The following is a 55,413-nucleotide window of genomic DNA, read 5'->3' as shown; positions in this document are numbered from 1 at the left end:
GCGCCAGCTTCAGCGCCGCTTCGTTGGCTTCGGCGCCGGAGTTGCAGAAGAAGGCGCGGTCGGCGAAGGTCGCCTCGGTCAGCGCGATGGCCAGGCGCAGCACCGGCTCGTTGGTGTAGCCGTTGCCCAGGTGCCACAGGGTGTTGGCCTGGCGGGTCAGCGCTTCGACCAGGATCGGGTTGCAATGGCCCAGCGAGGCCACGGCGATGCCGGAAGTAAAGTCCAGATAGTGCTTGCCATTCTGGTCCCACAGGTCCAGACCAGAGCCTCGGACCGGTACCATCGCTGCGGGTGCGTAGGTTGGCACCAGGACTTCATCAAAGGTCTGACGAGTCACAGGACGGGTGGTTACGGTCGTATCTAGCTTGGCGTTCATGGCATTCCCTATCAGTGTTGGGTAAGGCGCGGCACAGCACCGCGTGGACCCATTATAAAAAGCGGCATGCTAAAACTCTTTTCTAATGGCGACAAGGATTTTCACTTTTGGCCGCAAAGTAAGCTTGCCAGAACGACCAGTCTATACAACCGGCATCAGCTTGCGCTGCCGCTCCTCGCGCGGCGTGTTGCCGAACAAGGCGCCGAAGGCGGTGGAAAAGTGCGAGCCGGAGGAGAAGCCGCACATCAGCCCCACCTGCACGATGGAGTGATTGGTTTCCAGCAGCAACTGCCGCGCCCGCTGCAGGCGCAGCTCCAGGTAGTAGCGCGACGGCAGGCTGCCCAGGTATTGCTTGAACAGGCGCTCCAGCTGGCGCCGCGACAGGCCGACCAGGTTGGCGATGTCGTCGGTGGACAGCGGTTCCTCGATATTGGTTTCCATCAGCGTCACCGCCTCGGACAGGCGCGGCTGCAGCGCGCCGAAGCGGGCCTGCAGGGCCACACGCTGGCGCTCCTCGTGGCCGCGCACGCGCTCGACGCACAGGCTCTCCTTGATGGCGGCCTGCACGGTGGCGCCAAACAGGTGCTCGATCAGCGTCAGCGAAAAGTCGATGCTGGCGGAGCCGCCGCAGCAGCTCAGGTGCCGGCCGTCCAGTTCGAACAGGTGGGGCGTCAGGATGGCGCGCTCGGCGATTTCCTCGGTGTCGGCGTACAGCGCCCACGGCAGCGCGATGCGCACGCCCGACATCAGCCCGGCGCTGGCCAGCCACAGCACGCCGGCGCCGACGCCGCCCCAGTATTCGGCCGAGCGGCAGCGTTCGATGACGGCGCGGCACACCTCCGGCGCCAGCGGCGCCTGGCTCTCGTCGGCGACCAATAGCGCAATGTGCCAGCCCGGCTGCGCCAGCACCACTTGCGCCGGCGTCATTGTTTCCAGATGAAATTGATGCGGCCCCAGCGACGCGGCGGCCAGCCGCAGCGGCTGCACCAGGCCGGCCCAGGTGATGGAATCGGCCTCGCCGGCGTTCACCAGCAGCATGCGCAGCGGCCGCTCCTGGGTGACGCGGGACAGGTTATCGAAAGACATGGGCTAGCTACTCCGGGGCCAGCGCGGCGGCAGGCCGCTCGGTGCTCCACTGGCTGACGATCATACCGGAGATCAACAGCACCGCGCCCAGCAGTCCGTTCCAGGCCAGCGTCTCGCCCAGCCAGAAATACGCGAAGATGGCGGCGCAGCCCGGCTCGAAGGCGTAGATCACGGCCGCCTCGTTGGCGCTGCTGTGGCTCTGGCCCCAGGTTTGCAGCGAAATGATGGCCGCCGTGGCCACCACGCCCAGGTAGACCAGGTTCAGGCCGTACATCTGCAAGCCCTTCCAGATATAGCTGACATAGTCCGGCAGGTCCTGGCTGCGCTCGGCCAGGCCCAGCGGCACTTCGCGGATCAGCAGCCAGGCCGCCGCGCACACGGCCACGGTGAGGATTTGCGAGGCCGTCAGCACCATCAGCTTCTCGACCTTGCGGGTGGTGCTTTCCATCAGCTTGACGTAGATGCCGAAGAACAGCGCGCACAGCAGCGCCAGCGTGTCGCCGCGGCCCCAGGTGAAGCTGCCTTCCCAGCACAGCGCGAACAAGCCGGCCAGCGCCAGCACCAGCGCGACGACGATGCGGCGCTCCAGTTTGGCCCCGAGCAGCACGCCCAGCAGCGGCGGCACCAGCACGTTGAGGCCGGTGACGAAGGCGTTGCGGTTGGAACTGGTCAGCGCCAGCCCCTCGATCTGGAACACGTAGCACAGGAACAACACCGCGCCGGCGGCGATGCCCCAGCGGATATCGTTCCACTTGGCGCGCCACATAAAGGGAAGCAACAGCAGGCCGGCCAGCGCGAAGCGGCACAGCACGATCCAGCTGGCCGACAGGTAGCCGGTCATGTCCTTCATCGCGGGGAAAGTCGTGCCCCACACCAGGGTCACGATCAGCAGAGCGGCGATGCCGCGCAAGTGTTGAGGCATGGCTTTTTTATTATCAATGTTCGTCCGTCATTATAGTACCCGCCCGGGGCTGCCCGTGCGAAACAGCTATAATCACAGTCTATGGGTGAACGATTTTTGAAAAGTATCCGGCTGCTGGCGGATTGCTTACAGAGCTATGAACGGCTCTCTGGACAGTACGTGCGCCAGAGCGGCTTGACGCACGCCCAGTTCGATATCATCGCCACGCTGGGCAATACGCCCGGCATGTCCTATAAAGAACTGGGCGACAAGACGCTGATCACCAAGGGCACGCTGACCGGCGTGATCGAACGGCTGGAGCAAAAAGGATTGGTGGAACGTCAGCGTAACGACTGCGACAAACGTTCCTTCTTCGTGAAGCTGACCAGGGAGGGCGAGCAAGTGTTCTGCGACGTCTTCCCGGAGGTCATCTCACAGAGCGGGAAAGTGTTTGCGCACTACACCGAGGACGATTTCGCGGCACTTGAAAAAACCCTGTCCGAGCTCAAAACTGTGATCATGGCCGGCCACACCGAATGCCCGTCCACCCCTGACTCAACCAAGGAAAACATTTGAAAACGACACTGCTCGAAGGCAAAAAGCCTGCCAAATTCGACAAACACATCATCGGCAACCTGCTGCTGAACCAGGCCACACCAGACGAAGTGCGCCAGGAAAAGCTGCTGATCGGCATCCGCAACGAAGCCGGCGAGATCTATCGTCTGATCGGCGCAACCAAGCACAACAGCTTCATGAACGCGATCGAGGAACTGTTCGACCTGGGCCTGACCGACGAACTGCAAGACACCGACGCCACCCAGGACGGCTGCGACGCCATCTTCAGCGAGCAATAAGCCCGGCGGCGGCGGGCGTGGTACGGCAAAAAAGTATTTTTCCAAGAAGTGCCGCAGGGCAATATTCCGAGTATAATTTTTTTGCATGGACAGACTCGACGCCTTCAAGACCATTGCCGCTCAGGCGAGCCGGGGGGAGCTGACGTTCCCTGCCAACGTCAACGCCTCGCTGCGCCTGCAGCAGGCGCTCAACGATCCCGACTGCCACGTCGAAGCGGCGGCCAAGCTGATCCAGGCGGACCCGTTGCTGGCGGCGCGCAGCGTCGCCATCGCCAACTCGGTGGCCTACAACCGCTCCGGTACTGAAATTTCCAGCGTGCGCGCGGCCGTGCAGCGGCTCGGTGTGCGCACGCTGCAATCGCTGGTCGCGGCGCTGATCGTGCGCCAGATCGGCAGCCAGATCACCGATCCCGCCCTGCTGGCCAAGGTCAACCAATTGTGGGAACACACGGCGCACGTGGCGGCCCTGTCGCAGGTGATCGCGCGCCGGGTCACCCATGTCGACCCGGACACGGCGCTGTTTGCCGGCATCATGCACGAGGTGGCCGGGTTCTACATGCTGTCCTGCGCCGGCGAATACCCGGAAGTGATGGAAGGCGAGCCGGAGGACTGGGTCGAGCACGGCGAGGTGACGATAGGCCGCGGCGTGATGGCCAAGCTGGACGTGCCGGAAGCCGTGTCGCGCGCCATCGAATCGATGTGGGTGGGTTTGCGCGCGCTGCCGCCGGAAACGCTGGGCGACACGCTGCTGCTGGCCAACGACTTGTCGCCGGTCCACTCGCCGCTGTACCAGCGCCCCGGCGCCACCACCCTGCAAGGCGCCCGCACCATCGACTTCGTCGTCGGCGAAGGCACGCTGCACGCGATCATGACCGAATCCGCGCTCGAAGTGCAGTCGCTGTACGCGGTATTGATGCTGTAGACAAAAAAAAGCCCGCTGGGGAGCGGGCAAAGTCCAAAACTAGGGATCTCCTCCAGAGGAGACGTTTCAAGAATACCCCGCCACCCCGTCCTGCTCTGTGCGCCAGTTCACATAAGGAGCACATTTCCTTACCAGACCGGCACCGTCTGCTTCCACGCCTCCAGCTGCTGCACGCGGCCATACCAGGCCATCAGCTTCGGATATTGCGTTACCGGCAATTTGGCTTGCTCGGTGTACATCAACGACGAAGCCAGCGCGAAGTCCGCCAGGCTCAGCTTGTCGCCGACCACCCATTCGCGCCCCGCCAGGTGCTGCTCCAGCACGGCGGCGAATTGCGCCACCTGGCGCCCGGCGCGCTCCAGTTCCGCCGGATCGGCCGCGCCGTTGCCGGTCAGCCCCTTCCAGATGTTTTCATAGACGATGGCCCCCAGCGCCGGCGCGAAATGCTGCGACGACCACAGCAGCCAGCGGTTGATGTCGGCCCGCGCCACGATGTTGTCGGGATACAGGGTCTGCCCCAGCGTGCGGTCGGCCAGGTACTGCATGATGGCGCAGGATTCCCACAGGATAAAGTCGCTGTCCTGCAGCACCGGCACCTTGCTGTTGGGATTGAGCGCGACCAGCCGCCGCCGGTCTTCCGGGCTCATCAGGTTTACTTCGGTCAGTTCCAGCGGCGTGCCCATGTGGACGGCGGCCAGCATCACGCGGCGCGAGCTGGAGGAGGCGGGGTGGTGGTATAAGCGCATTTGCAAATCTCCGATGACTGGGTTGAGGAGTTCATCGTAAGCCCGCCCCGCGACAGTTTTTGTCAGTAGTCTTCGCGCAGGTTCTGTTGCTGGCGCCAGGTCTTCAGCAGGTCGCTGCGGCGCGCCGGGTAGCGCTGCCCGGTCGACTCCACCGAGGCGATGCGGTCGATGCGGAAATGGCGGAAGGCCATGCGCAGCTCGCACCACGCGGCCAGCAGCCGGCGCCCTTCCAGGAACGCCAGCGCAAACGGCCAGACCCACCGGTCCGACGGCTTGCCGTGCTCGTCGCAATAGGCCATGCGCAGGCGGTGCTGGTAACGGATCGCCTCGCGCACCGGCCGCACGTGGACGTCGCTGGCGGCGTTCTGGTCCATGCCCAGCGGCACCCACAGGCTGGTCTCGGCCATGTCGTCGCGCAAGTCCTTCGGCGTGGCGGCGGCGATCTTGGCCAGCGCGTTGTTGGCGGCGGCGGCCAACGCCTCGTCGCCCTGCCTGCGCACCCAGCGCGCGCCCAGCACCAGCGCCTCCAGCTCGTCGGCGCCGAACATCAAGGGCGGCAGGAAGAAGCCGGCCTTCAGCATGTAGCCGACGCCCGCCTCGCCCTCCAGCGGCGCGCCGAGGCCGGCCAGGGTCTGGATGTCGCGGTAAATGGTGCGTTCGGAGACGCCCAGCTGCTCGGCCAGGCGGGCGGCGGTGACGGGGCGGCGGTAGCCGCGCATGGCGTCCATCAGTAGGAAAAGTCGGCCGGTACGGCTCATTGCTGCGATCTCACTTGTCTCACTCCAGCAGGAAATTGCGCTGCGGCGCCTCCATGGCGGCGCTGTCGGCTGCCGTTTCATCCTTCAGCGCGACGCCGGACAATTGGCGCCGGCGCGATTCGGACAGCAGGTAGTGAAGCTTGAAGGCTGCGTCGTCGTAGGTCAAGCCCGCCGGACGCACATTCGAGATGCAATTGCGGGCGGCGTCGCTCAGGCCGACGCGCGGCGCCCAAGTCAGATACAGGCCCATGCTGTCCGGCGAGCTCAGGCCAGGGCGTTCGCCGATCAGCACCAGCACCGCGCGCGCGCCCAGCAACTCGCCCACCTCGTCGCCCACCGCCACCCGTCCCTGGCGGACGATGGACAGCGGCGCCAGCGACCAGGATTCGGCCGCCAGCCGCGCCATCAACGCTGTCAGGAAGGGCCGGACGTTCTGCTCGATGGCCAGCGCCGACAAGCCGTCGGCGATGACGAAGGCGAGATCGTAGCCGGCGCCGTCGCGCGGGCGCTCCAGCAGGGCCCGGCGCGAGGCGTCGTCCAGGCGCCGGCCCAGGTCGGGGCGCTGCAGGTAGATGTCGCGGCTGACGGCCGCGCTGTGCAGCGGCAGGCAGGGCAAGCCGGTGGCGGCCCGCAAGGCGTCGCCCAGCGCGGCGTGATCCAGGGCCAGGTGGACCGCGTCGCGCGCGCGCGCATGCGCCAGCTGGAATTCCAGCTGCGGCGCGGTTGGCTGGCTGACGCCGCTGCGCCCCAGCGCGATGCGCGCCGCCGTGAAACGCCGCAGCGAACCCCACGGATTGGGCGTCACCACGCCGTCGCCGCTGGGGCCGGAGGGACTGGCGGGCAGCAGGTCCTCGTCGTCGTTCATGTGCTTACCCATCAGTTCAGGCTGGCCAGCGCGCGCTGGAAGGAGGCCGGCAGCGCTTCGCCCAGTGTAACGTAATCGTCGCGGGTGAAGATTTCCATCTCCTTCAGCCAAGCCTCGAATTCCGGCGCCGGCTTCAGGCCCAGCACCCGGCGCGCATACAGCGCGTCGTGGAAGGATGTGGTCTGGTAGTTGAGCATGATGTCGTCCGAGCCGGGAATGCCCATGACGAAGGTGCAGCCGGCCGTGCCCAACAGGGTCAGCAGGATGTCCATGTCGTTCTGGTCGGCCTCGGCGTGGTTGGTGTAGCAGACGTCGCAGCCCATCGGCAGGCCCAGCAGCTTGGCGCAGAAGTGGTCTTCCAGCCCCGCGCGCACGATCTGCTTGCCGTCGTACAGGTACTCGGGGCCGATGAAACCCACCACCGAATTGACCAGCAGCGGCTGGAACTTGCGCGCCACCGCGTAGGCGCGCGTCTCGCAGGTCTGCTGGTCGACGCCGTGATGGGCGTTGGCCGACAGCGCGCTGCCCTGCCCGGTCTCGAAGTACATCACGTTGTTGCCCACCGTGCCCCGTTGCAGCGACAGCGCCGCCTGTTGCGCCTCCGCCAGCAAGGCCAGGTTGATGCCGAAGCCGGCGTTGGCCGCCTCGGTGCCGGCGATCGACTGGAACACCAGGTCGATCGGCGCGCCGCGTTCGATGGCGGCGATGGTGTTGGTGACGTGGGTCAGCACGCACGATTGCGTGGGGATGGCGTAGCGGCCGATGATCTCGTCGAGCATGGTGACGATCTTGATCACCTGCGGCACGTTGTCGGTGGCCGGGTTGATGCCGATCACCGCGTCGCCGCTGCCGTACAGCAGGCCGTCCAGCACGCTGGCGGCGATGCCGCTGGCGTCGTCGGTCGGGTGGTTCGGCTGCAGCCGCGTCGACATGCAGCCCGCCAGGCCGATGGTGTTGCGGAAGCCGGTAACGACGCGGCATTTCTTCGCCACCAGGATCAGGTCCTGGATGCGCATGATCTTGGAAACGGCCGCCGCCATCTCCGGCGTGATGCCGGGGGCGACGGCGGCCAGCGCGGCTTCATCGGCGGCGTCGCCCAGCAGCCAGTTGCGGAAGTCGCCCACGGTCAGGTGGGCGATGCGGGCGAAGGCGACGCGGTCGTGGTCGTCGATGATCAGCCGCGTCACCTCGTCCTGCTCGTACGGCACCACCATCTGGTTCAGGAACAGCGACAGCGGCAGCCCGGCCAGCGCCATCTGCGCCGCCACCCGCTCCTCGGCGCTGGCCGCCGCCAGCCCCGCCAGATAGTCGCCGGAACGCGCCGGCGTCGCCTTCGCCATCAAGTCCTTCAGGTCGCGGAACTGATATGTCCTGCTGCCTACCGTATGTGCAAAGCTGCTCATTGCCGTCTCCCGATGCCGCCGGTGTACTCGAGGTTGCTCGATGTTGTTAAAAGTTGCGCGAGGCCGTCACGACCAGGCGCTTCTGTGCCACGTTCTTGCCGCTGCCGTCGGCGTTGAAGAAGGTCCACAAGGGCGTGCCGTTCTTGCTGGCGTCGCCGCTGTTGTAGGTGCCCGCCGCCGAGACCGCCCAACTGTCGAAGGTCTTGGTCACGCCCGCCTTGACGTCGAAGAAATTGAAATCGCTCATGTTGCGCACCTGCTGGCGGCCCGCGTGCAGGTTCAGCACCAGGCCCGGCATCAGTTCGGGATTCCAGTTCACCTCGGCATAGGCGGTGCCGCGCGTATCGGCCAGCTTGCCGCTGTCCGGCTGCACCGCGAAGCCGAACCAGTATCGGCTCAGCGCCACCCAGGCGTAGGCGTTGAAGGCGCCGATGTTGACACCCAGCTTGGCCTCCTGGGTATGATACTTGATGTCCTTGCCGCCGGCCGCGTAGTGCGCGCCGGGGTACCAGTAAGTGACCAGGCCGGCGTCGATATTGCTGTCCGCGCTGAGTGGATAGCGGTATCCGCCGTAGACATCGATCTCCGAACCGCTGCCGTTGTTATAGGCCGCGTGCGAGACGCCGGAGCCGAACAGGCCCAGGTAGAAGCCGCTGACGTGGGTGAAGTCCAGCGTGGCCTGCGCCGTCGGCTTGGCCTGCGTCTGCGAGATGCCGCGGAACAGATAGTCGGACGCCAGCGTGATGTTGCCGGTATTGGTCCAGTCGGGCGCGGGCGCCGCCGGCGCGGCGTCGGCGGCCAACGCGCCGCCTGCCGCGCAAGCCAGGCCGGCCGCGGCCAGCAGGGAGAAAATGGATTGGGACATGAAGAGTGCTCCGTTGATGTAGGTTAGGCAGCGTCAAGCGCCGCGTGCTGCTGGCGATTGCCCTTGGTGGCCAGGAAGAAACCATAGCCGACGGCCAGGAAGCCGACGAACACGCCAAAGATCAGCAGGTTGTAATAGATCATCGTCACCAGGCAGATCAGCGCGCCGGTCAGCGCGATGGCCGGGAACAGCGGATAGAACGGTGCGCGGAAAGGACGCGCCATGTGCGGCTCCATGCGGCGCAGCTTGAACAGGCTGAGCATGCTGAGGATGTACATGGTGATGGCGCCGAACACCGACATGGTGACGATGTTGGCGGTCAGGGTCTGGCCGCCGATCTTGATCAGCTCGTCGCTGTAGATGGCGGCGATGCCGATCACGCCGCCCGCGAGGATGGCGCGGTGCGGCGTCTTGAAGCGCGGGTGGATCTTGGCGAAGTAGTGCGGCAGGTAAGCCTCGCGGGCCAGCGCGAAGATCTGGCGCGAATAGCCGAGGATGATGCCGTGGAAGGAAGCGATCAGGCCGAACAGGCCTAGCCACACCAGCATGTGCAGCCAGTTGCTGTGCTCGCCGACGATGATCTTCATCGCCTGGGGCAGCGGATCGTTGATGTTGGCCAGCTTGGTCCAGTCGCCCGCGCCGCCGGCAAACACCATCACGCCGATCGCCAGCAGCACCAGCGTGATGATGCCGGCGATGTAGGCGATGGGAATCGACCGTTTCGGATCCTTGGCTTCCTCGGCCGCCATGGCCACACCCTCGATCGCCAGGAAAAACCAGATCGCGAAAGGGATCGCCGCGAACATGCCGGGGATCGATGCGATGCTGAAGCGGTCCTGGCCCGACCAGCCGCCCTTGACGAAGTTCGCCACCGAGAAGCCGGGCGAGACGACGCCCATAAACACCAGCAATTCGAAGATGGCGAGCAGCGTCATCAGCAGCTCGAAGGTGGCCGCCACCTGCACGCCGACGATGTTCAATGTCATGAACACGACGTAGGCGCCAACCGCCGCCGTCTTCGGATCGACGGTGGGAAACTGCACGTTCAGATAAGCGCCGATCGCCAGCGCGATCGCCGGCGGCGCGAACACGAACTCGATCAGCGTGGCCGCGCCGGCCAGGTAGCCGCCGACCGGGCCGAAGGCGCGCTTGCTGTAGGCGAACGGTCCGCCCGCGTGCGGGATCGACGTGGTCAGCTCGGTAAAGCTGAAGATAAACGTGGTGTACATGGCCGCGATGAACAGCGCGGTGATGGTAAAGCCCAGCGTCCCCGCCGAGGCCCAGCCGTAGCTCCAGCCGAAGTACTCGCCCGAGATCACCAGGCCTACCGCGATGCCCCACAACTGGAAGGTGCCCAGCGACTGTTGCAGCGCCGGTTGCCCGGCCGCCTGTTTTACATTCATGTGATTCTCCCTAAGGTAAAGCGCTCTGGTATGGAAGTTGCAGCGGAATCGAGTATAGAAGCGAGCCAAATGCAAGCGTTATCGAAAATCGGCAAACTTGCGGTGGACTGGTGTCCACAGGAAGAAATAACGGGAAAACAACAGCGGGAGAAAAATAATATGCACCAGACTGCGACAGGATTGGTACACAGTGCGCCAGATTTGCGCACCGTGATGGCGCACGACGCCGATGAACTGGCCAGCAAGCTCACCAACTGGCAACAAAGCTACGACCAGATCAGCTCCGGCCTGTTCCGTGGCGCGCTGACCGAGTTGCGCCTGCCGCAGCTGCAAGTGTTCCGCGAAAGCCTGAGCCAGTCGGTGCGCCAATCCTGCCGCGTGTGGCCGGACGCCATCTGGTTCGGCCTGCCCGACCACGGCGCCAGCACCCGCATCAACGGCCGCCAGACCGAGGCCGACCGGATTATGGTTCAGCCTGGCAACGTTGAGTTCGAACTGGTAACACCGAGCGCCTACAGCATCTTCGGCATCGTCGCCAGCCGCGAGCTGTTGGCCGAGACGGCGCGCCGCTACGGTTCCCGGATCGACTGGCAGCGGGTGCAGTCGGCCGAGCTGTTGCAGGTGGATGCGCAAGCCCAGGCCAAATGCCTGCGCCTGCTGTCGCAGCTGCTGCCGGCCGAGGGGCCGGCTGCGGGCGGCCACGGCGGCGGTGACGGACCATGGCAGGAACTGCTGCTGGGCGCGCTGATCGACATGCTGGACCACAGCAGCGTGGAGCCGGCGCTGGCGGCCAGCCTGAAACGCCGGCGTCACGTGGTGTCGCTGGCGCGCGAGTACATCATGGCCCATCGCGGCGATTCGATCACGGTGCCGGAGCTGTGCGAGCGCGTGCACGTGAGCCGCCGCACGCTGCAATACTGCTTCGAGGATGTGCTGGGCATGAGCCCCATGCTGTACCTGCGCATGGTGCGCCTGAACGGCGTGCGGCGGCAGCTGCAGGACGGCGGCGCCATCGGCGACGTGGCCGGCGCCTGGGGGCTGAGCAACTTCAGCCAGTTCTCCAGCGACTACCGCAAGCTGTTCGGCCAGTGTCCATCGGCGTCGCTGCGCTCACGCTCCACGGCGCACGCGCTCAGATGAGACGCAACGCGCCGGCCAGCGCGCCGGCCGCGATCAGCAGCACCGGATTGATTTTGGAGCGCAGCAGGATCAGCGCGGCCAGCACCGTCAGCACGTCGGCATGCCAGTTGACGTTGGAGATCCGGGCGAACAGCCAGGCCGTGGCCGCCAGGAAGCCTATCGATATCGGCGCGAAGGCGTCGCCCAGCGCTTGCGTCCATCGCCCTCCGGCGTGGCGGGCCTGCAGGCGTATCGCGGTCAGCGTCAGCAGCGTCGAAGGCGCCAGCACCGCCAGCGTGGTGAAGATCGCGCCCGCCCAGCCGGCGATCAGCCAGCCCACCAGCGAGACGAACAGCAGGTTGGGGCCGGGCGCCGCCTGCGCGATCGCATAGGCGGCCGAGAACTGCTCATTGTTCAGCCACTGCTTGCCTTCGACCACGTAGTGCCCCACCTGTGGTCCCAGCAGCACCACGCCGCCGCCCACCGCCATCAACGACATCAACGCTATGTGCAGCGAGAGTTCCAGCACCGGAGATTGCTCGTTCATTTCTTTTCTCCCAGCAGATAGGTCGCGCCGGTGCCCAACGGCGCCAGCACGCAGAACACCAGCGCCAGCTGCCATTGCAGCAGGCCCAGCCCGATGAAGGCCAGCGCGAGCAAGGCCGCCTGCAACAGCGTGCGACGCTCGCGCCAGCCGGCCTTGGCGAACATGGCCTTGGCCATCTTCACGGCGGTGGCAAGGATCAGCCCGGCCGCCACCGCCGCCATGCCGCGTATCGCGTGGCGGAACATCTCGATGTCGCCGAAGCGCTGATATACCACGCCCAGGGCGACCACCACCAGGAACGGGCCGCCGACCATGCCGGCCAGCGCCGCCAGCGCGCCGGCGGTGCCGGCGTAGCGGTTGCCCACCATCAGGGAGACATTGCAGATCGTCGGGCCGGGCAGCATCTGGCTACTGGCGAGATACTGCGCGAACTCCTCGGCCGTCAGCCACTTGCGCTGCTCGACCAGGGCACGGTAAGCGAACGGCATCACGCCGCCAAAGCCCATCAGCGCCAGCTTGGAAAACACCAGGAATATTGTCGATAAGGGCATGATGCGCTCCTCTTGGTTTCGATAGGGAGAATTTTCTTCTTCCCGGAAATATAAGTACAATGAATTTATTTAGACTATTCATTCATTTTTCTGATGAAAATCGACATACTCGGCGTGCAGGCGTTTGTCGCGATCGCGGACTTCGGCGGCTTTCAAAAAGCGGCGGAGACCTTGTACGTAACGCAGACCGCCGTCACCCAGCGGCTGCGCAACCTGGAGGACTTCCTCGGCGTGATGCTGGTCGAGCGCACCACGCGCTCGATCGCGCTGACCAGCATCGGCAAGGACTTCCTGCCGCAGGCGCGGCGCTTGCTGCAGGAGCTGTCTTCCACGCTGAACGAGATCCGCGAGACCGGCAAGGCGCAGCGCGGCGACGTGGCGATCGCCTGCGTGCCGACGGTCGGCATCCAGTACCTGCCGCAGATCATTCAGGAATATTCGTCGCGCTTCCCCGACAACCGCATCAAGATCCTCGACCACGCCTCGCTGCGGGTGGCCGAGGCGGTGCTGCGGCGGGAGGCGGAGTTCGGCATCAACCTGGCCGGCAGCACGCACCCGGAGCTGACCTCCGTGCCGCTGCTGGACGATCACTTCGTGCTGATCTGCCGCGACGATCATCCGCTGGCCAAGCGGCGCTCGCTGACGTGGTCGCAGATCCAGTCCTACCCGCTGATCTTCTCGGGCGACGTCAACGGCAACCGCGCGCTGCTCGACAGCTACCTGGGCAGCAAGAGCATGGACCTGGACCTGCACTTCCAGTACGAGGTGCAGCGCAGCTCGACGGCGGTGGGACTGGTGGCGTCGGGCATCGCGGCGGCCATCGTGCCCAACCTGGCGATCCTGAAAGGCAGCTATCCGCGCGTGCGCATCATCCGGCTGAAGGAGCCGGTCATCTCGCGCCAATTGGCGCTCATCAGCCGCAAGGCCGGGCACCTGTCGCCGGCGGCGCAGGCGCTGTACGACATGATCAAGCCCAAATAAAAAAATCCCTCCCGGCGCGCACGCGGGGAGGGATCTTGCTGAAGCCGGCGACGCTTACACTACCGCGCCATCCGTTTCGTCTTTTTCCTTGATCGGCTTGATCAGGTCTTCGCGCTTCACGCCCAGCCACATGGCGACGGCGGCGGCGACGAACACCGACGAGTAGATACCGAAGCAGATACCGATGGTCAGCGCGACGGCGAAGTAGTGCAGCGTCGGACCGCCCAGGAACAGCATCGACAGCACCATCATCTGCGTGCAGCCGTGGGTGATGATGGTACGCGAGATGGTCGAGGTGATCGCGTTGTCGATCACTTCATGCACCGACGCCTTGCGCTGCTTGCGGAAGTTTTCGCGGATACGGTCGAAGATAACCACCGACTCGTTGACCGAGTAGCCCAGCACCGCCAGCACCGCCGCCAGCACCGTCAGCGAGAACTCCCACTGGAAGAAGGCGAAGAAGCCGAGAATGATGACCACGTCGTGCAAGTTCGCCACGATCGCCGCGACCGCGAATTTCCACTCGAAGCGCACGGCCAGGTAGATCATCACGCCGATGATCACCATCACCAGTGCGTTCAGGCCGTTCTGCGCCAGCTCGTCGCCGACCTGCGGGCCGACGAATTCCACTTTTTGCAGCGATACGGCTTCGGCGCCGGCGGCATCCATGCAGGCGGATTTGACCACGTGCTCGCCCTTGGCGGTCACGTTGTCGACCTGCTTGGTGGTGCCCTGCTCGGCCGCACACAGTGCATTGAACACCAGCAGCGACGCATCCTTGGAGGTGACCGACTTGATCACCGGCAGGCGCAGCATGACGTCATGCGCGGTGCCGAAGCTGGTCACTTCCGGCTGCTCGTAGCCGATCTTCTCCAGCGAGTGACGGATCTGCTCCAGCTTTGCGGGCTGCTGGTATTTCAGTTCCATCACGGTGCCGCCGGTGAACTCCACCGAGAAATGCAGGCCTTTATGGATCAGGAAGAACACGGCCGCGACGAAGGTCAACGCGGAAATCACGTTGAACACCAGCGCGTGGCGCATGAAAGGTATGTCTTTTTTAATGCGGAAAAATTCCATGTGAACCCCTGTTTATTTCAGACCCGGTACCCAGACGGTACCGATGGCGATCGATTGCAGCTTCTTCTTGCGGCCGTACCAGAGGTTGACCACGCCGCGCGAGATGAACACGGCGGAGAACATCGAGGTCATGATGCCCAGGCAGTGCACCACGGCGAAGCCGCGGATCGGGCCGGAACCGAACACCCACAGGGCCACGCCGACGATCAGCGTGGTCACGTTCGAGTCGATGATGGTCGCCCACGCGCGGTCGAAGCCGGCGGAGATCGCCGCCTGCGGCGTGGCGCCCGAACGCAGCTCCTCGCGGATACGTTCGTTAATCAGCACGTTGGCGTCGATCGCCATACCCAGCGCCAGCGCGATAGCGGCGATACCAGGCAGGGTCAGCGTCGCCTGCATCAGCGACAGCAGGGCCAGCAACAGCAACAGGTTGCAGGCCAGCGCCAGCACGCTGAAGAAACCGAACATCATGTAGTAGACGATCATGAAGATGGCGATGGCAGCAAAGCCGTACATCGTCGAATGCAGACCCTTGGTGATGTTCTCGGCGCCCAGCTGCGGGCCGATGGTGCGCTCCTCGATCACGTCCATCGGCGCGGACAGCGCGCCGGAGCGCAGCAGCAGCGCCAGCTCGGCGGAGTTTTCCGCGTTGCCCATGCCGGTGATCTGGAAGCGGCTGCCCAGCTCCTGCTGGACGGTCGCCACGGACAGCACTTCAGGCTTGCCTTTTTCGAACAGCACGATGGCCATCTTCTTGCCCACGCGGTCGCGGGTGGCATCGCGCATCTTGCGGCCGCCGTCGCCGTTCAGGTCGATGCTGACGGCAGGCTGCTGGTTCTGGTCGAGGCCGGCGGTGGCGCTGGAGATGTAGTCGCCGGTCAGCACCACGTCCTTGTACAGCACCACAGGCACGGCCTTGCCGACCGTGAACAGCTCCGAGTTGAACGGAATCGCCGCCGACAGTTCGGTGCCCGGCGTGATGGTCTCGTCGACCATGCGGATTTCCAAGGTCGCGGTGCGGCCGATCACGGCGCGCGCGCGGGCCACGTCCTGCACGCCAGGCAGCTGGACCACGATGCGGTCAGGGCCTTGCTGCTGGATGATAGGTTCGGCCACGCCCAGTTCGTTGACGCGCTTGGACAGGGTCGAGATGTTTTGCTTGACGCCGTCGTCGACGGTTTGCTTCAGCGCGGCCGGTTTCAGACTCACGGTGGTTTTCAGCGCGTCGCCCTCGCCCGAGTCGACGAACAGCAGGTCGGCCATCTGGCCTTGCAGCACGTCCTTGGCTTTCTGGCGGGTGGCATCGTCGCGGAATTTGATTTCGATGGTGTCGCCGACGCGGTCGATGCCGGCGTGACGCACGTTCTTGTCGCGCAGCAGGCTACGGGCGGCGGCCTGCATGCCTTGCACGCGCTTGGCCAGCACCGCCTTGGTGTCGACCTGCATCAGGAAGTGCACGCCGCCGCGCAAGTCGAGGCCGAGGTACATCGGCAGCGCATGCAGCGCCTGCATCCATTTCGGCGTGTCTTTTTGCAGGTTCAGCGCGACCAGGTAGGTCGGATCGGCCGGATCGGCGTTCAGGCCTTTTTCCAGCACCGACTTGGCGCGGAACTGGGTGTCCGGATCGGCGAAGCGGGCGCGCACGGAAGCGTAGGTGCCGGTGCCGTCGAAGGCGATGCCGTTATAGGCGATGTTGGCGCCCTTGAGCACCTCCTCCACCTTGGCCGTCATGGCGGACGACATCTTGACGGTCGATTTGCCGCTCGTAACCTGAACCGCAGGCGATTCGCCATAGTAGTTGGGCGCGGTGTACAGCGCGCCCAGCAGGATGGCGACTACGATCAGTATGTATTTCCAGAGGGGATAGCGATTCATATTGTTCAACGTTCAAAGTTAGGCGTCGGATGCAATACGGCCCGCGCAGCGCGGGCCGGGACCAATTAGAGCGCCTTCAGCGTGCCCTTAGGCAGCAGCATGGTGATGGAGTTCTTTTGAACCACCATTTCTGCACCGCTGGAGATTTCGATGGTCACATACAGGTCGGTCACTTTGGACACTTTGCCCAGCACGCCGCCGGCGGTAACGACTTCGTCGCCCTTGGCCAGTGCTTCCATCATGGCCTTCTGTTCTTTGGCGCGCTTCTGCTGAGGACGGATCATCAGGAAGTACATCGCTACAAACATCAGGATCAGCGGCAGGAAGCTGCCGATGTTGCCGCCCAGGCCGAGCGCGTCGAGTGGGGATGCCGATTGGGCGTAAGCGTTGGAAATGAACACAGGTGACTCCGATAATAGTTTGAAAAAATAGCGCTGTATTCTAGCACTGGCCGGGAGACGCTAGGCCTTCCGGCTATGTGGGTGGCATAAATCTTTTTACAAGAGTTACAACACTTTTAGTCGTTTTCAGACGCCGCGCGCCCGATCGGCATGGAATTGCAGGGTCCAGGCGTGGAAACGGTCCTCGTCCAGTGCCTCGCGCATCTGGCGCATGATGTCCAGGTAGTAGTGCAGGTTGTGGATGGTGTTCAGGCGGGCGCCGAGGATTTCCTGGGTGCGGTTCAGATGATGCAGGTAGGCGCGCGAGAAGTTGCGGCAGGCGTAGCAGGCGCAGGTGCTGTCCAGCGGTTCCTTGTCTTCCTTGTAACGGGCGTTCTTGATTTTCACGTCGCCGAAGCGGGTGAAGATCCAGCCGTTGCGGGCGTTACGGGTAGGCATCACGCAATCGAACATGTCGACGCCGTTCGACACACCCGCCACCAGATCTTCCGGCGTGCCGACGCCCATCAGGTAGTGCGGCTTGTTGGCCGGCAGGCGCGGGCCGACGTGAGCCAGCATGCGCATCATGTCTTCCTTCGGCTCGCCGACGGACAGGCCGCCGATGGCGATGCCGGGGAAATCGATCTCTTCCAGGCCGGCCAGCGACTCGTCGCGCAGGTTCTCGAACATGCCGCCCTGGACGATGCCGAACAGCGCGTTCGGGTTTTCGCCGCGATGGAACTCGTCATGCGATCGTTGCGCCCAGCGCAAGGACATACGCATGGACTTTGCCGCCTCATCAAGAGTTGCCGGGCGGTTGTCGATTTCGTACGGGGTGCACTCGTCGAACTGCATGACGATGTCGGAGTTCAGCACGCGCTGGATCTGCATCGACACTTCCGGCGACAGGAACAGCTTGTCGCCGTTGATCGGCGAGTTGAAATGCACGCCCTCCTCGGTGATCTTGCGCATCGCGCCCAGCGAAAACACCTGGAAACCGCCGGAATCGGTCAGGATGGGCTTGTCCCAGCCCATGAAGTCGTGCAGGCCGCCGAACTTGGCCATGACGTCGTTGCCCGGTCGCAGCCACAGGTGGAAGGTGTTGCCCAGGATGATCTGCGCATCGATTTCCTTCAGTTCCAGCGGCGACATCGCCTTGACCGAACCGTAGGTGCCGACCGGCATGAAGATCGGGGTCTGGACCACGCCGTGGTTCAGTTTCACCTCGCCGCGGCGCGCCTTGGTCAGGCCGCTGCTGTCGGTCTTGTGTAGTTTAAATTCCAGCATATTGTTCCTTATTTTGCTCGTGCTTGCGTCGTCAGCAGCATGGCGTCGCCATAGCTGAAGAAACGGTATTCGTTGGCGATCGCATGGGCGTAGGCCTTGCGGATCTCTTCAAAACCGGCGAAGGCCGACACCAGCATCAGCAGGGTCGACTTCGGCAGGTGGAAATTGGTGATCAGGCGGGTGACCGTCTTGAACTGGTAGCCGGGCGTGATGAACAGCGCGGTGTCGGCGCTGCCCGCCTCCAGCTGGCCGCCCTGCGAGGCCGATTCCAGCGCGCGCAGGCTGGTGGTGCCGACAGCCACCACGTCGCGGCCGGCGGCGCGGGTGGCGCGCACGGCGTCCACGGTTTCCTGCGGCATGGTGTACCACTCGGTGTGCATCTTGTGCTCGGCCAGCACCTCGGCGCGCACCGGCTGGAAGGTGCCGGCGCCCACGTGCAGCGTGACATAGGCGAAGTTGACGCCCTTGGCTTTCAGCTCGGCCAGCAGTTTTTCGTCGAAGTGCAGGCCGGCGGTCGGCGCCGCCACGGCGCCCGGCACCTTGTTGAACACGGTCTGGTAGCGGGTTTCGTCGAACGAGTCGGCATCGTGCTCGATGTACGGCGGCAGCGGCAGGCGGCCGTGGGCCTCGATCAGGTCGAACACGTCGGCGTCGAAATGCAGCGTGTAGAACTCGCCGGCGCGCTCGCCGACGGTGACGTCGAAGGCGTCCGCCAGGCGGATCTTGACGCCGGGGCCGGGCGACTTGGAGGCGCGCACCTGTGCCAGCACGGTGCGGTTGTCCAGCACGCGCTCGACCAGCGCCTCGATCTTGCCGCCGCTTTCCTTGACGCCGAAGAAACGCGCCTTCAGCACGCGGGTGTCGTTCATCACCAGCAGGTCGCCGGGCTGCAGCAGGCCGACGATGTCGGCGAACTGGCGGTCGATGATCTGCTCGCCGTCCAGGTGCAGCAGGCGGGAGGCGCTGCGGTCGGGCAGCGGGAATTGCGCAATACGCTCTTGCGGCAAGTTAAAATCGAAATCGGAAAGCGAATACATTTGCGGACTTCTGGAAACTGTTGAAGAAAATACGGGTAGGCCCGATCGCGGTGCTAGCCTTACAATACCGGCGGCCAACCCTCTATTTTACGCTAGTGCCCGAAAAACGCTCCAAATATGCCTGTTTCAACGTCTAAACCCGTCAAGAAGACCGTCAGTCCCGAAGCCAAGCTGGCCAAGCTGGGCCTGCACACCGACATGGACCTGGTGCTGCACCTGCCGATGCGCTACGAGGACGAAACCCAGGTCATCACCATCGAGGAAGCCCGGCTGCACGGCGGCGAGACCTCGCAGGTCGAGGGCGTGGTGGTCAAGAACGAGATCAGCTACAAGCCGCGCAAGCAGCTGCTGGTGCACATCGCCGACGAAACGGGCGATCTGCAGCTGCGCTTCATGAATTTCTACGGCAGCCAGGTCAAGCAGCTGGCCGAGGGCACGCGGGTGCGCGCACGCGGCGAACTGAAACACGGCTTCTTCGGCGCCGAGATGGTGCACCCGGCTTACAAGATCGTCAACGAAGGCGCGCCGCTGCCCACTTCGCTGACGCCGGTGTATCCGTCGGGCGAAGGCTTGTCGCAGCCGATACTGCGACGCGCGATCGGCGACGCGATGAAGCGGATCGACTGGACCGACACCCTGCCGGCCGACTTGCGCGCCGAGATGCAGCTGTCCGACTTCGAGCCGGCGGTGAAGCTGCTGCACTATCCGCCGCAGCAGGTGGACGAGCACGCGCTGGCCGACCGCTCGCATCCGGCGTGGACGCGCATGAAGTTCGACGAACTGCTGGCGCAGCAGCTGTCGCTGAAGCGCGCGCAGCGTGCGCGGCGCTCCAAGGGCGCGGCGGCGCTGAAGAAGATCGGCGCGTTGTCGGAACGCTTCCAGGCGGCGCTGCCGTTCAATCTGACGGGCGCGCAGCAACGCGTGCTGAACGAGATCCGCGCCGACCTGCGCCATCCGTATCCGATGCAGCGGTTGCTGCAGGGCGACGTCGGCAGCGGCAAGACGGTGGTGTCGGCGCTGGCCGCCGCGCAGGCGATCGACAGCGGCTTCCAGGCCGCGCTGATGGCGCCGACCGAAATCCTGGCCGACCAGCACTTCCGCAAGATCGCCGCGTGGATGGAACCGCTGGGCGTCAAGGTCGCGTGGCTGACGGGCAGTTTGAAGAAGAAGGAAAAGCTGGCCGCGTATGCGCTGATCGAATCGGGCGAGGCGCAGCTGGTGATCGGCACCCACGCGCTGATCCAGGAGGCGGTGCTGTTCGCCAACCTGGGGCTGGTGATCGTCGACGAGCAGCATCGCTTCGGCGTCGGCCAGCGCCTGACCTTGCGCAACAAGGGCAACGAAGGCGCCGTTCCGCACCAGTTGATGATGTCGGCCACGCCGATCCCGCGCACGCTGGCGATGACCTACTACGCCGACCTGGAAGTGTCGGTGATCGACGAACTGCCGCCTGGCCGCACGCCCATCGTCACGCGCGCGATCGACCAGAACCGCCGCGACGAAGTGATCGAGCGGGTGCATGCGGCCGCGCTGGAAGGCCGGCAGGTCTACTGGGTCTGTCCGCTGATCGAGGAATCGGAAGCGCTGCAGCTGCAAACCGCCACCGACACCCACGCGCTGCTGGCCGAAGCGCTGCCGGACCTGAACGTGGGGCTGGTGCACGGCCGCCTGAAGCCGGCCGAAAAGCAGGTCATCATGGACGCCTTCAGCGCCAACGAGATGCAGGTGCTGGTGGCCACCACAGTGATCGAGGTGGGCGTGGACGTGCCGAATGCGTCGCTGATGGTGATCGAGCATGCGGAGCGTTTCGGCCTGTCGCAGCTGCACCAGCTGCGCGGACGGGTGGGACGAGGATCGGCGGCGTCGGTATGCCTGCTGCTGTATCAAAGCCCGCTGGGCGGCGTCGCCAAGCGGCGCCTGATGACGATGCGCGAAACCACGGACGGTTTCGAGATCGCCCGCCGCGACCTGGAGATCCGGGGCCCCGGCGAATTTCTCGGCGCGCGCCAATCGGGGCAGGCGATGCTGCGCTTCGCCGACCTGGAAACGGACGGCTGGCTGGTCGACCAGGCGCGCGATGTGGCCCACGACCTACTCCACGCCAACACCCCTGAAAAAGCCGCAACGGTGGAAGCCCACCTGGCCCGCTGGCTCGGCGGCCGCGAGGAATTCCTCAAAGTCTAAACCCGGGGTCAGATCCGATATTTGGACACGAGCCCTGCCGTAATGACCATTACGGCAGGGCTCGTGTCCAAATATCGGATCTGACCCCGGATTAAAAGCACAGGTAGATGCGGTTGGCGAGGTCGAGCATGAAGCCTGGGCTCAGGTAGGCCATGAACACCAGCGCCAGCACCAGCGCGCCGGCGGCGTATGCTGCCACGCGTGCCGGCCGCAGCTTCATGCCGGCTTCAACTCGCCGCGTACCAGCGGCTTCTCGTTGATCGGCAGGTTGGCCAGCGCCGCCATCAGCCCCAGTCCGATCGCTATGCCCCACACCGCGTCATAGCTGCCCAGTTTGGTGAACAGATACCCGCCCAGCCATACGCCGATAAAACTGCCCAGCTGGTGCGAGAAGAACACCATGCCCGCCAGCATAGCCATGTGCTTGACGCCGAACACGCCCGCGATGATGCCGTTCGTCAGCGGCACCGTCGACAGCCACAGGAAACCGATCGCCGCCGCGAACACATACACCGATGCCGGCGACAACGGCGCCAGCAGGAACAAGGTGATCACGATGGACCGCGACAGGTAGATGCCCGACAGCAGATAGCGCTTGGGCATGCGGCCTCCCAGCTTGCCGGCATAGTAGGAGCCGACGATGTTGAACAAGCCTATCAGCGCCAGCGCCATCACCGCCACATTCGGATTGGCCAGGCCCTTGTCGCGCAGATAGGCCGGCATGTGCACGCCGATGAACACCAGCTGGAAGCCGCACACGAAATAGCCGGCCACCAGCAGCAGGAAGGAGCGGTTGCCCAGCGCCTCGCTCATCGCTTCGCCTATGCTTTGCTGCGGGCCGTGGCCATGCTCCACCGCCGGCTCGCGCAGGAAGAACGACATCGGTACCATCGCCACCACCACCAGCCCGGCCAGCAGATAAAACGCGTGCTGCCAGCCGATCGCGGATATCAGCTGCTGCTCGACCGGCATCATCAGGAACTGGCCGAACGAACTGCAGGCGCCCGATACGCCGAACGCCCATGACCGCTTTTCCATCGGCGCCACGCGGCCGATGATGCCGCTGACCGCGCCGAACGCGGTACACGCCAGCCCGAGGCCGACAAAGACGCCGGAGCCCATGACGAACAAGGTCGGGTTGGTGACCAGCGCCATCCAGATCAAGCCCGCCATGTAGCTGACCGCGCCCACCAGCACCACGCGCATGGTGCCGAAGCGGTCGGCCGCCATGCCGGCGAAAGGTCCGAACACGCCCCACAGCAGGTTTTGCATGGCCATCGCCAGCGAGTAGGTTTCGCGCGTCCAGCCGTTGGCCTGCGAGATGGGTTGCAGCCAGAAGCCGAAGCCGTGGCGCACGCCCATCGCCAACGTCAGCACGACGCCGCTGGCCAGCAGCACGGTTTTCAGGGAGGGAGCGCGGGTGGCGATGAACATGGCAGGTCCTGGTTATCGAAACGACATCCGACGATTCTACCTAGTTCCCGCCACCCGCGCTTGGAGGGCTATCGGTCGGCGCTGTAACTCAGGCCGATCTGCGAGCGGATCTCGTCCAGCGTGCCCATGATGGACAGCGTTTCCTCGTGCGGCATGACCGGGCTTTCGATCAGGCCGGCGCGGATGCAACGGCCCACTTCCTGCGCTTCATGCGTATAGCCGTTGCCGCTGCGGGGCAGGTTCAGCGTACGCTCGCTGCGCGAGGTGCCGTCCACCAGCGTGATGGTGATGGTCTCGGCGTTGTGGAAGCGGTCGTGCAGGCGCACGAAGCCCTTGGTGCCGGAGATCGTCAGTTCGGTCGGCGTGCGCGCGCGCAGGCTGCAGGCGCACGACGAGACGCCGCCGTCCTTGTGCGACAGCGTGAACGCGGTCTGCATGTCGACGCCGGTGGCGGCCATCTCGGACTGCGCCTTCACGGCGGTGACCGCGCCAAGGAAGAACGAGGACATCGACAGCGGATAAATCCCCAGGTCCAGCAGCGCGCCGCCGCCCAGCTCCGGATTGAACAGGCGATGCTCCGGGCCGACGTCGGCGGTAAAGCCGAAATCGGCGCTGACATGGGCCGGCACGCCGATCTCGCCGCTGTCGACGATGCGCTTGGCCTCGACCACGGCCGGCATGAAGCGGGTCCACATCGCCTCCATCACGAACAGTTTTTTGGCGCGCGCCAGGTTGATGATGTCCTCGGCCTGGCGGCGGTTCATCGTGAACGACTTCTCTACCAGCACCGCCTTGCCGCCATTGAGGCACATCAGCGCGTTCTCGTGGTGCATGGGGTGCGGCGTGCCGATGTAGATGACATCGACGTCGGGATCGTCCGCCAGCGCCTGGTAACTGCCGTGGAATCGGTCCGCGCCAAACTCGGCGCCGAATTTGGTAGCGCTATCTACGGTGCGCGAAGCAACCGCGACCAGTTTTGCATCAGGCGTGTCCTGCAATGCGGTGGCGAAGGCCTTGGCGATCTTGCCCGTGCCCAGTATGCCCCAGCGAATTACCTGCGTCATGGCGTGCTCTTTCTGCCGCGTCGGCGGCGAAGTCGGTTAAAAAAGACTATTTTACTGCCGTTGGCCGCTTGGGGCGGAACACCGTTGCGTCGTTATAGAAATCGTCGTCCTGGTCCGGCCACCAGCCCGGCACGCCCAGCGCCTGCATCGGCGTGAAGTCGGCGGTGCTGAGGCCATGCCCGGCCAGCTCCTGCGCCACGCGCTCGTCCAGCCAGCGGCGGCGTGCGTCGTGGTCCATGGCGAAGAAGTCGTCGCCCGCCACCACCACCCGGGTGTGCGCGGTGATCGCCTTGCGCGGCGCCACCAGCTTTTCCATCAGCGCGTGGCCGAACAGCCAGACCTGCGCGTCCGGCCCGAAGCTGGCGCGCCGCTCGATGAAGGCCTCGCGCCATTGATGGTCACGCAGCGCCGCCGTCAGCGCCTGGCCCGCGGCGCAGTCGCGCACCACCAGCAGGGCGGCGTTTTCGTCGAAGATGGTGGCGCCGTCGCGCGCCGGGCCGCGCGATTTGCCCACGCCGTCCAGCGCTATCTGCGCCGCCTGCAGGGCGTTCAGTTGCACTTTGATGCGGGGGAAACTCAGCCAGACAAGGCCGTTGAAGAAGTCATGCAGGTTGTCGCGCGTGGGCACGCCGCCGGTCGCTCCAATGAACGCTTCGTAGGCGGTACCGTCAGGCAGCGCCTCCTGCGGCACGAACGACAGCGGCAGGCCCTGGTGGTTGCGCAGGCCCAGCGCCGCGGCCTGCGCGTTGAAGCTGTCGCGGAAGTGCGCATCCGCCGTCAATTGGCCGGCCGCCGTCCGTACCGATTCGTACCAGGGACGCGACCAGTCGATTGCCTGCAGCACTGCTTATACCATTTTCCAGTTGATGGTTTCGCCGGCGTTGAGCGGCACTACCTGCTGGTCCGCCAGCGGCAGCGTTTCCGGCAGCGTCCACTGCTCGCGCTTGAGCGTGATGGTGTCGGTATTGCGCGGCAGGCCGTAGAAGGCCGGGCCGTTGAAGCTGGCGAAGGCTTCCAGCTTGTCCAGCGCGCCGGCGCGTTCGAAGGCTTCGGCATACAGCTCCATCGCGTGCAGCGCGGTGTAGCAGCCGGCGCAGCCGCAGGCGGCTTCCTTGGCGCCCTGCGCGTGCGGCGCGGAGTCGGTGCCGAGGAAGAAGCGTTCGTCGCCGCTGGTGGCGGCGGTGACCAGCGCCAGGCGGTGTTCCTCGCGCTTCAGCACCGGCAGGCAGTAGTAGTGGGGACGGATGCCGCCCTTGAAGATGTCGTTGCGGTTGTACAGCAAGTGATGCGCGGTGATGGTCGCTGCGATCGGGCCTTCGGCTTCGGCCACGTACTGCGCCGCGTGCTTGGTGGTGATGTGTTCAAAGACGATGTTCAGCGCCGGGAAGTCGCGGCGCAGCGGACGCATCACGCGTTCGATGAAGACGGCCTCGCGGTCGAACAGGTCGATGTCCTGGTCGGTGACTTCGCCGTGGACCAGGAAAGGCATGCCCACTTCCTGCATCATTTCCAGCGTCTTGTAGCAGTTGGACAGGTCGGTCACGCCGGCGTCCGAATTGGTGGTGGCGCCGGCCGGATACAGCTTGACCGCGTGGACGATGCCGCTTTCCTGAGCGCGCAGGATTTCGTCCGGCGGCGTGTTGTTGGTCAGGTAGAGCGTCATCAGCGGCTCGAATTTCATCCCTGCCGGCAGCGCCGCCACGATGCGGTTGCGATAGGCCTCGGCGGCGGCGGTGGTGGTCACCGGCGGTTTCAGGTTGGGCATCACGATGGCGCGGGCGAACTGGCGGGCACTGTGCGGCAGCACGCTGGCCAGCGTGGCGCCGTCGCGCAGGTGCAGGTGCCAGTCGTCTGGACGGGCGATGGTGATGCTGTCTGGGGTGTGTTCGAGGTCGGACATGGCGGCTGGCTTTCAGGCTATCAATGGCGAATACCGCCATTTTACCCTCTTGCGCTGGTCGCTTGACAGTGCGTACGTTAAAGCGTACGTTTTAACCTCAACCGAGGGAGTTTCCATGGATACCATCTCAGCCAGCGACGCGCGTGCACGGCTCTACAACCTGATCGACGAGACAGCGGCCAGCCACGTGCCGATTACCATCACTGGCAAGCGGAACAACGCGGTGCTGGTTTCCGCCGAAGATTGGACGGCGATACAGGAAACGCTGTACCTGCTGTCCGTGCCTGGAATGCGCGAGTCCATCATGGCGGCTCGTGAGGAGCCCCTCGATGGCAGCGACAAGGAATTGATCTGGTGAGCTGGCAGCTGGTGTACTCCCACCAAGCCCAGAAAGACGCAAAGAAGGTAGCCGCGGCCGGAATGAAGAAGCAAGCGCAGGCACTGCTCGACTTGCTGGCCGACGATCCCTTCGCCCGGCCGCCGCCTTTTGAAAAGCTGGTCGGCGACCTGGCGGGCGCCTACTCGCGCAGGATCAACATACATCACCGCCTCGTCTATGAGGTTTTTCCGGATCAGCACATCGTTCGCATCCTGCGCATGTGGACGCATTACGCTTGACATCATTTGTCAGAAGCGGACCACCGTCTTGCCGGCGCCGTGGCCGGTTTTGTTGCGCTCGATGGCGTCTACGGCCTGTTCTGCAGTGACGACTTCGGAGATCACCGCGGTCAGTTCACCGCTCGCGACTTGCGCCGCGATCCGTGCCAGCAGTTCGCCATTCTGCTGCAGGGCGAACCAACTGCCGCGACGTCCCGCAGGCACACGCGCGGCGATGTCCGGCGCGGCGGTGCTGATGATACGGCCTTGCGGCGACAGCACCTGCCACGAGCGGTCCAGCGTTTCGCCGCCCACCAGATCGAACACCAGGTCGACGATATCGACCAGCTCCTCGAAACGTGTGGTCTTATAGTCGATCACTTCATCGGCACCGAGACGGCGCAGCAAGTCTGCATTGCGGCTTTGCGCCGTGACCAGCACACGGGCGCCTGCCTGCTTCGCAAACTGCACCGCGTAGCTGCCGACGCCACCCGCCGCGCCATGGATCAGCACCGTCTCTCCGCGCTGCAGCTTGCCCGCGTCGAAAAGCGCCTGCCACGCCGTCATGGCCGCGACCGGGATCGCGGCCGCGGTCGCGTCGTCGATCACCGCGGGCGTCGGCACCAGCTTTGACGCGGCGAGCGCAACGTGCCGTGCATAGGCGCCAACGCCGCCCAGCGCACCGAAGACGCGCGAACCGATCGCATGACCTGTCACGCCCTCGCCCACGGCCACCACCTCGCCGGCCAGTTCAATGCCCAGCGTGGCGGGCAGGGGCAGCTTGAACACGTCCTTGACCAGGCCGTCGCGGATTTTCCAATCAAGACCGTTGACGCCTGCAGCGGCCACCCGCACCAGCACCTCGCCCGGCGCCGCTTGCGGCATCGGCACTTCATCCCACTGCATCACCTCCGTGCCGCCGTAGGCATGGATGCGCAACGCGCGGTTCGATTCGCTGTCGGCCAGCGCCGGATAGTCGATATAGCCCTGCGCGCCCGGCGCGTAGAACAGGGCCGGGTTCGGCGTGTTCAGCTGGGCATTCAGCGCAAAGCGGCGCGGCAGATCCGGGTTGGCGAGGAACGCGCTGCCATATGCCACCGCGTCGGCTTCGCCTGCCGCGATGCGCTGCTCGCCTGTTTCGCGGGTCTGGCCGGCGCCCAGGATATAAGTCCCGTTGAACAGCGGGCGCAATGCGCCGTGGTAGTCGTACTCCGCCTTGAACGTGGCCACATGCAGATAGGCCAGGCCAAGCGCCGCCAGTTGCCGCACCAGATAGGTGTAGGTCTCGACCGGCGATTCATCCTTGATGTCGTTGAAGCCCATCTCCGGCGAGATCTTGATGCCGACCCGGTCACTGCCCGCCTCCAGGATCATCGCATCGAGCACCTCCAGGATGAAGCGTGCGCGGTTCGGAATCGAACCACCGTACTGGTCGCCGCGCTGGTTGGTGCCGGACGACAGGAACTGCTCCGGCAGATAACCCGACGCCGCATGCAGCTCGACGCCGTCGAAGCCCGCCTCCAGCGCACGGCGCGCCGCCAGTCGGTATTCGGCGACGACGCCCGCCACTTCCGAGGTTTCCAGCGCACGCGGCGTCACAAAGTCCGCCAGGCCGCTGGCGGTGTAAGCCTGCCCGGCCGCCTTGATGGCCGACGGCGCCACCGGCTGCGCGCCGCCAGGCAGCATGCTCGGATGCGAGATGCGGCCGGTGTGCATCACTTGCAGGAAGATGCGGCCGCCTTCGGCATGCACCGCGTCCGTCACCAGCTTCCAGGCGGCGACCTGCGCATCGGAGTAAATGCCCGGCGTACGCACGTAACCCTTGCCCATCGCGCTGGGGGAGGTGCCTTCGGTGACGATCAAGCCTGCGCTGGCGCGCTGGCGGTAGTAGGTGACGGCCAGCTCGGACTGCACACCGTCGTCGTCGTTGGCGCGCGAACGGGTCATGGGCGCCATGACCATGCGGTTGCGCAGGGTGTGACGGCCGATTTGTACTGCTGTCGATAAGGTGTTCATGGAAAGCCTCGCTAAGTGAGTGAATGTGCAGCCATCATCCATTGATTCACTCTTGGGATAAATAGCTTAAAATGAAATCACTGATCCACCCATGGAGCAATCAAAATGTCACTGTTATCAAGCATGGAGCTGTTCGTGGCGGTCGCCAACGCCAGGGGCTTCCGCAAGGCGGCCGACATGCTGGACATGCCCAATTCGACGCTGTCGCGCCGCATCTCCGACCTGGAAAAGGAAATCGGCGTGCGCCTGTTTCACCGCTCCACGCGCAAGGTGGAGTTGACCGAGGCCGGCCAGGCTTACTTCCGCCGCTGCGAGAGCATAGTCGCGGAGGCACGCATCGCCCATGAATCGCTGCTCGAACTGGCGGAGCGTCCCAGCGGAACGCTGCGGGTATCGATGCCGGTGGACCTGGCGATCACCTACCTTTCCCCCATGCTGAAGGCGTTCGGTGAACAATACCCGTTGATCGATTTCGAGATGGACCTGACGCCGCGCCGCGTCGACCTGGTGACCGATGGCTTCGACTGCGCGATCCGCATGGGCGCGCCGCCGCCGACGCCGTCCACGCTGATCGCCAGGCAGGTCGGCCTGCTGCCGCGCTACCTGTATGCGTCACCGGCTTACCTGCGCGGCGCGCCGCCGCTCAGGCATCCGGACGATCTGCGGCACCATCAGTGTTTGATCGGGGCCGGCACCGGAAAACAAGCCCAGTGGACGCTGACGTCCCGCAAGAAGAGCGTGACCACGGCCGTCTCCGGCCGCTACACCTGCAACAACGTCAGCATGACGCGGACGCTGGCCGCGCTGGGCCTGGGCATCGCCGTGTCCGCCGGCCCCCAGGCGCGCGAGGACATGGAACGCGGCGACTTGCAGCGCGTGCTGCCGGAGTGGGATTTCGCGCCGATACCGGTCTACGCGATCATCGAATCGCGCCTGATCCCGTCGCGGGTGCGGCTGTTCATCGACTTCGTCCAGGCCAGCCTGAAAGGCTACTCCTCGCCGCCATAGGACTACTGCTGGGCTGCGACCCAGGCCTTGGTCTCGGCCATCATCCTGTCGAGCCGCGCGCGGTCGTAGACCTGGCCCCGGCTGACCACCGTGCGGATCTCGCGCGTGGCGGCGATGTCCTGCAGCGGATTGGCGTCCAGCACCAGCAGGTCGGCCGACTTGCCGGCCTCCAGGCTGCCGTAGCGATCCAGCTTGCCGAGGAAGCGCGGGCCGTTCACCACCGCCGTCCGCAGCGCCTGCACCGGCGTCAACCCGTACTGCACGTACAGGCCGATTTCGTCATGCAGCGCCTGGCCCGGATAGTCGTAGGAATTCAAGAAGCCGGCATCGGTGCCGGCGATGATGCTGACGCCTTCCTGCGCCAGTATCGGCAGCAGCGCGGCCGATTTTTCAAACGTCGCCTTGCGCAGCGCGATGGCTGCCGCGTTGTCCAGCGCAGCGCGCTGCACGCGCCAGTCGTAGGTGGCGCGCAGTCCCTTGCCGATGTACTGCAAGGCCGGATCCTTCGAATGATCGTCGCGGTCCAGGTAGGCGACCACGCGCGATACCGACAGCGTCGGCACCACCGCCGTGCCTTTCGACGCCATGTAGCGGAACGATGCGCGCGCGGTCTGCTCGTCGTAGCTCGCCAGGCTTTGCCTCATCGCTTCCTTGCCGGTCAGCGTGCCGGCAGCCACTTGCGCGGTCAGCTCCTTCTCCCGCGGCGTCGACGCGCGCAGCAGGTAGGACTGGTGCTCCACCGTGCCCAGGCCGGCGTCGAACATCTGCGCCAGCGTCAGCTGCACGGGAATGTGGCCGGAGGTGCGCATGCCGCGCTCCCTGGCCTGGCGCAGCGCTTCGAGATAAATTTCCGGCTTCAGCGTGTTCTCGGTGATCTTGACGAAGTCCACCTTCTGCGCCTGCAGGCCGTCCAGCGCCTTGCTCACCTCTTCCGGCGTGCCGACTTCGATGGTGCCCTTCCACAGCGGCTTGTAGCCTTCCAGCTTGGCGCCGGAGGTGAAGATGGTCGGCCCTTCCAGCTGGCCGGCGTTGATCTGGCCGCGCCAGGCCAGCACGGTGTCCGGCAGGTCGCCGGAGCAGTCGCGCACGGCGGTGATGCCGTTGGCCAGGTACAGCGCCAGCAGATGCCTGTTCTCTTCGATCAGCGCCGGGCCGCCGCCGAAGTGCACGTGGGTGTCCCACAGGCCGGGCATCAGGTACTTGCCCGGCAGGCGCAGGGTCTTTTTGGCGGCATAGCCGGACAGCTGGCGGTCGTCGACCACGGCGACGATGGTGTCGCCCTTCAGCAGCACCGACTTGCCGGTGACGGCCTTGCCGCCCGCCACATCGATCAGCGTGGCCCTGGTCAGCGCCAGGTCGACGGCGATCCTGTGACCCGCATGGGCGGCGCCCAGCAATCCCAGCGCCAGCATGGCGCCCGCCAGAGGCTTGAGAATGTTCATTAGTGAATATTAGTGGATTATCCGTGCCAGGAAGTCGCGCGCCCGTTCCGAACGGGGCGCGCCGAAGAACTCGTCCTTGCTGCAATCCTCGAGGATGCGGCCCTTGTCCATGAACACAACGCGGTTGGCCACCTTTCGGGCGAAGCCCATTTCGTGGGTGACCACCATCATGGTCATGCCGTCCTGCGCCAGGCCGACCATCACGTCCAGCACTTCGTTGATCATTTCCGGATCCAGCGCGGAGGTCGGCTCGTCGAACAACATGGCGATCGGGTCCATCGCCAGCGCGCGGGCGATGGCCACGCGCTGCTGCTGGCCGCCGGACAGCTGGCTGGGGAATTTGTCCTGCTGCGCCAGCAGGCCCACCCGGTCCAGGTACTGCAAGCCGCGGGCGGTGGCCTCGTCGACGCTGCGGCCCAGCACCTTGGTCTGGCCCAAGGTCAGGTTGTCGCGTATCGACAAATGGGGAAACAGCTCGAAATTCTGGAACACCATGCCGATGCGGGCCCGCAAGGCCGGCAAATCGGTGTTTTTGTCGCCGACGGCGATGCCGTCAACGGTAATTTGCCCTTGCTGGAAGGGTTCCAGCCCGTTGACAGTCTTGATCAGCGTGGACTTGCCGGAGCCGGACGGCCCGCAAATCACCATCACATCGCCCTTTTCGACCCGGGTGCTGCACTCGCCGAGCACCTGAAACTGGCCGTACCACTTACTGACGTTCTTAATTTCGATCATATGTACGCTGAATAAAAAAGCCGGTCCGCACCTGTGTGGATGCGGCCCTACATGCGCTTGACAGCGCCTCTGCCCACAAGGATACTGCGGAACTTGCCAATAGTTTCATCAACCGGACCATAAAATACCGGTTGCAGCCAATGCAGAACCACAGCAGCGGCGGACACCCCGCCCTCTGCGCAGGCCCAGAGAGACACTACCACAGGAAGCTTATAACATGCACAAACAAAGCCGATTGACCACCTACATACTCGTCGCCCTGGCGCTGGGTATCTTTGCCGGCTACCTGGCAAACCTCAACCTGGCCAAGCCGGTCGAGTATGCGGACTACATGTCGCTGATCACCACGCTGTTCCTACGCCTGATCAAGATGATCATCGCGCCGCTGGTATTCTCGACGCTGGTGTGCGGCATCGCCAAGATGGGCGACGCCTCGGAAGTGGGCCGCATCGGCATCAAGACGCTGGGCTGGTTCTTCATCGCCTCGGTAATGTCGCTGAGCCTGGGCCTGGTGCTGGTGAACATGTTCCGCCCCGGCGACGCACTGCTCGGCCACATGGCCGCCACCACCGCCAAGGCCGACATCGTCACCTCGGGCCTGACCTTGAAGGAATTCGTCACCCACCTGGTGCCGGCCTCCATCGTCGAAGGCATGAGCAAGAACGAGATCCTGCAGATCGTGATCTTCTCGCTGTTCTTCGGCTCGGCCGCAGCCGCCGTCGGCGAAAAGGCCAACGTCATGATCAACGCGCTGGACGGCGTGGCGCACGTGATGCTGAAGGTCACCGGCTACGTGATGCAGTTCGCGCCGATCGCCGTGTTTGCGGCGGTGTCGGGCGTGATCGCCAAGAGCGGCCTGGGCGTGCTGCAGACCTACGGCGTGTTCATGGCCGAGTTCTACTTCGGCATCGCTCTGCTGTGGGCACTGCTGATCTTCATCGGCTTCCTGTTCCTCAAGGGCCGCATCTTCTCGCTGCTGAAGGAACTGCGCAGCCCGGTGCTGCTGGCCTTCTCGACCGCGTCGAGCGAAGCGGCCTATCCTAAAACGCTGGAAGGCCTGGAGCGCTTCGGTGTGCGCAACCGCATCGCCGCCTTCGTGCTGCCGATCGGCTATTCGTTCAACCTGGACGGCTCGATGATGTACTGCACCTTCGCCACCGTGTTCATCGCGCAGGCTTACGGCATCGAGATGTCGCTGGGCCAGCAGATGACCATGATGATGGTGCTGATGCTGACCTCCAAGGGCATGGCCGGCGTGCCGCGCGCCTCGCTGGTGGTGATCGCCGCGACGCTGGGCCAGTTCAACATTCCGGAAGCGGGCATGCTGCTGTTGCTGGGCATCGACCACTTCCTCGACATGGCGCGCTCGGCGACCAACGTCATCGGCAACGGCGTGGCCACCGCGGTGGTCGCCAAGTGGGAAGGCGAGCTGGCCGCTCCCGGCGAAGTCGAGCTGGTCAAAGCCGCTTAAGCAAGCAGCGCCCCAACAAGATGGCCACCTCGCGGTGGCCATTTTTTTATCAGAACCAGGTACGCTTGCCTTCCGGCTTATAGCCCAGGTCGCGAAGCTTGCGTCGCAAGCGCGCGTTGTCCCAGATGGCGCATACCAAAGTCACCAACATGATGACGCTGAACGCATCGTTGCCGAGATACTTAAAAAACAGCCAGGCACCGACTGAGCACGCTATCGCGGTAAGCAACAACAACAAACCATCTTTCATTTAGCTCTCCTAACTTGCGCAACCTTGCGTCGGCTATAAATTTCAGGATGGCGCATCAGTACAGCCGCCAGCCAAGGACGATGAAGGTGATTCATTTGGGCATTCAACAGAACATCGGAAAGAGAGGTTCCGCCCGCCAAGGCGCGCCCTGTTGCAATGGCGATACTACCAATAACCGCCCCCACATAATATGATGCATTCGCCGCCCCTAGGACCGCCAGCTTTTCAATACCTGTGCCAGCTCCGATCATCTCCGCTACCGTTACCTTTTTTCCGAACCTATCAATCAACGCGAGCAGCGTCGAAGCCGTCGAAACTGCCGATTGGCTGCTGCCGAAGAGATTTTCAGGAGTAGCTAATCCCAATCCATCCATATTCTCTTTGAAGTATTTGTAAAAGTCGGACATAAGGCCTCCGTTGTCTACAAGTGTTTCACCGGAGGGTAGTTTGAATAAATATGATGCGCCTTGCGCCACCTCACAGCAAGCGGGCGGAACTATAGCTGACATTGCGCGGAATCGTTATCGGGCTTGGTGAGATTCGTAATTGCGACGGCCGGTGGGCTGATGCACCATCTACGCACTATTTTGCACAGATGGAGACGACATGACATCATCCCGGCGCACCGCGCTCAAGACGCTGTTGGCGAGCGCCGCGGTCGGGCCGCAACTGGCCCACGCAGCCGAGCCGAAATGGGGCCGCGGCGTAGAAGGCCAGCGCAAGGCCGACCTGGGCAACGGCACCTACCTCAATCCCATCCTGTCCGGCGACCATCCCGATCCCACCATCCTCAAGGATGGCGCGGATTACTACATGACGTTTTCGTCCTTCCTGTCCTATCCCGGCGTCATCCTCTGGCACTCGCGCGACCTGGTGAACTGGGAGCCGATCGGCCCGGCTCTGACCAAACCGATCGGCAGCGTGTGGGCCATGGACCTCGTCAAGCACAACGGCCGCTACTTCATCTACATCCCCGCCACCCCGGACGGCAAAGGCACCATCTTCGTCATCTGGGCCGACAACATCAGGGGCCCGTGGAGCGATCCGATCGACCTGCATATCGACGCCATCGATCCCGGCCACGCGGTCGGCGAGGACGGCAAGCGCTACCTGTTCGTCAACGGCGTGCGCCGCATCGGCCTGACCGACGACGGCCTGGCGACCGTCGGCACGCTCGAAAAGGTCTATGAACCGTGGCGCTATCCATCCGACTGGGTGGTGGAGATGTTCGCGCCCGAAGGACCGAAGCTGTTGCGCCGCAACGGCTGGTTCTACCTGGTGCTGGCGGTGGGCGGCACCTCCGGCCCGCCGACCAGCCACATGGTGATCGCCGCGCGCTCGCGTTCCATCCATGGGCCGTGGGAGCATTGTCCTCAGAATCCGCTGGTGCGCACCAAAAGTGCCGAAGAACGGTGGTGGTCGCGCGGCCACGCCACGCTGGTCGAAGGCCCGGCCGGCGACTGGTGGATGGTCTACCACGGCTACGAGAACGGCTACCGGACTCTCGGCCGCCAGGCGCTGCTCGAACCGATCGAATGGACGGCGGACGGCTGGTTCAAGCCCAAGGGCGGCGACCTGTCGTCGCCGCTGCCGATGCCGAAGAAAGGTACGGCCGTTCCAGCAGGCTTCGCCAAATCAGACGACTTCACGAAGAACAAATTCGGCGTGCAGTGGTGCTTCTTCAATCCGGGGCCGGACGAGACGAGGCGCGTGCGCTTTGAACAGGGTTCGGTAGTCATCGCGGGCAAAGGCTCATCTCCCGCCGACTGCTCGCCGCTGGCCTGCATCGTCGGCGACCACGCCTATGAAGCCACCGTCACGCTTGAGATCAGCGGCGCGTGCCATGGCGGCCTGCTACTGCACTACAACGAGCATATGTTCGTCGGCGTCGGCTTCAGCGCCACGCACATGCTGACCTATCACTACTCCCGCGAACAGAGCTGGATGCGCGAAGCCGTAAAGGCCTCCACGGTACGCATCCGCGTCAGGAATGACCGGCACATCGTGACGTTCTTCTACGCGCTGGACGACGGCAAATGGATACAGCACCCGTGGCAGATGGAGACCTCCGGCATGCACCACAACGTCTTCGGCGGCTTCCTCAGCCTGCAGCCGGCGGTGTACAGCGCTGGCGAAGGCGCTGTACATATGCGGGACTTCCAATACCGCGCGCTGGCCTGAATGAACTGCCCCAAAGTTGGACATCAACCTTGGGGCTTGTAAGCCCGGCCTAGCTGGCCGGAGCGTCTTTCAGGTAGGTTTTCAGCGTCTGCAGTTTGGTGTAGCCGGAGCCCGCCGATGGCGCGATCCAGCCGCCTTCGCCCCATTCGTTCCACGCGTAGATGAATGTGATGCCGCCAGTGACATCGATGTTGGCGTTATGCACCCGGTTAACCTGGCTGCAATGCTGCTGGAACTGGGCATCAGTCGCCGGACACTGCTGCACGCCCGGATCGGTATCGGAACCGAACCATGGCCTGTCGTCGTAGCCGGATACCAGAGTCGGCCACCAGCTGACTTGCTTGGGCAAATACTTGCGCATGGCGGGAATATACAAATCATAGGTGGCTTGTGCCGCCTGCGTGATTTCGTCATAGGAGGTCGCCCGACGCTGGACGCCATTGAACTTGCCAGAACGAATATTGTAGGCGTACATCGCATCGACAGCGGCGGAGGATGCCCAGCCGCCGACATCGCCGGTGGCAACCAGCAAATACATGGACGGAACGAACGAAGCTTGGCGCTGCGTTACCGTCACGGCCTGTCCGGAGCCGCTGATGCCGCCATCTGCCTGGCCCGCCAGCACATTGGCGACGATGTTGTGGCAGTCCTTCAAAAACGCATCGCGCGAAGCGACAAAAGCGCTATATTCAGCTTCGGGGACGGCATACTTTGCAGGCCGGCCTGCGGACAAATTAATGATTCTATCGATTTGTGAAACGTCGAAAATCGCAAATACCGGCTTATTTTTGAGTGTCCAGTAGTACGGCTGGTCCTTCATATGCAATGCAGCCAGGCGTATGCCTTCATAGAAATAATCACGACTGTCGCTCGGTGGATTGCTATGGTAATTGGAGTTGTTCGACCATTGCAGGAACCATTTGATCTTTTCTGGATTCGATATCTTGAAAGTATTGCTCGCGGTATCCAGCTTCAGGTTCTCGACCGGGTAGTTGAGGAACTCATTGCGGTACCAATTGACGGCAAACACATCGACACCGTACGAATGGGCGCTTTCAATCGCGGACTGCATGAACTCAGGCTGCTTTTCGTCGTAGCCCCCGGTTCCGTCGGCTCGCCACGGTCCTTCGATCGGATAACGGTCAGCAAACTCTTCCAAGCCCATCCGATGATGAACATTCGGAAATGCCGCCGTCGGATAGACACCCCAAGGATTGTCGCCGTCCAGCCATTGCTGTGAAGCGTCGATTGGTTTGCTCCAGCCGCCGAAGTAAGCAGCCACCAGCGTACGCGATGAAGTGGGCACCGTTGCTGTCGCTGCGGCGGCCTTTACCAGGGGTAAGAGGCCGCCGACCATTGTTGCGCCAGCGCCGAGTATCAATTGCCGTTTTTTAGACTGCATGACTACCTTTCACAAAGTGTTGAGTTTCATTAAAAGCATTTAATACAATAAATGCAATTAAAAAAATTATAACACCCGGAAATAATCCGGAAAGGCAGAATTTACTTTATTAACCGCCCTGCCCCGCGTAGACCTTGACCAGGCGATAGAGGAACTCGCGGCCCTCCATCAGCGACTTGACGCCGATGTATTCGTTCAGGCCGTGGATATTGCCCAGGTCGGGGCCAAGGAAGATGCCGCTGATGCCGTAGGTGGGGATGCCGGCGCCGTTGAGGAACTGGCCGTCGGTGGCGCCCGATTGCAGGATGGGCAACACCGGCACGCCGGGCCACATCTCCGCCGTCAGCTTCTCCACCGGCGCCATGATGGCCTTGCCCAGCTCCGGCGGCGCCGAGTTCGGTCCACGGATTTCCAGCGTCTCCACCTTCACCGCCGGATCGCCGATGGCCTTGACCAGCGCCGCTCGCACCTCTTCCTGCGTCACGCCGGGGAAGATGCGGCAGTTGATGTTGGCGCGCGCCCGCTGCGGCAGGGCGTTGGTGGCGTGGCCCGCATCAAGCATGGTCGCCACGCAGGTCGTGTGCAGCATCGAGGCCCAGCTGACGTCGCGCTCCGACACCAGCTTGACCGCCTTCGCGTCGGCCGGGTTCCTGACGATCGCCAGCATGGCTGCCGCCACGTCCTTGTGTCCCTCGGCCGTCTGGATTTTTGCCATGCCGTTCAGGTAGCCCTTGCTACCGTCGGCCAGCTGGATCGGGAAGGTGTAGCCTTCGATCTTCTTCAGCGCGCCGGCCAGGTGGTAGATCGCATTGTCCTTTTGCGGACGCGAACTGTGCCCGCCGCGATTGGTCACTTCCAGCCGGTAGTTCTGCGAGACTTTTTCGCCCGCCTGCACCGTCATCGACACGCGCTTGCCGGCAGCATCGAGCTCGCCGCCCGCGCCTTCGTTGATGGCGAAACCGGCGTCGATCAGTTCGCGGCGGTTCTTGGTCAGCCACTCTGCGCCGTTGAAGGCGCCGCCGGTCTCCTCGCCGCAGGTCAGCGCCATCTTCAGCGTGTGGCGCGGCACGTAGCCCTCGTTCTTGAAACGCACCAGCGTGTCGGCCCAGATGGCCGCCTGCGCCTTGTCGTCCACCGCGCCGCGCGCGTAGAACTTGCCGTCTTCCTCGACCAGCGTGAACGGATCCCGGGTCCAGTCTTCACGCTTGGCTTCGACCACGTCGATGTGCGCCAGCAGCAGGATCGCTTTCGCCTTTGGATCGCTGCCCGGCATGACGGCGACCAGGCCGCCCTCCTTCGGATGCGCCGGATCGGCGAACAGATGCAGCTCGGCGTCGGCAAAGCCGGCCGTCTTCAGTCGCGCGGCGATACGCTCGGCGGCCAGCGTGCAGCTGCCGGACGACAGCGTGGTGTTGGTTTCGACCAGCTCCTTGTAGAGGGCGCGGAACTGCGGTTCCGTAGGATCGGCATACGCACTCTGAACACAAGCCATCAAGACAGTTACTGCACCCAGCGCAAAACGAGACTTCATAGTCGTTTCCTTATTTAGACTGCGTCAACGACGTCGTCGGGGGACGACGCCAATTCTTCATCGGCCTTGGCCTGCTGCCGTTGCCACATCTGCGCATACAAGCCATCGGCCGCCAGCAGCGACTGGTGCGTGCCGCGCTCGACGATGCGGCCGTGGTCCAGCACCAGGATCTGCTGCGCGTCCGCCACCGTCGACAGGCGGTGCGCGATCACCATCGTCGTGCGGCTCCTGGCGATTTCCTTCAGCTGCGCCTGGATCGCCTGCTCGGCCTTGGAGTCCAGCGCCGACGTGGCTTCGTCGAAAATCAGAACGGCGGGATTCTTCAGCAGCGTGCGGGCGATCGCCACGCGCTGCTTCTCGCCGCCGGAGAGTTTGAGACCGCGCTCGCCGACCATAGTAGCGTAGCCGTCCGGCAGGCTGTCGATGAAGTCGTGGATCGACGCCGCGCGCGCCGCCGCCACGATCTGCTCTTTCGTCGCGCCGGGCTGGCCGTAGGCGATGTTGTATTCGATGGTGTCGTTGAACAGCACCGTATCCTGCGGCACGATGCCGATGGCGTGGCGCAGCGTGTCCTGCGTGATCGAGCGCAGATCCTGGCCGTCGATGGTGATGCCGCCGGCATTCACCTCGTAGAAGCGGAACAGCAGTCGCGACAAGGTCGACTTGCCCGAGCCGCTATGGCCCACCACCGCCGTCGTCGTACCCGGCGCGATGGTGAAGTCGACGTCGAACAGGATCTGGCGCTTCGATTCGTAGCTGAAGTCCACATGGTTGAAGCGCACTTGCGCGCCGTGCGTGACCAGCGGCTGCGCATCCGGCGAGTCGGCCACTTCGCGGTTCTGGTCCAGCAGCGAGAACAGCTTCTCCATGTCCGCCAGGCTTTGCTTGATCTCGCGGTAGATCACGCCGAGGAAGTTCAACGGGATATACAACTGGATCATGAAGGAGTTCACCAGCACCAGGTCGCCCAGCGTCATCTTGCCGTCGATGACGCCTTGCGTGGCGCGCCACAGGATCAGCGTGACGGCGGTGGCGATGATCAGCGACTGCCCGGTGTTCAGCAGCGACAGCGAGGTCTGCGACTTGACGGCCGCCGATTCGTAGCGCTGCAGGCCTTCGTCATAGCGCCTGGCCTCGTAGTCCTCGTTGCCGAAGTACTTGACGGTTTCGTAGTTGATCAGCGAGTCGATGGCCTTGGTGTTGGCCTTCGAATCCAGCTCGTTCATCGTGCGGCGGAAGTGCGTGCGCCAGTCGGTGACGAAGATGGTGAACGAAATATAGGTCACCAGCGCGACGAAGGTGATCACCGAGAACCAGATGTCGTAGTGCGTGACGAGGTAGCCCAGCACCAGCGTGATCTCCACCAGGGTCGGCAGGATGTTGAACAGCGTGTACGAAATCAGCGAGCCGACGGCGCGCGTGCCGCGCTCGATATCGCGCGTCATGCCGCCGGTCTGGCGGTTCAGGTGGAAGCGCAACGACAGCGAATGCAGATGGCGGAACACCTGCAGCGCGATGGTGCGCACCGCACGCTGCGTGACGCGGGCGAACAGGAATTCGCGCAGCTCGGTGAACAGCGTGGTCGACACGCGCAGCACGCCGTAGGCCACCAGCGCGCCGAGCGGCAGCACCAGCAGCGCCTGCGGATGCGAGGGCGAGACGCTCAGGCTGTCGATCAGGCGCTTCATCACCACCGGCACGCCGACGTTGGCCAGCTTGGCGCCGATCAGGCAGCCCAGCGCCAGCAGCACGCGCCATTTGTAGACCCACAGGTAGGGAAAGAGGGTTTTCAGCGTAGCCATGTCGCTGCGCTCGGCGGCCGGGGCTGCTTTACTGGAGGTGTCTGGCGGGGTATTCGGGTAACGGCGCATGGCGGATGTCGGCTTTTTATGGTTCAATCCCGGTAATTGTAGCCCTTCAAGAGAATTCACGATGACCGCGTCCCAAAATCCCCCATCCACCAATGTCGAAACCGTCAACCGCGGCCTGCCGCCGGGCAAAATGCCGGAATTGCGCATGATGCCGGCGCCGTCCGACGCCAATGTCTACGGCGACGTGTTCGGCGGCTGGATCATGGCCCAGGTCGACATCGCCGGCTCGCTGCCGGCCACCCGCCGCGCCAACGGCCGCGTGGCGACCATTTCGGTGAATTCCTTCGTGTTCAAGAATCCCGTGTTCGTCGGCGACCTGCTGTCGTTTTATGCTGATATCGTCAAGGTTGGCAATACGTCCATCACCGTCAACGTGGAAGTGTACGCGGAGCGCAACCGCCTGCAGGCCTGCACCGTCAAGGTGACCGAGGCCACGCTGACCTACGTCGCCACCGATTCGGACCGCAAGCCGCGCAAGGTGCCGCCTATCGAAACACTGATCAACGCCTGATCCGCCGCGGCGACGCATGGACCAGCAGCGCCGCGCCCTCCTCCTCGCCGCCGGCCGCCTTTCCGCGCTGGCGCTGGCCGCCGTGCCGGTGCCGACCAGCGCCAGCTACAACTCCGGCGCCTATCCCTTCAGCCTCGGCGTCGCTTCCGGCTCGCCACTGCCGGACGCCGTCATCCTCTGGACCCGCATCCTGCATGATCCCCTGAACGCCGCCGCCACGCCGCCGGTGGCCTTCAGCGTGCGCTGGGAAGTCTCCGAGGACGAGCGCTTCAGCCGCATCGTCGCCAAGGGCAGCGCCAGCGCCGCGCCAGCGCTGGCGCACAGTGTCCACGTCGACGTCACCGGCCTGGCGCCGGCCCGCTGGTACTGGTACCGCTTCATGCTGGGCGAGGCCGTCAGCCCGGTCGGCCGCACCCGCACCGCGCCCGCCGCCGGCGCCATGCCGGACCAGTTGAAACTGGCCGTGGCCTCGTGCCAGCACTGGGAGTTCGGCAGCTACGCGGCGCACCGCCACATCGCCGCCGCCGCGCCCGACCTGGTGGCCTTCCTGGGCGATTACATCTACGAGTGGGGGCCATACCAGCTGAAGCATCCGCAAAGCGCGCTACGGACCGCTGAGAGCTTCACGCTGGCCGATTACCGCGCCCGCTACGCCCAGTACAAGACCGACCGCGACCTGCAGGCCGCGCACCTGGCCGCGCCGTGGATCGTCACCTGGGACGACCACGAGGTGGCCAACGACTACGGCAGCGACCGCGACGAGCGGCTGGCGCCGGACTTTCTCAACCGCCGCGCCGCGGCCTACCAGGCCTTCTACGAACACATGCCGCTGCGCGTGGCGCCGGCCGGCTTCGCGCACCTGCGCATGTACCAGCGCTACGACTGGGGCCGCCTGGCGCGCATCCACGTGCTGGACGACCGCCAGTACCGCGCCCACCACGCCTGCACGCCGGCCGGGCGCGGCGGTTCCAGCTCCGTGCTCAGGCGCGATTGCCCGGCGTTGGCCGATCCCGCGCGCACCATGCTTGGCGCCGCCCAGCAGGACTGGCTGGAGCAGGGCCTGAAGTCGTCGCCGGCGCGCTGGAACATCCTGGCCCAGCAAACGCTGATGGCGCAAAACAGCCAAGTTCCCATCGTCAAGGAATCGGACGGCCGCTTCTGGACCGACGGCTGGGATGGCTATCCGATGGCGCGCCAGCGCCTGTTCGACGCGCTGCACGCCAGCGGCGCGCGCAATCCACTGGTGCTGGGTGGAGACGTCCACAGCTTCTTCGCTGCCGAGCTCAACCGAAATCCGGCGCGTCCGCGCTCGGCCGCCAACCCGGTCATCGCCACGGAATTCGTCGGCACCTCGGTCACCTCGCCGTCGCGCCCTCAGGCCCGGACCGAGCAGTTTGTATCGATGAACCACGCCATCAAATACGGCCGCAGCGACAAGCGCGGCTTCATGCTGCTCAATATCACGCCGGCCGACACCACCACGCTGTTCCTCGCGCTGGACGACGTGCACGATCCCGCCAGCCCGATCGGCGCCGCCGCCAGCTTCCTGGTGCGCGACGGCCATCCCGGACTGGTCCGCGCTTGAATTGACGCGCTCATTGCCTATACTGGCTAGACCACCCTGTATGGAGGTGCTTCATGTTGAAAGTCACAGAGAGTGAAATTGCGCGGGAGCTCGATAGCTATCTGCACCAGGCTCTGACGCAAACGATAGTCGTAGAAAAAGCCGACCACGACGCTGTGGTCGTGCTGTCGCTAGCCGAATTCGAACGGCTGCAGGATGTCGACGACCAGCACTGGGCCGAATGCGCCCGCAAGGCCAACGTCGAAGGCTACATCGATCACGATCATGAGGTGCGCCAGCGACTGGCCGCCGCCATGAGAGAAAAGCGGCTCGCTTGCATCAAGAAAGGGCCGCGATCAGACCACCATTGAGCTAAAAAAAATCGCCTGGCTCAGCAGGCGATTTTTTTTTGCCTTACGCGGCGACTTTTTCGTCGCGCAGCTGGCGGCGCAGGATCTTGCCGACGTTGGTCTTCGGCAGCTCGTCGCGGAATTCGATGTACTTCGGCTTTTTATACGCGGTCAGCTCGTGCTTGCAGAACTCCAATATCTGCTCGGCGGTCAGGTTCGGATCCTTGCGCACCACGAACAGCTTGACGGCCTCGCCGGAATTCTTGTCCGGCACGCCGATGCACGCCACTTCCAGCACGCCCGGGTGCGACGCCACCACGCCCTCCACTTCGTTCGGATACACGTTGAAGCCGGACACGATGATCATGTCCTTCTTGCGGTCGACGATGCGGGTGAAGCCCTGCTCGTTCATGATGCCGACGTCGCCGGTCTTGAAGAAGCCGTCGGCCGTCATCGATTTGGCGGTCTCGTCCGGACGGTTCCAGTAGCCGGCCATCACCTGCGGGCCGCGGATGGCGATCTCGCCGGTCGAACCCAGCGGCAGCACGTTGCCGTCGTCGTCCAGGATGCACACTTCGGTCGACGGAATCGGCAGGCCGATGGTGCCGGTGAATTCCTTGATGTCGACGCGGTTGGCGGTGGCCACCGGCGACGTTTCCGACATGCCGTAGCCTTCGATGATCGGCGTGCCGGTCAGCTTCAGCCAGCGGTCCGCCACCGCCTGCTGCACGGCCATGCCGCCGCCGTTGCAGACCGAGTAGGACGAGAAGTCCAGCTTGGCGAACTCGGGATTATTGAGCAGCGCGTTGTACAGCGTGTTCACCGCCGGGAACACGGCGACGCGGTACTTGGCCAGTTCCTTGACGAAGCCCGGGATGTCGCGCGGATTCGGCACCAGCAGGTTCAGCCCGCCCATGCGCATGCCCATGAAGGCGCTGATGGTCAGCGAATAGATGTGGTACAGCGGCAGCGCGCACACAAACACCAGCTGCTCCTTCTGCTGCTTGAACTGCAGCCACGCTTCGTTCTGCAGCACGTTGGCGATGATGTTACGGTGCAGCAGCACGGCGCCTTTCGACACGCCGGTGGTGCCGCCGGTGTATTGCAGGAAGGCGATGTCGTCATGGCCCTGCTTGACCGGCTGCAGCGTCAGGCGCGCGCCTTCGGCCAGCACCTGCTTGAAAGACACCGAACCCGGCAGCGAAAACGCCGGCACCATCTTCTTGACCTTGCGCACCACCAGGTTGACCAGCATGCCCTTCAGCCCGCCCAGCATGTCGCCCATGGTGGCGACGATCACATGCTTGACCTGGGTATGCGCGACCACCTGCTGCACCGTGGTGGCAAAGTTTTCCAGCACGATGATCGCTTCCGATCCCGAGTCGACCAGCTGGTGCTGCAGCTCGCGCGGCGTGTACAGCGGATTGACGTTGACCACCGTGTAGCCGGCGCGCAGGATGGCCGCCATCGCCACCGGATATTGCAGCACGTTGGGCAGCATGATCGCCACGCGCGCGCCCGGCTGCAGGCCCTTGCTTTGCAGCCAGGCGCCCATCTGCAGCGACAGCTTGTCCAGCTCGCCGTAGGTCAGGAACTTGTCCATGCAGACGTAGGCGTTGCGGTCGGCATACTTGCGGAAGGATTCCTCCAGCAGGTGGGTCACCGAGCGGTACTGCGTGCTGTCGATTTCCGCGGGGACGCCTTCGGGGTAGGACTTCAGCCAAATCTTTTCCATCTTATGCAGCTTTCTGGTTCTGGCCGGGTGGTTCATCGCGCAGCATGCGCCGCAGGATTTTCCCGACATTGGTTTTGGGTAGCTCCTCGCGGAACTCGATATATTTCGGCTTCTTATAGCCGGTAAATTGTTCTTTGCAATAGGCCATCAGCTGCTCGGTGGTCAGGTTCGGATCCTTGCGCACGACGAACACCTTGACCGCCTCGCCCGAATGCTCGTCCGGCACGCCGATGCAGGCGCATTCGAGCACGCCGGGGTGGGCGGCAATCACGCCCTCCAGCTCGTTCGGATAGACGTTGAAGCCCGACACCAGGATCATGTCCTTCTTGCGGTCGACGATCTTCACGTAGCCGCGCTCGTCCATCACGCCCACGTCGCCCGATTTGAAATAGCCGTCGGCCGTCATGACCTTGGCCGTTTCGTCCGGACGGTTCCAGTAGCCGGCCATCACCTGCGGACCGCGGATAGCGATCTCGCCCGGCTGGCCCAGCGCCACCTCGTTGCCGTCATCATCGAGTATGGCGATATCGGTCGACGGCACCGGCAAGCCGATGGTGCCGCTGAAGGCGGTGCTGTCGGCGCGGTTGCAGGTGGCCACCGGCGACGTCTCGGACAAGCCGTAGCCTTCGATGATGGACACGCCGGTGACCTTCAGCCACTTGTCGTTGACCGACTGCTGCACGGCCATGCCGCCGCCGTTGCAGATCTTCAGCCCCGAGAAATCCAGGTTGCCGAATTGCGGATGGTTCAGCAGCGCGTTGTACAGCGTGTTCACCGCCGGCAGCATGTTGAACTTGTACTTGGCCAGTTCCTTGATGAAGCCGCCGATGTCGCGCGGGTTCGGAATCAGGATGTTGAGCGCGCCCACGCGGGTGCCCCACATCGCGCAGCAGGTCAGCGCGAAGATGTGGTACAGCGGCAGCGCGCACACGATGGTGGTCTGTTCGGTCACGCCGCCCAGCGCCGGCGCCGACCAGGCCTCGCTTTGCAGCAGGTTGGCGACCACGTTGCGGTGCGTCAGCGTCGCGCCCTTGGACACGCCGGTGGTGCCGCCGGTGTACTGCAGGAAGGCCGGATCGGTGGGCTGCAGCGCCACCGGCGTCAGCTTCATCGCGCCGCCCTGCGACAGCGCATCCTTGAAGCGCACCGCGTTCGGCAGCGAGAACGGCGGCACCATCTTCTTGACGCTGCGCACCACGAAATTGACCAGCATGCCCTTCAGGCCGCCGAGCATCTCGCCCATGCTGGCCACGACGATGTGCTTGACCTGCGTGCGCCCCAGCACCTGTTCCAGCGTGGTGGCAAAATTTTCCAGGATGAGGATGGCTTCGCTGCCCGAATCGTTGAGCTGGTGCTCCAGCTCGCGCGGCGTGTACAGCGGGTTGATGTTGACCACCGTGTAGCCGGCGCGCAGGATCGCGGCGATCGCGATCGGATACTGCAGCACGTTCGGCATCATGATGGCGACCCGCGCGCCCTTTTTCATGCCGCGGCTTTGCAGCCAGGCGCCCAGGCGCTTGGAATAGGCGTCCACTTCGGCATAGGTGAGGAACTTGTCCATGCAGACGTAGGCGTTGCGGTCCGCGAACTTGTGGAACGACTCTTCCAGCAGCTGCACCAGCGAACCGTATTGGCCGGGATCGATGTCGGTCAGCATGCCGGGAGGGTACGACTTCAACCAGATTTTTTCCATCCTGTGCCTCGTGTCTCAATATTATCGTTGTATGGTCCGGCGCACAGTGCCGGTTCAGCGTCGGGGTGTCGTCTGCGCGAGTTACCGGAGCTTACTTGTTACGATGCTATCGGGCAGCAAGCTCGGACGCAAGCGCATTTAACCATATTTGAATGCGGCTTCTAACGGCTTTTTATGTTGCGGCGCAACATCAATGTGTGCCTTCCGGGGCGGCCGCCGGCTCCTTGCTGGTCTCTGCATTGAGCATTACCGGGCGGCCCAGTTGTTGCAACTGCTGCTGGCGTTGAACTAGATCAAGAGATGCTAAATTTTGCACCGCAGCATAAAATCGCACGAACGTTCGTTCTTGCTTTAACAACGTGCGAAAGGCGGGCAAATAATCGTGGTAAGTTCCCACCGCGCTGAGGTGGGCGTTGGTCAGCGGCTCGGCAAACCAGCGGTCGTAGCCGGCATAGCCGCCCCAGCTGTCCTTGAGCTTCTGGTAGTCGGTTTTCAGGTGGGCGAAGATGCGCAGCTTTTCCGCGCGCTTGTGGCGGGTGCTGGTTTTGCCGGCGTACAGGTCGGCCAGCATCTTGCGGTGGGCGACCAGCAGCGCCAGGAAATCCTGGCGACGGGCGTTGTAGCGCGTATAGGCTTCGCGCATCGGATCGGTGCCGTACAGCTCCAGCCAGCGCGCCACGCCGGCCTCCTCCACCGCCGTGGCGAAGCCTTCGTTGAATTGCGAATCGCCCTGCACGTACACCACCTGGTGCGCCAGTTCGTGGAACACCATGCGCGCCAGTTCGGCGTCCGAATAGTTGATGAAGGTCGACAGCAGCGGATCGCTGAACCAGCCCAGCGTGGAATACGCGGGCACGCCGCCGACCTGGACGTCGTTGCCTTCCTTGCGCAATTCGTCGGCATAGGCCATCGCGTCTTCCTTGCTGTAGTAGCCGCGGTAGCTGACGCAGCCGGCGATCGGGAAGCACCACTGGATCGGCCGCAGCGACAGCTCCGGCGTCGCCACCACGTTCCACAGCACGAAGGGCCGCGACAGCGCCGCGTAGTTCTTGTAGCTGGCGTTGTCGGGCAGGCCCAGTTCCCGGACCGCGAACTTGCGTATCAACAGGGCTTTTTCCAGGCGGGCCTTGAGCTGGGGATCGGTGGACGGATCGCCCAGCCAGTCGTCAATCGGACGGGCGTCCGACCACAATGCGTACTGGCCTTGCGCGGCCTGCATGTAGTACTTCAGTTGCGCGCAACCCGCCAGCAGAAGTGCTGCACATGCCGCCGCCAACCAGTACCTGGCGCGGACGATCCGGCGGGCTAAATTGCGCATACATTACCTTCAAGCAGCGACTCTTTCGACTTGTACCAGTGTATCGTAAAAAGTTGGTGCGCGGCCCATATCGGTTAACTGTTGGCTGGTAACCTCATTGGCGTTTTTACCATCCCGCCCGAGCTTTTTCCACCACACTGACAAGCCGACAACAAGACCGGCGCGGGCCTTGTCCGTCACGCGCGCCTTGGCGATGAAAGTGCCGCGGTCATTGAAGATGCGCACCATGTCGCCGTCGGCGATGCCGCGCGATGCGCTGTCGTCAGGATGGATGTCCAGGTGCGGCTCGCCCTCCGCCGAACGCAGGCTCTTGACGTTGACGAAGGTGGAGTTGAGGAAGTTGCGGGCGGGCGGAGAAATCATCGCCAGTGGATAGCGTTTTGCCAGTTCCGGGTTGCTCGCCACCGATTCGTACGGCGGCAAATACGTGGGCAACGGATCGAGTCCGTCGGCCTCCATCGCGGCCGAATAAAACTCGCACCTGCCGGACGGCGTAGGGAAGCCGCCCCGCGCGAACGGCGCCTCCGGCATGTTGAGTTTTTGCCAGCCTTTGCGCTTCAGCGATTCCCAGTCGAAGTGGATGGCGCGCGCGTCCTGCGCGTTGAAGGCGATGGCCGCCAGTTCGTCGTCGCTGTCCTTGAAGCAGGGATCGTCGTAGCCCATCGCCGCCGCCAGCAGGCGGAAGATTTCGGTGTTGGCCTTGGCCTCGCCCATCGGCGCGATGGCGGCGTTGTTGGCCATCATGTACAGGTGGCCGTAGGAGGTGTGCGCATCGACGTGCTCCAGCTGCGTGGTGGCGGGCAGCACGATGTCGGCATAGTCCACGGTGTCGGTCTGGAAGTGCTCCAGCACCACGGTGAACAAGTCCTCACGCGCGAAGCCCGCCATCACCTTCGACGAATCCGGCGCGATCGCCAGCGGGTTGGCGTTGTAGACGATCACCGCCTCCACCTGCGGGCCGAACTCCGGCGAGGCAGGCCGCAGCAGGTCGTCGCCGATGGTGGTCATGTTGATGGTGCGTGGCAGCTGCGTCAGCAGGTCCGGCCGCTGCAGCGCCGCCTTGTCGGTCGGGAACGAGCCGCTGGACGACAGCTGGATGCCGCCGGCCGGATGGCGCCACGCGCCCACCAGCGCCGGCAGGCAGGCCATGTTACGCACCGACATGCCGCCGCCGCGCACCCGCTGCACGCCGTAGTTGGTGCGGATCGCCACCGGCTCGCCGGCCTTGGCCATGCCGCCGTACAGGCGCGCCAGGTCGACCACTTCCGCCACCGTGATGCCGCAGGTGTCGGCGGTGCGCTCCGGCGTCCATTCCGCCGCGCGCGCCTTCAACTGCTCGAAGCCCAGCGTGTAATTGGCGATGTAGTCGTGGTCGAGCAGGTCCTCGGCGATCAGCACATGCATCATGCCCAGCGCCAGCGCGGCGTCGGTGCCCGGCAGCAGCGCGATGTGCTGGTGGCACTTCTCCGCCGTCAGCGAACGGTAGGGATCGATGGCGATCAGCTTGGCGCCGTTGCGCTTGGCCTCCTGCGCGCGGGTCCAGAAATGCAGGTTGGAGGCGATCGGATTGCCGCCCCAGATCAGGATCAATTTGGCATGCTGGAACTGTTCCATGTCGATGCCGACCGAGCCGCCGATGGTGTACTTGTAGCCGGTAAAGCCGGCCGTCGCGCAGATGGTGCGGTCCAGCAGCGAGGCACCGATCTTGTTGAAGAAACGCGAAGACATCGATTCGCCCTGCAGCAGCCCCATCGTGCCGCAATAGCTGTACGGCAGGATCGCCTGCGGCGCGCGCTCGGCCAGCGGTTTGAGCCGCGCTGCGATGGTCCGCAACGCCTCGTCCCAGCTGATGCGCTCGAATTTTCCCTCGCCCTTTTTGCCGACGCGGCGCAGCGGGTACAGCAAACGGTCCTCGTGATAGGTGCGCTCGGTATAGCGCGCCACCTTGGTGCACAGCACGCCGGCGGTGGTCGGATGGTCGGGATCGCCCTTGACGGCGGTGGCGACGCCGTCCTCCACAGTCACCAGCAGGGCGCAGGTATCGGGACAATCGTGCGGGCAGACCGCGCGAACTTGTGTCGTTGTCATGTCAAAAGTCCAAAAAGCGTACACTGAAAGCAGTATGGTAAACGATTAGGCAGCCATTCCGTCCGCTCTGGATTTGTTTGGCTGACAAGGGCTACAATGGCTGTTCTCGCTGCTCAAAAGGCAGGCGAACCCTACATTGGAGAAGCAGATGAAATTAGTTGAACCCATCATTGCATTTCAATCGGAAATCCAGCAAATCCGGCGTGACCTGCACGCCCATCCAGAGCTGTGCTACGAAGAAAAACGCACCTCGGACGTGGTGGCCGACAAGCTGAGCGAATGGGGCATCCCCGTCATCCGCGGCCTGGGCCTGACGGGCGTGGTCGGCATCATCAAGAACGGCAGCTCCACGCGCGCCATCGGCCTGCGCGCCGACATGGACGCGCTGCCGATGCAGGAGGTGAACACCTTCACCCATGCCTCGCGCCATCCGGGCAAGATGCACGCCTGCGGCCACGACGGCCACACCGCGATGCTGCTGGGCGCCGCCAAACACCTGGCCGAGCACCGCAATTTCGACGGAACGGTGTACCTCATTTTCCAGCCGGCGGAAGAAGGCGGCGCGGGCGCGCGGCGCATGATCGAGGACGGCCTGTTCGAGCAATGCCCGATGGATGCGATCTACGGCATGCACAACTGGCCGGGCGCGCCGGTCGGCACCATGAGCGTGGTCGAGGGACCGATGATGGCCTCCAGCAACGAGTTCTACGTCACCGTCAAAGGCAAGGGCGCGCACGCGGCCCAGCCGCACAAGGGCATCGATCCGGTGATGGTGGCGGTGCAGATCGCGCAAAGCTGGCAGACCATCATCAGCCGCCAGAAGAGCCCGCTGGACACGGCCGTGCTGTCGATCACGCAAATCCATGCCGGCAGCGCCACCAACGTGATCCCCGACGAGGCCGAGCTGGTCGGCACGGTGCGCACCTTCACGCAGCCGGTGCTGGACATGATCGAGCAACGCATGGGCGAGATCGCCAGGCACACGGCGGCCGCGTTCGGCGCCGAAGTCGATTTCACGTTCCGCCGCAATTACCCGCCGCTGGTCAACCACGCCGCCGAAACGAAGTTCGCGGTCGAGGTGATGAAATCGGTGGTCGGCGCGGACAACGTCGACGACAACGTCGAGCCGACCATGGGCGCGGAGGATTTCGCCTTCTTCCTGCAGGCCAAGCCGGGCTGCTACGTCTTCATCGGCAACGGCGAGGGCGACCACCGCGACGGGGGCCACGGCCTCGGTCCGTGCGTGCTGCACAACGGCAGCTACGACTTCAACGACCACCTGCTGCCGATCGGCGCCAGCTTCTGGGTGCGCCTGGCCGAACAGAGCTTGCCGATGGCCTAAGCCAATTTATCGGGGGCGGTGCCGACGCGCTGCCCCGGATTCAAGGCCTCCAGTCCCAGCAGCGCCGCCGAGTGGTCGGCCTGCGGGACGGTCTCCACCAGCGACTGGTAGCGCTCGGTCACCAGCTGGGTCACCGGCAAGGTGATGCCGGCCGCCTCTGCCGCGGCCAGGATGTTGCGCTGGTCTTTCAGCTGCGTCTTCACCTGCCCGCCGGCGACGAAATTACGCTCCAGCATGCGCTGGCCGTGCACGTCGAGGATCTTGCTTTCGGCGAAGCCGCCGCGTATCGCCGCCCGCATCGCCGCCGGATCGGCGCCGGCCGCCTGCGCCAGCAGCATGGCCTCGGCCACGATGTTGATGGTGGCGCCGACGATCAGCTGGTTGCACAGCTTGGCCACCTGTCCGCTACCGGCCGGGCCGACCAGCGTAGGCCGGCCCATCGCCGACAGCACCGCTTCCGCCTCGGCGAAATCCTCGGCGCTGCCGCCCGCCATGATGGCCAGCGTGCCCGCCGCCGCGCCGCCCACGCCGCCGGACACCGGCGCGTCGACAAAGCGCCGGCCCTGCGCCGTCAGCAGCGCGTGGAATTCCTGCGCCTCCGATTGCCGCGTCGAGCTCATGTCTATCCACAGCGCGCGCGGCGCCAGCGCCGGCAGGGCGTCCTGCATCACGCCGCCGACGATGGGGCCGGCTTCCAGCATCGAGATCACGATGTCGGCGCCGCGCACCGCCTCGTCCAGCTGAGCGGCGGCCTGCGCGCCGGCGCCGGCCAGCGCCTGCGCCTTGGAAAAAGTGCGGTTCCAGACCGTCACGGGGTAGCCCGCCGCCAGCAAGCGGCGTACCATCGGGTCTCCCATCAAGCCGATACCCAGAAAGGCGATACGCATAGATACTCCAACTCCTGAAATAGTCAAAACGGCCGCCTCCGGAATTATTTTTGGAACCCCGGTACAATCTCGGCAGCCGTATTAGTGAGAAATACAGCACAAACCTTGCAAGGATACTATGTTCGCTAAAAAAATGATGGCGGCTGCAGCCGCTCTGCTGCTGGCCCAGGCAGCTTACGCCGAAGACAAACTGATCGATTCCGTGTCGGTCGACTATGGCAACGCCGCCAAGGTCCAGATGACCCGCATCAGCGTGCAAAAAGACTGGAGCGCCCGCTGGTTCCAGTCCAACGGCACGCACCTGAGCGGCTACTGGGACCTGACCGCCGGCTTCTGGAAACAGAACCAGTACCAGAACGTTTCCGGCCGCTCCAAGAGCCTGTGGGACATCGGCCTGGACCCGGTCTTCCGCTGGGAAAATGATAACAAGAAGGGTATTTACTACGAAGGCGGCATCGGCGTGCACCGCCTGTCCGAGCTGTATGACAACGACACCTATCGCTTGTCGACCCACTTCCAGTTCGGCGACCACATCGGCATCGGCTATGTGCTCGACAACAACTGGGAAATCGGCGCCAAGGTGCAGCACTTCTCGAACGGCGGCTACAAAAAGCCGAACACCGGCGTGAACTTCATCGTCGTCAAAGCGGCCTACCACTTCTGATGTATGTGTAAAAAAGCGGGGGTCAGTTCCGGCAATCTGCCACGCGTGGCAGATTGCCGGAACTGACCCCCGCTTTTTTACACGTTCGATTCAGCCACAATCTTCCAGTTCTTGCCTTCCTTGGCCCAGTACTGCTTCTTGCGCACCGCGTGGCGGTATTTGCCGACCACGATCTGCTGCGTGAAGCTGCTGACGATGACCTCTTCCTGGCTGGGCTGGCGGAAGAAGCTCGGCTCGGTGACCGTCACGCTGATCTTCTTCGCGCCCGGCAGGAAGCGGTTCTTGTCCAGCCAGGCATTCACATCCTCGTCGGCCGCCGACTTGAAGCGCGGCGAATACAGCGCGCGCAGGCTGGCGTCGTCGCGGTTCTCGACATCGCGGCGCCAGCTCTCCACCAGCGAACTGGCGACCAGCAGGTCGCGCTCCATCTGCTCCTTGCTGACGAACTCGACCTGATCGCCGATCAGGATCGGCGTCTTGCCGATTTCCACGGTCCGGGTCAGCGTATTCAAATCGTCATTGCTGACCACCACGCAGCCGTCGGTCGACAGCGGCGGACGGCTGAAGGTTTCCGGCGGCGTGCCATGCACCCAGATGCCGGAACCGCTGCGGCCCTGCACCTTGTCCCAGTCGTTCGGATAGTCCAGCGGCAACGCGCCCTTGCCGTACATGTCAGGCAGCTTGATTCCCGGCAGATGGCCGATGATGTAGTACACGCCCACCGGCGTGCGCATATCGCCTTCCTTCAGCTTATGAATGCCCAGCTTGCCCTGGCTGACGTAGAAGTCCGACAGCAACCGGATCTGGTCGTTGCGGTTTTCATACAGGTACAGGCGCGAGTGCTTGGCGTCGACGATCAGCGCGTGTCTCTGGTCCTTGCGCATCTGCAGCAGCGCGCGCGGCACCAGCGCCGACGATGGACGGCCAGGCTCGGCCTGCATGCGCACCGCGGCCTCGCGCCGCAGGTCGGCCAGCTTGGAGTCGGTTCCTTGCGGTGCGGCGGCGCCTATCGTGGTCACCGCGCGGGTATGCATCAGCAGGATATCGCCGCGCACCAGGTGGCCGAGGCGGAAATTGGGATAGGCAACGACCAGCGCATCGGCCTTCTGCTGGGCGACGCGCAGGTTGTGCTGGGACAGCTCTTTGTAGATATCAGAGAGCATGTCCTCAGGGTTGGCTTTACGGGCAGCAGCCCGTACCGGCTTTTTTGCGGCGTAGCTGACCTCTCCTCCCAATACGCTCAGAAGGGCTACGCACAACAAACTCCTTGCACGCCAGTGTTGCGAAAATCTAAAGTGTGACATCAGCTACCCGAGGACTCCTGCTTGATCTGCCATTTTCCACTATTTTTGATCAGCACGAGCGTCTTCCGGCTTTTGGCGGTCAAACGATCCGATTCATAGGTCTGGCGGAAGGTAACTTTCGCCGTATTGCCATTCACAACCACTTCCGGTCCGCCCACTTCCACGCGGATGCGGCCCTTGCCTTCAATGCGGGCGCGGCGCTCATCGGCCCACGCCTTGCGCGACAAGCCCTTGGGGGGCTCGAACTCGTGGCTGTAATAACCCAGGTAGGAATCGACGTTTTGCGAGGCCCAGGCCTTGGCCCAGCCATTCACTTGGGCCAGCACCGCGTCGCGTTCGGCAGTGTCCGGCTTGGAGGCTTTTTCCGGTTCAGGCTTGACTGGTTTGGGCGGCTCGATCTTGGCCGGCTTGGCCGGCTCGACTTGGGCGACCACCGGCGCAGGCACTGGTTTGGCCGGCACAGGTGTCGGAGCAGGTTTGACCGGTTCGGCCTTGGCCACCACTGGGGCCGGCGCAGGTGCCGGCTTCGGCGGTTCGGCCTTGGCGATCACCGGTGCAGGAACAGGCGCGGCCGGCTTGGCGGCAACAGGCGCCGATATCGGAGCAGGTGCTGGCGCCGGTGCGGCGGCAACCTTGGTCGCAGGCACCGGCGTTGGCGCCGGCGGCGTGACGGACAATGCCGGGATCCGCTGCTGCGTAGTCTGCTTGCCGGCGTCCGCAGGGATTTGCGAAATCAGCGGTGGCGCCGAGCTGGCGGTGCGGGGCGGCGTCGCCTGCGCCACTTGCGCAGCAGGGGCCGGTGCGGGCGTTGGCGCCGTCGCGTCCGGCAGGCCAACCTTGGCGCCGGTGCTGCTGGAGAAGTTGCGCAGCAAAGTCAGCTTGGACTTGACCGGCGCATTGTTCGAACCCAGCGCCAGCGCCTTGTCGTAGGCCTGGCTGGCCATCTTGCCATACACGTCGCCCAGGTTTTCGTAGGCGGTCATATAGCTCGGATTGGTGCGGATCGCCCGTTCCAGCGCAACGCGCGCCTTGTCGTACTGGCCGTTGGCCGCATACAACACCGCCAGGTTGTTATAGGGCTCCGGCAGGTCCTTGTAATCTTCAGTCAACCTGGTGAAGATGGCGATGGCCTCGTCCGACTTGTTTTGCTCGGTCAGCAGCACGCCCTTCATGAAGCGCATCTGCGGATCGGCTGGATGTTTGCTCAGGTATTCGTTGGTCTTGTTCAGCGCTTCGACGACTTTGCCGGCCTTGGCCAGTTTGCTGACGTCGGCCATCTCATCGGCGCGCGCAGGCGCTTGCATGAAGACGGTTGCTACGATGCCGGCGGTAGCCAAGGCACGATACAGCGTGGATTGGGCTGTCTTATTTTTCATTGAGGTGTGAAGCAAGCGCGAAAGAACACATGGTACACCTTTAGTTTCCTTAGATCAAAATCTAGCGTGTATCTTAAATGCGTCTTTAACCACAAAAGCAAAAAACCCCACCAGGATCACCTGGTGGGGTTTCTTATATAACTAGCCTGACGATAACCTACTTTCACACTGGTTGCAGCACTATCATCGGCGCAGAGTTGTTTCACGGTCCTGTTCGGGATGGGAAGGGGTGGGACCAACTTGCTATGGTCATCAGGCATTGACTTGTACTGGCGTCGCGTCTTTTTCCGCGCCGCCTGGAATCTGGAGGAAGTATTATAAACGATTTATATCGTTTATGCAGTAAATTTTCGGTAATGAAGTTGTATCAACGAACGTTCCAACGTACTTCTCATTCACCATAACCTGCCAAGGTTATAGGGACAAGCCGTACGGGCAATTAGTATCAGTTAGCTTAATGCA

The 55,413-nt window shown here is 63.9% G+C and carries 52 protein-coding genes and 1 rRNA gene (1 of these 53 only partly in view); 16 read left to right on the top strand and 37 right to left on the bottom strand.

Features of this window, described 5'->3' with window-relative positions:
* The 3 genes from astC to ACCD07_RS12545 all read right to left on the bottom strand — a co-directional run.
* Nucleotides 1-376, bottom strand: partial view of an acetylornithine/succinylornithine family transaminase gene (gene astC, locus ACCD07_RS12555; RefSeq protein WP_413447513.1) — the 5' end (the start) only. Its footprint begins 869 nt before the window's first position; the window shows 376 of its 1,245 coding nt (coding positions 1-376); its start codon is at nt 374-376; its stop codon lies beyond the left edge, outside the window.
* 141 nt (nt 377-517) lie between these two features.
* Nucleotides 518-1,462, bottom strand: coding sequence for a GlxA family transcriptional regulator (locus tag ACCD07_RS12550; RefSeq protein WP_176655772.1), 945 nt, complete (start codon nt 1,460-1,462; stop codon nt 518-520).
* Nucleotides 1,463-1,469: 7 nt separating this feature from the next.
* Nucleotides 1,470-2,384, bottom strand: coding sequence for a DMT family transporter (locus ACCD07_RS12545; protein ID WP_176655773.1), 915 nt, complete (start codon nt 2,382-2,384; stop codon nt 1,470-1,472).
* 81 nt (nt 2,385-2,465) lie between these two features.
* Between ACCD07_RS12545 and ACCD07_RS12540 the strand changes: the two genes are divergently transcribed.
* From ACCD07_RS12540 to ACCD07_RS12530, 3 genes are all read left to right on the top strand, one after another.
* The gene (locus tag ACCD07_RS12540) at nt 2,466-2,939 is read left to right on the top strand and encodes a MarR family winged helix-turn-helix transcriptional regulator (protein ID WP_176655774.1); all 474 of its coding nucleotides are present in this window, start codon (nt 2,466-2,468) and stop codon (nt 2,937-2,939) included.
* A complete protein-coding gene (locus tag ACCD07_RS12535; protein ID WP_176655775.1) occupies nt 2,936-3,217 on the top strand; it encodes a hypothetical protein in 282 nt (93 codons plus the stop codon). Before ACCD07_RS12540 ends, ACCD07_RS12535 begins: the two co-directional genes overlap by 4 nt.
* 85 nt (nt 3,218-3,302) lie before the next feature.
* The gene (locus tag ACCD07_RS12530; RefSeq protein WP_353404410.1) at nt 3,303-4,139 is read left to right on the top strand and encodes an HDOD domain-containing protein; all 837 of its coding nucleotides are present in this window, start codon (nt 3,303-3,305) and stop codon (nt 4,137-4,139) included.
* 128 nt (nt 4,140-4,267) lie between these two features.
* Here the strand turns inward: ACCD07_RS12530 and ACCD07_RS12525 are convergent, their stop codons facing one another.
* The 6 genes from ACCD07_RS12525 to eat all read right to left on the bottom strand — a co-directional run bounded on the left by ACCD07_RS12525 (nt 4,268) and on the right by eat (nt 10,179).
* Nucleotides 4,268-4,885: a glutathione S-transferase family protein gene (locus tag ACCD07_RS12525; protein WP_176655777.1), complete on the bottom strand. Its 618-nt coding sequence runs from the start codon at nt 4,883-4,885 to the stop codon at nt 4,268-4,270.
* A gap of 62 nt (nt 4,886-4,947) precedes the next feature.
* A complete protein-coding gene (locus ACCD07_RS12520) occupies nt 4,948-5,643 on the bottom strand; it encodes a helix-turn-helix transcriptional regulator (RefSeq protein ID WP_176655778.1) in 696 nt (231 codons plus the stop codon).
* A 19-nt stretch (nt 5,644-5,662) separates the two neighbouring features.
* On the bottom strand, nt 5,663-6,508 hold the full coding sequence (gene eutC / locus ACCD07_RS12515; protein WP_353404411.1) for an ethanolamine ammonia-lyase subunit EutC: 846 nt from the start codon (nt 6,506-6,508) through the stop codon (nt 5,663-5,665).
* A gap of 11 nt (nt 6,509-6,519) precedes the next feature.
* Nucleotides 6,520-7,911, bottom strand: a complete 1,392-nt coding sequence (locus ACCD07_RS12510) for an ethanolamine ammonia-lyase subunit EutB (RefSeq protein WP_353404412.1) — start codon at nt 7,909-7,911, stop codon at nt 6,520-6,522.
* Between the two features lie 46 nt (nt 7,912-7,957).
* Nucleotides 7,958-8,776 carry a TorF family putative porin gene (locus ACCD07_RS12505; RefSeq protein WP_413447512.1) on the bottom strand — a complete coding sequence of 273 codons (819 nt, stop codon included), beginning with the start codon at nt 8,774-8,776 and terminating at the stop codon, nt 7,958-7,960.
* Nucleotides 8,777-8,799: 23 nt separating this feature from the next.
* Entirely contained in the window at nt 8,800-10,179 is a 1,380-nt protein-coding gene (gene eat / locus ACCD07_RS12500; protein WP_176655782.1) for an ethanolamine permease, read from the bottom strand.
* 159 nt (nt 10,180-10,338) lie between these two features.
* Between eat and ACCD07_RS12495 the strand changes: the two genes are divergently transcribed.
* A complete protein-coding gene (locus tag ACCD07_RS12495) occupies nt 10,339-11,319 on the top strand; it encodes a helix-turn-helix domain-containing protein (protein WP_413447511.1) in 981 nt (326 codons plus the stop codon).
* On the opposite strand, the gene ACCD07_RS12490 is transcribed toward ACCD07_RS12495, so the two are convergent.
* Nucleotides 11,312-11,845, bottom strand: a complete 534-nt coding sequence (locus ACCD07_RS12490) for a chromate transporter (protein ID WP_176655784.1) — start codon at nt 11,843-11,845, stop codon at nt 11,312-11,314. The genes ACCD07_RS12495 and ACCD07_RS12490 overlap by 8 nt on opposite strands.
* Nucleotides 11,842-12,396, bottom strand: a complete 555-nt coding sequence (locus ACCD07_RS12485) for a chromate transporter (protein WP_176655785.1) — start codon at nt 12,394-12,396, stop codon at nt 11,842-11,844. Before ACCD07_RS12485 ends, ACCD07_RS12490 begins: the two co-directional genes overlap by 4 nt.
* A gap of 93 nt (nt 12,397-12,489) precedes the next feature.
* On the opposite strand from ACCD07_RS12485, the gene ACCD07_RS12480 reads away from it, so the two are divergent.
* Complete coding sequence (locus tag ACCD07_RS12480; RefSeq protein ID WP_413447510.1) at nt 12,490-13,377, top strand: LysR family transcriptional regulator; 888 nt, start codon at nt 12,490-12,492, stop codon at nt 13,375-13,377.
* Between the two features lie 54 nt (nt 13,378-13,431).
* On the opposite strand, the gene secF is transcribed toward ACCD07_RS12480, so the two are convergent.
* From secF to queA, 5 genes are all read right to left on the bottom strand, one after another.
* Nucleotides 13,432-14,454, bottom strand: coding sequence for a protein translocase subunit SecF (gene secF, locus ACCD07_RS12475; RefSeq protein WP_353404418.1), 1,023 nt, complete (start codon nt 14,452-14,454; stop codon nt 13,432-13,434).
* A gap of 12 nt (nt 14,455-14,466) precedes the next feature.
* Nucleotides 14,467-16,329, bottom strand: a complete 1,863-nt coding sequence (gene secD / locus ACCD07_RS12470) for a protein translocase subunit SecD (protein ID WP_176655788.1) — start codon at nt 16,327-16,329, stop codon at nt 14,467-14,469.
* A 65-nt stretch (nt 16,330-16,394) separates the two neighbouring features.
* Nucleotides 16,395-16,730 carry a preprotein translocase subunit YajC gene (gene yajC / locus ACCD07_RS12465; RefSeq protein ID WP_176655789.1) on the bottom strand — a complete coding sequence of 112 codons (336 nt, stop codon included), beginning with the start codon at nt 16,728-16,730 and terminating at the stop codon, nt 16,395-16,397.
* A 126-nt stretch (nt 16,731-16,856) separates the two neighbouring features.
* Nucleotides 16,857-17,996 (bottom strand): tRNA guanosine(34) transglycosylase Tgt, encoded by a 1,140-nt coding sequence (tgt, locus tag ACCD07_RS12460; RefSeq protein ID WP_353404420.1) that lies wholly within the window; start codon nt 17,994-17,996, stop codon nt 16,857-16,859.
* Nucleotides 17,997-18,004: 8 nt separating this feature from the next.
* The gene (gene queA / locus ACCD07_RS12455; protein ID WP_413447509.1) at nt 18,005-19,033 is read right to left on the bottom strand and encodes a tRNA preQ1(34) S-adenosylmethionine ribosyltransferase-isomerase QueA; all 1,029 of its coding nucleotides are present in this window, start codon (nt 19,031-19,033) and stop codon (nt 18,005-18,007) included.
* A 117-nt stretch (nt 19,034-19,150) separates the two neighbouring features.
* Between queA and recG the strand changes: the two genes are divergently transcribed.
* Nucleotides 19,151-21,217, top strand: a complete 2,067-nt coding sequence (gene recG / locus ACCD07_RS12450) for an ATP-dependent DNA helicase RecG (RefSeq protein ID WP_413447508.1) — start codon at nt 19,151-19,153, stop codon at nt 21,215-21,217.
* Nucleotides 21,218-21,308: 91 nt separating this feature from the next.
* Here the strand turns inward: recG and ACCD07_RS12445 are convergent, their stop codons facing one another.
* The 5 genes from ACCD07_RS12445 to pyrC form a co-directional block, all read right to left on the bottom strand.
* Entirely contained in the window at nt 21,309-21,437 is a 129-nt protein-coding gene (locus ACCD07_RS12445) for a hypothetical protein (RefSeq protein WP_413447507.1), read from the bottom strand.
* Complete coding sequence (locus ACCD07_RS12440; protein ID WP_413447506.1) at nt 21,434-22,651, bottom strand: MFS transporter; 1,218 nt, start codon at nt 22,649-22,651, stop codon at nt 21,434-21,436. Before ACCD07_RS12440 ends, ACCD07_RS12445 begins: the two co-directional genes overlap by 4 nt.
* Nucleotides 22,652-22,719: 68 nt before the next feature.
* Nucleotides 22,720-23,715: a Gfo/Idh/MocA family protein gene (locus ACCD07_RS12435; protein WP_413447505.1), complete on the bottom strand. Its 996-nt coding sequence runs from the start codon at nt 23,713-23,715 to the stop codon at nt 22,720-22,722.
* A gap of 46 nt (nt 23,716-23,761) precedes the next feature.
* Nucleotides 23,762-24,559, bottom strand: a complete 798-nt coding sequence (locus tag ACCD07_RS12430; protein WP_413447504.1) for a DUF3025 domain-containing protein — start codon at nt 24,557-24,559, stop codon at nt 23,762-23,764.
* A gap of 3 nt (nt 24,560-24,562) precedes the next feature.
* Nucleotides 24,563-25,615: a dihydroorotase gene (gene pyrC, locus ACCD07_RS12425; RefSeq protein ID WP_176655796.1), complete on the bottom strand. Its 1,053-nt coding sequence runs from the start codon at nt 25,613-25,615 to the stop codon at nt 24,563-24,565.
* 115 nt (nt 25,616-25,730) lie between these two features.
* On the opposite strand from pyrC, the gene ACCD07_RS12420 reads away from it, so the two are divergent.
* Nucleotides 25,731-25,973, top strand: coding sequence for a type II toxin-antitoxin system Phd/YefM family antitoxin (locus tag ACCD07_RS12420; RefSeq protein WP_413447503.1), 243 nt, complete (start codon nt 25,731-25,733; stop codon nt 25,971-25,973).
* Nucleotides 25,970-26,233 (top strand): Txe/YoeB family addiction module toxin, encoded by a 264-nt coding sequence (locus ACCD07_RS12415; protein ID WP_413447502.1) that lies wholly within the window; start codon nt 25,970-25,972, stop codon nt 26,231-26,233. Before ACCD07_RS12420 ends, ACCD07_RS12415 begins: the two co-directional genes overlap by 4 nt.
* A 9-nt stretch (nt 26,234-26,242) precedes the next feature.
* On the opposite strand, the gene ACCD07_RS12410 is transcribed toward ACCD07_RS12415, so the two are convergent.
* Nucleotides 26,243-28,228 (bottom strand): zinc-binding dehydrogenase, encoded by a 1,986-nt coding sequence (locus ACCD07_RS12410; protein ID WP_413447501.1) that lies wholly within the window; start codon nt 28,226-28,228, stop codon nt 26,243-26,245.
* A gap of 105 nt (nt 28,229-28,333) precedes the next feature.
* Between ACCD07_RS12410 and ACCD07_RS12405 the strand changes: the two genes are divergently transcribed.
* Nucleotides 28,334-29,236, top strand: coding sequence for a LysR substrate-binding domain-containing protein (locus ACCD07_RS12405; RefSeq protein WP_413447500.1), 903 nt, complete (start codon nt 28,334-28,336; stop codon nt 29,234-29,236).
* 2 nt (nt 29,237-29,238) lie between these two features.
* On the opposite strand, the gene ACCD07_RS12400 is transcribed toward ACCD07_RS12405, so the two are convergent.
* Complete coding sequence (locus ACCD07_RS12400; RefSeq protein ID WP_413447499.1) at nt 29,239-30,678, bottom strand: amidohydrolase family protein; 1,440 nt, start codon at nt 30,676-30,678, stop codon at nt 29,239-29,241.
* A gap of 9 nt (nt 30,679-30,687) precedes the next feature.
* The gene (locus ACCD07_RS12395; RefSeq protein ID WP_176655800.1) at nt 30,688-31,413 is read right to left on the bottom strand and encodes an amino acid ABC transporter ATP-binding protein; all 726 of its coding nucleotides are present in this window, start codon (nt 31,411-31,413) and stop codon (nt 30,688-30,690) included.
* Nucleotides 31,414-31,630: 217 nt separating this feature from the next.
* Between ACCD07_RS12395 and ACCD07_RS12390 the strand changes: the two genes are divergently transcribed.
* Nucleotides 31,631-32,884, top strand: coding sequence for a dicarboxylate/amino acid:cation symporter (locus ACCD07_RS12390; protein ID WP_176655801.1), 1,254 nt, complete (start codon nt 31,631-31,633; stop codon nt 32,882-32,884).
* Between the two features lie 49 nt (nt 32,885-32,933).
* On the opposite strand, the gene ACCD07_RS12385 is transcribed toward ACCD07_RS12390, so the two are convergent.
* Complete coding sequence (locus tag ACCD07_RS12385) at nt 32,934-33,134, bottom strand: hypothetical protein (RefSeq protein WP_176655802.1); 201 nt, start codon at nt 33,132-33,134, stop codon at nt 32,934-32,936.
* The gene (locus ACCD07_RS12380) at nt 33,131-33,541 is read right to left on the bottom strand and encodes a hypothetical protein (RefSeq protein WP_413447498.1); all 411 of its coding nucleotides are present in this window, start codon (nt 33,539-33,541) and stop codon (nt 33,131-33,133) included. Before ACCD07_RS12380 ends, ACCD07_RS12385 begins: the two co-directional genes overlap by 4 nt.
* Before the next feature lie 199 nt (nt 33,542-33,740).
* On the opposite strand from ACCD07_RS12380, the gene ACCD07_RS12375 reads away from it, so the two are divergent.
* Nucleotides 33,741-35,315 (top strand): family 43 glycosylhydrolase, encoded by a 1,575-nt coding sequence (locus ACCD07_RS12375; protein ID WP_413447497.1) that lies wholly within the window; start codon nt 33,741-33,743, stop codon nt 35,313-35,315.
* Nucleotides 35,316-35,364: 49 nt separating this feature from the next.
* Here the strand turns inward: ACCD07_RS12375 and ACCD07_RS12370 are convergent, their stop codons facing one another.
* The 3 genes from ACCD07_RS12370 to ACCD07_RS12360 all read right to left on the bottom strand — a co-directional run bounded on the left by ACCD07_RS12370 (nt 35,365) and on the right by ACCD07_RS12360 (nt 40,119).
* Nucleotides 35,365-36,717 (bottom strand): glycoside hydrolase family 99-like domain-containing protein, encoded by a 1,353-nt coding sequence (locus ACCD07_RS12370; RefSeq protein WP_413447496.1) that lies wholly within the window; start codon nt 36,715-36,717, stop codon nt 35,365-35,367.
* A 109-nt stretch (nt 36,718-36,826) separates the two neighbouring features.
* On the bottom strand, nt 36,827-38,248 hold the full coding sequence (locus tag ACCD07_RS12365) for a M20/M25/M40 family metallo-hydrolase (RefSeq protein ID WP_413447495.1): 1,422 nt from the start codon (nt 38,246-38,248) through the stop codon (nt 36,827-36,829).
* Nucleotides 38,249-38,262: 14 nt separating this feature from the next.
* Nucleotides 38,263-40,119 carry an ABCB family ABC transporter ATP-binding protein/permease gene (locus tag ACCD07_RS12360; RefSeq protein WP_353404435.1) on the bottom strand — a complete coding sequence of 619 codons (1,857 nt, stop codon included), beginning with the start codon at nt 40,117-40,119 and terminating at the stop codon, nt 38,263-38,265.
* Nucleotides 40,120-40,180: 61 nt separating this feature from the next.
* Here ACCD07_RS12360 and ACCD07_RS12355 point away from each other — a divergent pair, with 61 nt between their 5' ends.
* Genes ACCD07_RS12355 through ACCD07_RS12345 form a run of 3 tightly spaced genes read left to right on the top strand, consistent with a single transcriptional unit; the run spans nt 40,181 to nt 42,565 of the window.
* Nucleotides 40,181-40,630 carry an acyl-CoA thioesterase gene (locus ACCD07_RS12355; RefSeq protein ID WP_176655807.1) on the top strand — a complete coding sequence of 150 codons (450 nt, stop codon included), beginning with the start codon at nt 40,181-40,183 and terminating at the stop codon, nt 40,628-40,630.
* A gap of 16 nt (nt 40,631-40,646) precedes the next feature.
* The gene (locus ACCD07_RS12350; RefSeq protein WP_413447494.1) at nt 40,647-42,215 is read left to right on the top strand and encodes an alkaline phosphatase D family protein; all 1,569 of its coding nucleotides are present in this window, start codon (nt 40,647-40,649) and stop codon (nt 42,213-42,215) included.
* Nucleotides 42,216-42,268: 53 nt separating this feature from the next.
* Nucleotides 42,269-42,565, top strand: a complete 297-nt coding sequence (locus tag ACCD07_RS12345; protein ID WP_176655810.1) for a hypothetical protein — start codon at nt 42,269-42,271, stop codon at nt 42,563-42,565.
* 43 nt (nt 42,566-42,608) lie between these two features.
* Here the strand turns inward: ACCD07_RS12345 and ACCD07_RS12340 are convergent, their stop codons facing one another.
* From ACCD07_RS12340 to ACCD07_RS12325, 4 genes are all read right to left on the bottom strand, one after another.
* A complete protein-coding gene (locus ACCD07_RS12340) occupies nt 42,609-44,279 on the bottom strand; it encodes a long-chain fatty acid--CoA ligase (protein WP_413447493.1) in 1,671 nt (556 codons plus the stop codon).
* Between the two features lies 1 nt (nt 44,280).
* Complete coding sequence (locus tag ACCD07_RS12335; RefSeq protein WP_176655812.1) at nt 44,281-45,972, bottom strand: long-chain-fatty-acid--CoA ligase; 1,692 nt, start codon at nt 45,970-45,972, stop codon at nt 44,281-44,283.
* A 190-nt stretch (nt 45,973-46,162) separates the two neighbouring features.
* Nucleotides 46,163-47,290, bottom strand: coding sequence for an aminopeptidase (locus ACCD07_RS12330; RefSeq protein WP_176655813.1), 1,128 nt, complete (start codon nt 47,288-47,290; stop codon nt 46,163-46,165).
* A 9-nt stretch (nt 47,291-47,299) separates the two neighbouring features.
* Nucleotides 47,300-49,378, bottom strand: coding sequence for a molybdopterin-dependent oxidoreductase (locus ACCD07_RS12325; RefSeq protein WP_413447492.1), 2,079 nt, complete (start codon nt 49,376-49,378; stop codon nt 47,300-47,302).
* A 148-nt stretch (nt 49,379-49,526) separates the two neighbouring features.
* On the opposite strand from ACCD07_RS12325, the gene ACCD07_RS12320 reads away from it, so the two are divergent.
* Complete coding sequence (locus ACCD07_RS12320) at nt 49,527-50,720, top strand: M20 aminoacylase family protein (RefSeq protein WP_413447491.1); 1,194 nt, start codon at nt 49,527-49,529, stop codon at nt 50,718-50,720.
* On the opposite strand, the gene ACCD07_RS12315 is transcribed toward ACCD07_RS12320, so the two are convergent.
* Nucleotides 50,717-51,607 (bottom strand): NAD(P)-dependent oxidoreductase, encoded by an 891-nt coding sequence (locus tag ACCD07_RS12315; RefSeq protein ID WP_413447490.1) that lies wholly within the window; start codon nt 51,605-51,607, stop codon nt 50,717-50,719. The two genes, ACCD07_RS12320 and ACCD07_RS12315, sit on opposite strands and share 4 nt — an antisense overlap.
* Before the next feature lie 118 nt (nt 51,608-51,725).
* Here ACCD07_RS12315 and ACCD07_RS12310 point away from each other — a divergent pair, with 118 nt between their 5' ends.
* Nucleotides 51,726-52,271: an acyloxyacyl hydrolase gene (locus ACCD07_RS12310; RefSeq protein WP_413447489.1), complete on the top strand. Its 546-nt coding sequence runs from the start codon at nt 51,726-51,728 to the stop codon at nt 52,269-52,271.
* Nucleotides 52,272-52,348: 77 nt separating this feature from the next.
* On the opposite strand, the gene ACCD07_RS12305 is transcribed toward ACCD07_RS12310, so the two are convergent.
* The 3 genes from ACCD07_RS12305 to rrf form a co-directional block, all read right to left on the bottom strand.
* A complete protein-coding gene (locus tag ACCD07_RS12305) occupies nt 52,349-53,434 on the bottom strand; it encodes a L,D-transpeptidase family protein (RefSeq protein WP_413447488.1) in 1,086 nt (361 codons plus the stop codon).
* Nucleotides 53,435-53,574: 140 nt separating this feature from the next.
* Nucleotides 53,575-54,951, bottom strand: a complete 1,377-nt coding sequence (locus ACCD07_RS12300; protein ID WP_413447487.1) for a tetratricopeptide repeat protein — start codon at nt 54,949-54,951, stop codon at nt 53,575-53,577.
* A gap of 144 nt (nt 54,952-55,095) precedes the next feature.
* Nucleotides 55,096-55,208: ribosomal RNA gene (gene rrf, locus ACCD07_RS12295) — 5S ribosomal RNA — on the bottom strand.
* Between the last annotated feature and the right edge of the window lie 205 nt (nt 55,209-55,413).

The organism is Duganella sp. Dugasp56 (assembly GCF_047304105.1).
In the GTDB taxonomy this organism is placed as follows: Bacteria; Pseudomonadota; Gammaproteobacteria; order Burkholderiales; family Burkholderiaceae_D; genus Rugamonas; species Rugamonas hordei.
The sequence above is the reverse complement of the archived record's forward strand: the minus strand, read 5'-3'. Positions and strand labels throughout refer to the sequence as shown.

Bases quoted from the DNA above. Each gene is read 5' to 3' on its own strand.
- ACCD07_RS12320 (WP_413447491.1), top strand. From the start codon at position 49,527: ATGAAATTAGTTGAACCCATCATTGCATTTCAATCGGAAATCCAGCAA.
- ACCD07_RS12505 (WP_413447512.1), bottom strand. From the start codon at position 8,776: ATGTCCCAATCCATTTTCTCCCTGCTGGCCGCGGCCGGCCTGGCTTGC.
- ACCD07_RS12315 (WP_413447490.1), bottom strand. From the start codon at position 51,607: ATGCGTATCGCCTTTCTGGGTATCGGCTTGATGGGAGACCCGATGGTA.
- ACCD07_RS12355 (WP_176655807.1), top strand. From the start codon at position 40,181: ATGACCGCGTCCCAAAATCCCCCATCCACCAATGTCGAAACCGTCAAC.
- ACCD07_RS12300 (WP_413447487.1), bottom strand. From the start codon at position 54,951: ATGAAAAATAAGACAGCCCAATCCACGCTGTATCGTGCCTTGGCTACC.
- recG (WP_413447508.1), top strand. From the start codon at position 19,151: ATGCCTGTTTCAACGTCTAAACCCGTCAAGAAGACCGTCAGTCCCGAA.
- ACCD07_RS12365 (WP_413447495.1), bottom strand. From the start codon at position 38,248: ATGAAGTCTCGTTTTGCGCTGGGTGCAGTAACTGTCTTGATGGCTTGT.
- ACCD07_RS12440 (WP_413447506.1), bottom strand. From the start codon at position 22,651: ATGTTCATCGCCACCCGCGCTCCCTCCCTGAAAACCGTGCTGCTGGCC.
- ACCD07_RS12375 (WP_413447497.1), top strand. From the start codon at position 33,741: ATGACATCATCCCGGCGCACCGCGCTCAAGACGCTGTTGGCGAGCGCC.
- ACCD07_RS12540 (WP_176655774.1), top strand. From the start codon at position 2,466: ATGGGTGAACGATTTTTGAAAAGTATCCGGCTGCTGGCGGATTGCTTA.
- ACCD07_RS12325 (WP_413447492.1), bottom strand. From the start codon at position 49,378: ATGACAACGACACAAGTTCGCGCGGTCTGCCCGCACGATTGTCCCGAT.
- ACCD07_RS12435 (WP_413447505.1), bottom strand. From the start codon at position 23,715: ATGACGCAGGTAATTCGCTGGGGCATACTGGGCACGGGCAAGATCGCC.
- ACCD07_RS12495 (WP_413447511.1), top strand. From the start codon at position 10,339: ATGCACCAGACTGCGACAGGATTGGTACACAGTGCGCCAGATTTGCGC.
- ACCD07_RS12390 (WP_176655801.1), top strand. From the start codon at position 31,631: ATGCACAAACAAAGCCGATTGACCACCTACATACTCGTCGCCCTGGCG.
- ACCD07_RS12420 (WP_413447503.1), top strand. From the start codon at position 25,731: ATGGATACCATCTCAGCCAGCGACGCGCGTGCACGGCTCTACAACCTG.
- ACCD07_RS12530 (WP_353404410.1), top strand. From the start codon at position 3,303: ATGGACAGACTCGACGCCTTCAAGACCATTGCCGCTCAGGCGAGCCGG.
- ACCD07_RS12380 (WP_413447498.1), bottom strand. From the start codon at position 33,541: ATGTCCGACTTTTACAAATACTTCAAAGAGAATATGGATGGATTGGGA.
- ACCD07_RS12360 (WP_353404435.1), bottom strand. From the start codon at position 40,119: ATGCGCCGTTACCCGAATACCCCGCCAGACACCTCCAGTAAAGCAGCC.
- ACCD07_RS12490 (WP_176655784.1), bottom strand. From the start codon at position 11,845: ATGAACGAGCAATCTCCGGTGCTGGAACTCTCGCTGCACATAGCGTTG.
- ACCD07_RS12510 (WP_353404412.1), bottom strand. From the start codon at position 7,911: ATGAGCAGCTTTGCACATACGGTAGGCAGCAGGACATATCAGTTCCGC.
- ACCD07_RS12410 (WP_413447501.1), bottom strand. From the start codon at position 28,228: ATGAACACCTTATCGACAGCAGTACAAATCGGCCGTCACACCCTGCGC.
- ACCD07_RS12550 (WP_176655772.1), bottom strand. From the start codon at position 1,462: ATGTCTTTCGATAACCTGTCCCGCGTCACCCAGGAGCGGCCGCTGCGC.
- ACCD07_RS12400 (WP_413447499.1), bottom strand. From the start codon at position 30,678: ATGAACATTCTCAAGCCTCTGGCGGGCGCCATGCTGGCGCTGGGATTG.
- ACCD07_RS12385 (WP_176655802.1), bottom strand. From the start codon at position 33,134: ATGAAAGATGGTTTGTTGTTGTTGCTTACCGCGATAGCGTGCTCAGTC.
- secF (WP_353404418.1), bottom strand. From the start codon at position 14,454: ATGGAATTTTTCCGCATTAAAAAAGACATACCTTTCATGCGCCACGCG.
- ACCD07_RS12335 (WP_176655812.1), bottom strand. From the start codon at position 45,972: ATGGAAAAAATCTGGTTGAAGTCGTACCCTCCCGGCATGCTGACCGAC.
- ACCD07_RS12485 (WP_176655785.1), bottom strand. From the start codon at position 12,396: ATGCCCTTATCGACAATATTCCTGGTGTTTTCCAAGCTGGCGCTGATG.
- ACCD07_RS12305 (WP_413447488.1), bottom strand. From the start codon at position 53,434: ATGCTCTCTGATATCTACAAAGAGCTGTCCCAGCACAACCTGCGCGTC.
- ACCD07_RS12405 (WP_413447500.1), top strand. From the start codon at position 28,334: ATGTCACTGTTATCAAGCATGGAGCTGTTCGTGGCGGTCGCCAACGCC.
- secD (WP_176655788.1), bottom strand. From the start codon at position 16,329: ATGAATCGCTATCCCCTCTGGAAATACATACTGATCGTAGTCGCCATC.
- pyrC (WP_176655796.1), bottom strand. From the start codon at position 25,615: ATGTCCGACCTCGAACACACCCCAGACAGCATCACCATCGCCCGTCCA.
- ACCD07_RS12520 (WP_176655778.1), bottom strand. From the start codon at position 5,643: ATGAGCCGTACCGGCCGACTTTTCCTACTGATGGACGCCATGCGCGGC.
- eat (WP_176655782.1), bottom strand. From the start codon at position 10,179: ATGAATGTAAAACAGGCGGCCGGGCAACCGGCGCTGCAACAGTCGCTG.
- ACCD07_RS12480 (WP_413447510.1), top strand. From the start codon at position 12,490: ATGAAAATCGACATACTCGGCGTGCAGGCGTTTGTCGCGATCGCGGAC.
- ACCD07_RS12445 (WP_413447507.1), bottom strand. From the start codon at position 21,437: ATGAAGCTGCGGCCGGCACGCGTGGCAGCATACGCCGCCGGCGCGCTG.
- tgt (WP_353404420.1), bottom strand. From the start codon at position 17,996: ATGCTGGAATTTAAACTACACAAGACCGACAGCAGCGGCCTGACCAAG.
- ACCD07_RS12525 (WP_176655777.1), bottom strand. From the start codon at position 4,885: ATGCGCTTATACCACCACCCCGCCTCCTCCAGCTCGCGCCGCGTGATG.
- ACCD07_RS12395 (WP_176655800.1), bottom strand. From the start codon at position 31,413: ATGATCGAAATTAAGAACGTCAGTAAGTGGTACGGCCAGTTTCAGGTG.
- ACCD07_RS12370 (WP_413447496.1), bottom strand. From the start codon at position 36,717: ATGCAGTCTAAAAAACGGCAATTGATACTCGGCGCTGGCGCAACAATG.
- ACCD07_RS12545 (WP_176655773.1), bottom strand. From the start codon at position 2,384: ATGCCTCAACACTTGCGCGGCATCGCCGCTCTGCTGATCGTGACCCTG.
- ACCD07_RS12340 (WP_413447493.1), bottom strand. From the start codon at position 44,279: ATGGAAAAGATTTGGCTGAAGTCCTACCCCGAAGGCGTCCCCGCGGAA.
- ACCD07_RS12330 (WP_176655813.1), bottom strand. From the start codon at position 47,290: ATGCGCAATTTAGCCCGCCGGATCGTCCGCGCCAGGTACTGGTTGGCG.
- queA (WP_413447509.1), bottom strand. From the start codon at position 19,033: ATGTATTCGCTTTCCGATTTCGATTTTAACTTGCCGCAAGAGCGTATT.
- eutC (WP_353404411.1), bottom strand. From the start codon at position 6,508: ATGAACGACGACGAGGACCTGCTGCCCGCCAGTCCCTCCGGCCCCAGC.
- ACCD07_RS12345 (WP_176655810.1), top strand. From the start codon at position 42,269: ATGTTGAAAGTCACAGAGAGTGAAATTGCGCGGGAGCTCGATAGCTAT.
- ACCD07_RS12350 (WP_413447494.1), top strand. From the start codon at position 40,647: ATGGACCAGCAGCGCCGCGCCCTCCTCCTCGCCGCCGGCCGCCTTTCC.
- ACCD07_RS12310 (WP_413447489.1), top strand. From the start codon at position 51,726: ATGTTCGCTAAAAAAATGATGGCGGCTGCAGCCGCTCTGCTGCTGGCC.